Source organism: Pseudomonas sp. GD04158 (assembly GCF_029834875.1).
Taxonomy (GTDB): domain Bacteria; phylum Pseudomonadota; class Gammaproteobacteria; order Pseudomonadales; family Pseudomonadaceae; genus Aquipseudomonas; species Aquipseudomonas hydrolytica.
Window position 1 is genome coordinate 57,311 of record NZ_JAODYT010000004.1, and the last position, 57,201, is coordinate 114,511.

Sequence of the window (57,201 nt, forward strand, 5' to 3'; positions counted from 1 at the left end):
GTCGGCGCCGAAGTTGCGCGCGGCGCGCGCCTCGGCTTCGGCCAGCGGGCCGGTGTGATCGAGCAGCGAACCCAGCTCCGGCACCGACACCGACAGATCCGAACGCAGGGTGTTTTCCCCGAAGAACTGGTGAAACGCCTGGCCTACCGGGCTCTTGCGGTAAGCCACGCCGCCGCCGTGACCGGGCGTGTGCCAGGAATAGTTGGATTGTGCGGTGTGCTGCACCAGCGCCTTGAAGAACGGCGGCAGCAGGCCGTCGAGGTAGTTGTGCGCCGCCCGCGCCACCTGACGGGCCAAGAAGGAAACGGTGTCTTCGTAGAGATAGAGGATGCCGCGCAGGTGATTGAGATCGGCCATGGCCTCGGCCGGCGCATTCTCGATGGTGACCTGCTCGCCGAGGGCGAAGATCGGCAATTGCGGAGCACGCACCCGCGCCACGCGGATCAGCTCGACCATGTCCTGCAGCAGACGACTGTTCTCCCCCGCGCCCTCGGCGGCCACCAGGATGCAGGCCAGACCGTGGTGGGTGGAGGCGACGATGCGGCCCTCGGCTGCACTGGCGGTGGGGAGAATGCTGAAACCGTCCTGTTCCAGCTCGCGCGCAATGGCGCGCACGCGATCGCCGGCCACCGTGTCGGCCTTGATGTCGCGGTGAACGATGAGGACGGGGAATTTTAGATCTTTATACATTTTGACGTCCTGAAAGCTGGCAGGCCCTCGCCTGCCCATCGCCTCAGGTTAGAGGCTCCCCCTGATCGGCGGAACCCCCTGTGCATCACGCTATAAGAAAAGGTCGCAATTGCGCTGCTCGGTTATTCCGGCGCCTTTTCCAGCTGCGCCCACAATGACGGCCCACCGGCGGATTTCTCGATGGCAGCCAGGCGCGCCAGGTGCGCCGCGAGTTCATCCTCGCTGGCGCGAATGACGCGGGTGCGCGGACGCGCGGCATCCAGACGACGAATCGGCGTAGCCTGCTGACGACCGCTGCCATCGCTATCGGCGCCCTCACCGGCAAGCGACAGATGGGTCTGACCACCGGTCATCGCCAGGTAGACGTCGGCGAGGATCTCCGAGTCGAGCAGTGCGCCGTGCAGTTCGCGGTTGGAGTTGTCGACGCCATAGCGCTTGCACAGCGCATCGAGGCTGTTGCGCTGCCCCGGATGGCGTTCACGCGCCATCATCAGGGTGTCGAGCACCGAGCAGTAGTCGCTGACATCGGCACGCTCGCTCTGCCCCAGCAGGGCGAACTCGTTGTTGATGAAGCCAACGTCGAACGCTGCGTTATGGATGATCAGCTGGGCGCCTTTGATGAATTCGTAGAACTCATCGGCCACATCCTTGAATCGCGGCTTGTCGGCGACGTACTCGTTAGTAATGCCGTGAACCGCGATGGCGCCTTCGTCGATCTCGCGATCGGGGTTCAGGTAGACATGGAAGTGGCGCCCGGTCAGGCGCCGCCCCAGCAGTTCGACACAACCGATCTCGATGATGCGGTGCCCGTCGGTGACCGGCATGCCGGTGGTTTCGGTATCCAGCACCACATAGCGGTTGACGGTGTTATCGGTTGTCACGCCTTGCCTCTCTCATCTATCTGCTTGCCACATTTTCAGCGCGGCATCTTAACCCAGGTGGAGCCCCCACGGCTCAGCGCGCCGAGCGCACCTCGTCGACGCCACGGTTGGCCAACTGATCGGCGCGCTCGTTGCCCGGATGGCCGGTGTGCCCACGCACCCACTGCCAACTGACCTGATGACGGTTGACCTCTTCATCCAGCTTCTGCCAGAGGTCGGCATTCTTCACCGGCTCTTTCGAGGCGGTCTTCCAGCCGCGCTTCTTCCAGTTCGGCAGCCATTCCTGGATGCCCTTCATCACATATTGCGAATCGGTCACCAGCTTGACCGAGCAGGGCCGGGTCAGGGCGATCAGGCCGGCAATCGCCGCCATCAGCTCCATGCGGTTGTTGGTGGTGCTGGGGTCCCCGCCCCACAACTCCTTTTCCACGCCCTTGTAGACCAGCAATGCCCCCCAGCCTCCGGGGCCGGGATTGCCCTTACAGGCGCCGTCGGTGTAGATCACCACTTCATCGGTTTCAGACATTCACAGGCTCTGTACGGAATTGACCAGTCGGGGGAGCCTTTCAGGTATCGATGTCGCGGCGGCTGATCTTGGCCACCGGCAATGGCAACAGCTTGCCCATCGGCTCACGACGCGATTGCCGCAGCGGCCGTAAACCGACCACCAGCTTGCGCGCTACCAGCAGGTAAAAGCCGGCCCCCGGCAGTTGCCAGGCCTCCCCCCAACGTTCCAGTCGCCGCAGGCGCATTTGCCAGGCGAGCGACGCAAGCGGCGGACGATAGCACCCGAACCGCCGTTTCTCCAACGCAAAGCCCAGCAGCGTCAGCCAGTCACCCACTCGACTGGGGGAGATGCAGCGCGCCTGCCTGAGCCCGTCCTGCGCGAACAGACGCCGCGCGCCCCAGCCGCTCCAGGGATGGATACCCAGAATCAGCAGGTGCCCGCCCGGCCGCACGCTGCGCGCCGCTTCGCGCAGCAAGCCGTGTGGCGACAGACAGAAGTCCAGACCATGCTGCAGCACCACCACATCGGCCGCGTGCTCGCCCAGCGGCCAGGACTGCTCCTCGCAGACGATCTGCACGCCGGGCATCGGCGCGCCCAGGCGCACGTTGTGCTGAATCTGCCCGGCCTTGGGCGGGCCTTCGGCGCCTGGCCCGTAGCTCACCAGATAACCGCCGAAGAAACGCGCCAGCTCCTCCTCCAGCAGGCGCCGCTCCTCCTCCAGCAACAGCTGGCCGAGCGGCCCGGCAAGCCAGTCGCGCGCCTCGCCGATGAGCTTGAGCCACTCGGGGTCGGCCTGGGCGAATGCCTGATCAGTCATCGCTGCCTCCGCATGACAGGTTCTGCATGTCCTGTCTAAGATGCACCTTTATCACCAGCTTAGCGACCCACAATGATTCAGATCGACGCGCTGCCCGCCTTCAACGACAACTATATCTGGTTGCTGCAGGACCCGACCAGCCGCCGCTGCGCGGTGGTCGACCCAGGTGATGCGGCGCCGGTACTGGCCTGGCTGGAGGCTCATGGCGACTGGACGCTGAGCGATATCCTGATCACCCACCACCACTTCGACCACGTCGGTGGCGTCGAACAGCTGAAGAAGGCCACCGGCGCACGCGTCGCCGGTCCGGCGGCGGAGAAGATCCCGGCGCGTGACGTGGATCTGGGCGACAACGACCTGATCGAGGTGCTCGGCCTGCGTTTCCAGATCATGGCCGTGCCTGGCCATACCCTCGGTCATATCGCCTATTACCACGCCGAGCAGAATCTGCTGCTGTGTGGCGACACCCTGTTCGCGGGCGGCTGTGGTCGCCTGTTCGAGGGCACGCCGCAACAGATGCACCAGTCGCTTAGCCGTCTGGCCGCCCTGCCTGGTGCAACACGGGTCTACTGCACCCATGAGTACACCCTGAGCAACCTGCGCTTCGCCCATGCCGTCGAGCCGCACAACCCGGACGTCAGCGCGCGATTGGCCGAGGTGAGCCGCTGGCGCGACGAGGGCCGCATCAGCCTGCCCTCGAGCATCGAGCTGGAGCGGGCCACCAATCCCTTTCTGCGCACCGGCGAGCCCGGCGTGATCGAGGCCGCCAAACGAAACGACGAGCGGTCCTCGAGCGAACCGAGCGCCGTGTTCGCCAGCCTGCGCGCCTGGAAGGACCGCTTCTGAGGGCCCGCAAGGCAGGCAGAGAATTGCCGAGCGCCAGCGTCCCCGGCACCCGCAACGCCCCATCTGGGTGACCGACGGGATGCCGGTCACAAATGGCTGGCGAAAACTTGACCACCCCCGCTTCGGTTCCTAGAATCGCCCGATCTTTTCGCCGGGACAAACACCTCACCCAATGCCTTTATCATCACGCAAGCCATTGAATACAAAGGCATTGGTGCGAAGCGCTCGAGCGCTAGCGGTGATGTGCAGCATGATCCTGGCCGGCTGTCAGAGCCTGCCCAGCGATACCCCGGACCGCTCGGCTGACACCTCCCGAGCCGTGGGCCTGGAGCGCGAGCCGGAGTGGCTCAACAACCAGGTCAAACCGCGCGAGTACACCGATATCTGGGAACGCATGCGCGACGGCTTCAAGCTTCAGGACGAGATCGGCATCAACCCCCGCATCGAACGTCTGCGCCTCTGGTACGCCAGCAACCCGCGGCATGTCGACACCGTCAGCGAGCGCAGCGCTCCCTACATCCATTACATCGTCGAGCGCCTGGCCGAACGTGACATGCCGATGGAGCTGGCCCTGCTGCCGGTGATCGAGAGCGCCTACGACCCGCAGGCCTACTCTTCCGCCCATGCCGTCGGTCTCTGGCAATTCATTCCCTCCACCGGTCGTCACTACAACCTGCGCCAGACCAACTGGTACGACGGCCGGCGCGACGTCACCGCCTCGACCCAGGCCGCCCTCAACTACCTGAGCCGCCTGCACGAGATGTTCAACGGCGACTGGCTGCTCGCCCTGGCCGCCTACAATGCCGGCGAAGGCCGCATCAGCCGCGCCATCGAACGCAACGAAAAGCTCGGCCTGCCCAGCGACTACTGGAACCTGTCGCTGCCCAAGGAAACCGAGGACTACGTGCCCAAACTCCTGGCCCTGTCGCAGGTCATCCTGACGCCCGAGGCCTATGGCGTGACGCTGTCACCGATTGCCAACGAGCCCTACTTCGAGCAGGTCGCGATCAAGCAGCACATGGACCTCTCCCGAGTCGCCAAACTGGCCGACCTGGATGAGCAGGAACTGCTGCAGCTGAACCCCGCCTACAAACGCGGCATCACGCTCGACGGCCCGCAGCACCTCCTGGTACCGACCGAAAAGGCCGAACTGCTCAGCGCCAACCTGGCATTGATGAAGCCTCAGGAGCTGGTCGACTGGCAGAGCTACACCGTACGTTCCGGCGACAGCCTGCACGGCATCGCCAACCGTCATCACCTGAGCGTGAGCATGCTCAAGGACGTCAATCGTCTGAGCGGCAACAATCTGCGCATCGGCCAGGTGCTGACCATTCCCGGCAAGCCCGGCGTGCAGCCGAGCGAGCCGCTGTATCAGCAGCGTAGCGTGGCTCAGGCTCCGGCGGCGCGCACCTATCAGGTGAAGAACGGCGACAACCTGTGGCAGATCGCCCGCGCCAACCAGGTCGCCGTGCACGACCTGCAGCGCTGGAACAAACTGCAAGGCAACCAGCTGAAAGTTGGCCAGGTGCTCAATCTGACGGAACCGGGCGCAGGCGCCACACAGGTCGCCAGCGCCAAGCCAGCCAGCAGTGCGCGCGACAAGGCCACCTACTACCGGGTTCAGCAAGGCGATTCGCTGTACGTCATCGCCAAGCGTTTCAAGATCGACCTCAAGCGATTGCAGGCCTGGAACCCGCGCAGCAGCACGTTGCGCCCCGGGCAGACAGTGACGCTCTTCCTGCCCTGATCAACGCTTGCTGATCGCCTCCAGGCAGCGCCCGGTCAACTGGGTAAAGCGCTGGAAGGCCACGAACTGTTCGTGGCGCAGCGCCCTGCCGGATAACCTGCTGTCGGCATAGAGCACCCCGATCTCTCGCGTTCCCGCGATGATCGGCGCGATGAAGAACATTCCCGCGCCCAGGCTGCGGCGGATCGGCTGAGTGACCAGCTCGGCCAGGTTGTAGCTGGCCGGCACCCCCATCCAGATCGGCTCGCGGTGGCGCAGTGCATAGCTGAAGATATGGGGCTGCTCGACCTGCTCGGCAGGCAAAACGAAGTCCTGCAGCCACTGCTCGGTCTTGTCGCCCATCACGCGCTTGGCGCGAAAACAGCTCTGCCCATCCGCCAGCACCGCCAGCATCACCCGTTCCAGACCGGCGCCGCGGTGCAGCCCCTTGAGCAGGGTATCGAGAATCAGGCCGACATCGGCGCGCTTGCTTACCATCAGGCCGAGGTCCTGCAGCGCCTGCTGCATGACCAGCAGGTCCGGCTGCAACAGGCGCGCCTTGCGCTCTTCCTGCTGCAGGCGAATCTGCTCGGGGTCGGTATTGGGAATGAGCCGACACAGCTTGCTGGCGCCAAAGGTGGAGGCCACCTTGACCGCCTCGTCGGCACTGGCCAGCACCTGCTGCAGCGCCTCCTCCGGACTGAGGTCGACGAATGCGGCCATCTTCGCCAGCACGGCTTCCATCTCTGGCGAATCCCAGCCCTGCAGCGCCGCCTCGCTGATACGCACCCCCAGCTGCACCGCATAGGCCGCCGGGTCGTGCTGATTGGCGCCGGCATGGGCCAGGCTGACGGTCTCGCCCAGGTTCCAGCTTTTCACGAGCCCCTGGGTCAGTTGCCGGAAGCTGGTGCCCAGCACCTCGCGCACCGCCTCCTCGGTTTCGACCCCCGGTTGCGCCAGGGCCGCGGCCAGTTCATCGGCCTGCTCACCGCCACAGCCCCAGAAGGCCAACTCGCCGAGATGATGCAGCAAGGCGGCGATGAACACTTCCTCGGCATGCTTGGAGAGCACGTAACCGGCGATGTTGCGTGCCTGTACGGCGGCGTGGAAGGAACGCGCGAGCAGCTCCTGCAACTGCTCGCGGGGCGCGCGGGTGAGCAGGCCGTCGATCAGGCTCACCGACAGCCCGATCAGTCGCACATTGTCGAAGCCGATCAGCACGATGGCCCGCGAAATGGTCTTGATGGTTTCCTGCGAGGGGTTGTAATAGACGCTGTTGCCGACCCGCAGCACCTTGCTGGTCAGCGCTGCGTCACGCAGCAACACGTCGGCCAGCTGCTGCACCGAGGCCGAATCCTGCTGGGCCAGGCGCTGCAGATCCTGCACCACGGCGGCCAGCGCGGGTAGTTCGGCTTGGTTCAGGCGATCGATCCATGACTGCAAACCATGGCTGCGTTCCGACAAATTCGTACCCTCGTGGTGTGTACATGAAGTGTATGCCAAAGTGCCGTCACTGCTCGCCCGGAACGGCGCTCTTTTTCCTGCCCAGACAAGCTGTTACTGTACCGACCCAGAAGCCCAAAAGCCGCCATGGATCGGATCTCACGCCCGATGCGTCCCCTCCTCCTGCTGTCCCTGAGCCTGGCCTTGAGCTTTCCCGCCTCTGCGACTATCAGCGAAAGCCACGGCTACGCCCAGTTCGGGACACTCAAGTACCCCGCCAGCTTCACCCATTTCGACTGGGTCAACCCCGAGGCGCCCAAGGGCGGCACCCTGCGCATCATGGCCTCGGGCACTTTCGATACACTGAACCCCTACCCACTCAAGGGCAGCAGCCCGATTTCCACCGCGCATTTCCTGCAGTACGGCGTGACCGAGCTGAACGAACCGCTGATGGTCGGCACCGGCCCCTACGATCCGTCCGGGGACGAGCCAGCCTCCAGCTACGGCCTGATCGCCAGAAGCGTGGAGTACAGCGAGGACCGCAGCTGGGTGGTGTTCAACCTGCGCCCGGAAGCACGCTTTCACGACGGCAAGCCGATTACCGCCTATGACGTGGCCTTCTCCTACCGCCTGCTGCGCAGCGATGGCCATCCGCAATACCGTACCAACCTGCAGGAAGTGAAACGGGTCGACATTCTCGGCCGCCATCGCATCCGCTTCGTGTTCAAGCGCGCCGGCAATCCGCTGCTGATCCTGCGTCTCGGCGAATTGCCGGTACTGCCGCAGCATTATTGGAAGGACCGCGACTTCAAGGCGACCACCTTCGAACCTCCTCTGGGCAGCGGCCCCTACCGCATCATCCAGGTGGTACCCGGCCGACGCTTAGTGTTTCAGCGCGTGAAGAACTGGTGGGGCGAGGATCTGCCGGTCAACCGCGGCAAGTACAACTTCGACCGGGTCGAAGTGGAGTTCTACCGCGACAACCATGTGGCCTTCGAAGCCTTCAAGGCCGGTGAGTTCGACTTTTATATCGAGAACCAGGCGAAGAACTGGGCCAACGGCTATCGCTTCCCGGCCGTCATCCGCGGCGACGTGATCCGCGCCGAGATTCCGCACCAGATACCGACCCAGACCCAGGCGCTGTTCATGAACACCCGGCGCGCCACGTTCGCCGACCGCCGGGTGCGGCAGGCGCTGGGGCTGATGTTCGACTTCGAATGGACCAATCGCACCCTGTTCAACAACGCCTACGTGCGCGCGACCAGCTACTACCCCAACAGCGAGTTCTCGGCCACCGGCAAGCCCGAGGGCGCCGAATGGCTGCTGCTGTCGCCACACCGCGACAAGCTACCCGCCCAGCTGTTCACCGAACCGCCGACACAACCGGTAACCGATGGCCGCGGCATCCCTCGGGAAACCTTGCGTCGCGCGCTCGGTCTATTGGCCGACGCCGGCTGGAAGCCCGCCGGCCAGGAGTTGCGCAACGCCCGCGGCGAGCGCCTCGAGTTCGAGATCATGCTGGTCAACCCCAGCCTCGAGCGCATTCTTCAACCCTATGTCGCCAACCTCGCCAGCGTCGGCGTTCGCGCCAATCTGCGCACTGTCGACCGTGCCCAGTACAAGCAACGCCTCGACCAGTTCGACTACGACATGATCCTGCTCACCCTGCCACAGACCCTGAGCCCCGGCCTGGAACAGTCGCTGTACTTCCATTCCAGCCAGGTGGGCATCAAGGGTGGCCGCAACTATGCGGGGGTCAGTGACCCGGTGGTCGACGAGATGATCGACAAACTGCTGTCGGCGCAGACCCGGGACGAACAGATCGCGGCCACCCGCGCGCTGGACCGGGTCTTGCTTTGGCAGCACTACAGCATTCCCAACTGGTACATCAACTATCACCGCCTGGCGTACCGCAACCGGTTCGCCTTCGTCACCACGCCGCCCTATACCCTGGGCTTGCGCACCTGGTGGCTGAAGCCTACGGAGAACGCTCGATGATCCACCCGCTGCGCAGTATCCTGCTCCACGGTAGCAGCCTCATCTTGCTCGGCCTGGCCGGCCTCGCCCTCGCCGCCCCCAAGCACGCCGCCACCCTCTATGATGAACCACCGAAGTATCCCGCCGACTTCCAGCACTTCGAATACGCCAACCCTGACGCACCGAAAGGTGGCATTTTCCGCCAGGCCGGCTTCGGCAGCTTCGACAGCCTCAACCCCTTCATCAGCAAGGGCGTTTCCGCTACCGACATCGGCCTGATCTACGACACCCTCACGGTGCAGAGCCTGGACGAACCCTTCACCAGCTATGGCCTGCTCGCCGAGAAGATCGAGAAGGCACCGGACAACGCCTGGGTGCGTTTCCTACTGCGCAAGGAAGCGCGCTTTCACGATGGCGAGCCCGTCACCGCCGAGGACGTCAAGTTCACCTTCGACATCCTGATGGAGAAAGGCGCGCCCATGTACCGCGGCTACTACGCCGACGTCGAGCGCGTCGAGGTGGAGTCGCCGCACAGCGTGCGCTTCATCTTCAGGCACGCCGGCAACCGCGAGTTACCCCTGATCGTCGGCCAGCTGCCAGTGCTGCCCAAGCACTGGTGGGCCGAGCGCGACTTCAGCCGCAGCAATCTGGAAGTGCCGCTGGGCAGCGGCCCCTACCGCGTCGGCCGGGTGCAGGCCGGGCGCAGTATCCGCTATGAGCGCGTCAAGGACTGGTGGGCCAAGGACCTGCCCGTGAGCCGCGGTTTCTACAACTTCGACCAGATGCAGGTCGATTACTACCGCGACAACACCGTGGCCCTGGAAGCACTCAAGGCCGGACAGTTCGATTACTGGCTGGAAACCAGTGCGAAGAACTGGGCGACTGCCTACAGCATCCCCGCCGTCGCCAACGGTCAGCTGATCAAGGAAGAGATCCAGAACCGCAATCCGACCGGCATGCAGGGCTTCATCTTCAACACCCGCCGCCCGCAGTTCCAGGACCGCCGCGTACGCGAGGCCCTGGGCCTGCTGTTCGACTTCGAATGGGCCAACAAGCGCCTGTTCAACGGCGCCTACATTCGCACCCGCAGCTATTTCGATAACTCCGAACTGGGCTCGCAGGGCCTGCCCGGTGAAGACGAGCTGGCGATTCTCGAGCCGCTACGGGGCAAGATTCCGGCCGAGGTGTTCAGCGAAGAGTTCCGCGTACCGGTCACCGACGGCAGCGGCATCATCCGCGAACAGCAGCGCCGCGCCTATCAGCTTTTGCAGCAGGCCGGCTGGCGCATCGAGGGCGACCGCATGCTCGACGCAGGCGGCCAGCCGGTGAGCTTCGAGTTTCTGCTGGCGCAGACCGAGTTCGAGCGCGTTCTGCTGCCCTTCAAGCGCAACCTGGCCGACCTCGGCATGGAGCTGGTGATTCGCCGCGTCGACGTCTCGCAGTACATCAACCGTCTGCGCTCGCGCGACTTCGACATGATCGTCGGCGGCTTCGGCCAATCCAACTCGCCGGGCAACGAGCAGCGCGAATACTGGCACTCCTCCAGCGCCGACAATCCCGGCAGCCGCAACTACATCGGCCTCAAGGACCCGGCCATCGACCAGCTCGTCGAAGGCCTGATCAACGCCGATTCGCGGCAAAGCCTCATCGCCCATACCCGCGCTCTTGACCGTGTCCTGCTGTGGGGCCATTACGTGATCCCCAACTGGCACATCAAGACCTGGCGCGTCGCCTACTGGAACCGCTTCGAGCATCCCAAGGTAACGCCGCTGTACGACATCGGCCTGCACACCTGGTGGGTACGCCCGGGCCTCGAGCAGCCCAGCGCAGCGCAGCGGCAAGCGGCCGAACAGGCGGAGCAATAACATGCTGGCCTATATCATCCGCCGTCTGCTGCTGATCATCCCGACCCTGTTCGGCATTCTGGTGATCAACTTCATCATCATCCAGGCCGCCCCCGGCGGGCCGGTGGAGCAGATGATCGCCAAGCTCGAAGGCTTCGATGGCGCCACCAGCCGCATCGCCGGCGGTGGTGCCGAGGTCTCGGTGGCCGGCTCCAACTACCGCGGCGCCCAGGGCCTTGACCCGCAGCTGATCGCCGAGATCGAGAAGATGTACGGCTTCGACAAGTCGGCGCCGGAACGCTTCTGGATCATGCTGAAGAACTACGCCCAGCTGGACTTCGGTGCCAGTTTCTTCCGCGATGCTCAGGTCATCGACCTGATCATCGAGAAGATGCCGGTGTCGATCTCGCTCGGACTATGGAGCACCCTGATCATGTATCTGGTCTCCATCCCCCTGGGCATCGCCAAGGCTACCCGCCACGGCAGCGCCTTCGACGTCTGGACCAGCTCGGCGATCATCGTCGGCTACGCCATCCCGGCGTTCCTCTTCGCCATTCTGCTGATCGTGCTGTTTGCCGGGGGCAGCTACTGGGACTGGTTCCCGCTGCGCGGGCTGACCTCGAACAACTTCGAGGAGCTCAGCTTAGGCGGCAAGATCCTCGACTACCTCTGGCACCTGGTGCTACCAGTCACTGCCCTGGTGATCGGCAACTTCGCCACCCTGACCCTGCTGACCAAGAACAGCTTCCTCGACGAGATCAACAAACAGTACGTGATCACGGCCCGGGCCAAGGGCCTGACCAACCATCGCGTGCTCTACGGCCATGTGTTTCGCAACGCCATGCTGCTGATCATCGCCGGTTTCCCTGCCGCCTTCATCGGCATCTTCTTCACCGGTTCCCTGCTGATCGAGGTGATCTTCTCCCTCGATGGTCTGGGCCTGATGAGCTTCGAGGCAGCGATCAACCGCGACTATCCGGTGGTGTTCGGCACCCTGTTCATCTTCACCTTGCTGGGGCTGATCGTGAAACTGATCGGTGACATCACCTACACCCTGGTCGATCCGCGCATCGACTTCGAAAGCCGGGAGGGTTGAGCATGAAACTCTCCCCTCTCAATCAACGCCGCTTCGACCGTTTCAAGGCGCACAAGCGTGGCTGGTGGTCGCTGTGGCTGTTCCTCATCCTGTTCGCCCTGAGCCTGGGCGCCGAGCTGATCGCCAACGACAAGCCATTGGCCGTGCGGTATGACGGGCAGTGGTACTTCCCGGTGCTCAAGCGCTACCCGGAAACGGTGTTCGGCGGCGAGTTCCCGCTGCAGGCCAACTACAAGAGCCCCTATATCCAGGAGCTGATCGCGGAAAAGGACGGCTGGATGATCTGGCCGCCGATTCCCTTCAGCTATTCGAGCATCAACTACGAACTGGAGGTTCCGGCCCCTGCCCCACCCTCGGCGCAGAACTGGCTGGGCACCGATGATCAGGGGCGCGACGTGCTGGCGCGGGTGATCTACGGTTTTCGCATCTCGGTGCTGTTCGCCCTGATCCTGACCCTTGCCAGTTCGGTGATCGGCGTCATCGCCGGCGCCCTGCAGGGCTTCTACGGCGGCTGGGTCGACCTGCTCGGCCAGCGCTTTCTCGAGATCTGGTCCGGCCTGCCGGTGCTCTATCTGCTGATCATCCTGGCCAGCTTCGTGCAGCCGAACTTCTGGTGGCTGCTGGGCATCATGCTGCTGTTCTCCTGGATGAGCCTGGTGGACGTGGTGCGCGCCGAATTCCTGCGCGGCCGCAACCTCGAGTACGTGCGTGCGGCGCGGGCGCTGGGCATGGGCAACGGCGCCATCATGTTCCGCCACATCCTGCCCAACGCCATGGTCTCGACCATGACCTTCATGCCCTTCATCCTCACCGGCGCCATCGGCACGCTGACTGCGCTGGACTTCCTCGGCTTCGGCCTGCCGCCTGGCGCACCGTCGCTGGGCGAGCTGGTCGCCCAGGGCAAGAGCAACCTGCAGGCGCCCTGGCTGGGCATCAGCGCCTTCGCCGTGCTGGCGATCATGCTGAGCCTGCTGGTGTTCATCGGCGAAGCCGCCCGCGATGCCTTCGACCCGAGGAAATGACATGAGCCAGAACGAAACCCTGCTGCAAGTACGCGACCTGGCCGTCGAGTTCGTCATGGGCGAACAGTGCCAGCGCGTGGTCGAAGGCGTCAGCTTCGACATCCATAAAGGCGAGACCCTGGCCCTGGTTGGCGAGAGTGGCTCGGGCAAGTCGGTCACGGCGCACTCCATCCTGCGCCTTTTGCCCTACCCGCTGGCGCGGCATCCGGCCGGCAGCATCGAGTACGCCGGGCAGGATCTGCTCAAGCTCGGCGAGGGCCGCCTGCGCGGCATCCGTGGCAACCGCATCGCCATGGTCTTTCAGGAGCCGATGACCTCGCTCAACCCGCTGCACTGCATCGAGAAGCAGATCAACGAGGTGCTCGCCCTGCACAAAGGGTTGCGCGGCAAGGCCGCCAGCGCACGTACCCTGGAGCTGCTGGAACTGGTGGGCATTCCCGAACCGAAGAAACGCCTGAAGGCCTACCCGCACGAACTTTCCGGCGGCCAGCGGCAGCGGGTGATGATCGCCATGGCCCTGGCCAACGAGCCCGAGCTGCTGATCGCCGACGAGCCCACCACCGCGCTGGACGTCACCGTGCAGCTGAAAATCCTCGAACTGCTCAAGGATCTGCAGGCGCGCCTGGGAATGTCCTTGCTGCTGATCAGCCACGATCTCAACCTGGTACGGAGAATTGCCCATCGCGTATGTGTCATGCAGCGCGGTCGCATCGTCGAACAGGCGTCGTGTGAACAATTGTTCCAGGCTCCAGAGCATCCCTATACCCGGGAACTGCTCGGCGCCGAGCCCAGCGGCGATCCCGCGGCCAACCCCGTGGGCCAGCCGATACTGGAAGTGGACGACCTGCGCGTGTGGTTCCCGATCAAGAAGGGGCTGCTGCGCCGGACGGTGGATCATGTCAAGGCAGTGGACGGCATCAACTTCAGCCTGCCCCAGGGCCAAACCCTGGGCATCGTGGGTGAAAGCGGTTCCGGTAAGTCCACCCTGGGCATGGCCATTCTGCGGTTGCTCGCCAGCCGCGGTGACATCCGCTTTCAGGGCCAGCAGCTGCAGGGCATGAGCCAGCATGAGGTACGTCCCCTGCGGCGACAGATGCAGGTGGTGTTCCAGGACCCCTTCGGTAGCCTGAGCCCACGCATGTCGGTGGCCCAGATCGTCGGAGAAGGCCTGCGCATTCACCGCATGGGCAGCGAGGCAGAGCAGGAACAGGCGATCATCGACGCGCTTTTGGAGGTAGGGCTGGACCCGCAGACGCGGCATCGCTACCCCCACGAGTTTTCCGGCGGGCAACGGCAGCGGATTGCCATTGCCCGGGCACTGGTGTTGAAACCGGCGCTGATTCTGCTGGACGAGCCCACCTCGGCGCTCGACCGCACGGTTCAGCGCCAGGTGGTGGAGTTGTTGCGCGGCTTGCAGGCCAAGTACAACCTGACCTATCTGTTTATCAGCCATGACCTGGCGGTAGTCAGAGCGCTGAGCCACCAGTTGATGGTGGTCAAGCAGGGCCAGGTAGTGGAACAGGGGTCTGCCGAGTCGATCTTCAGCGCACCGCAACACCCTTATACGCAGCAGTTGCTGGAAGCCGCTTTCATGGCCCCGGCAACGGCTCACTGATCCTTGAAACAGGAAGAGGAATAGCACAATGGGTTTTCTAACCGGTAAGCGCGTACTCATCGTTGGCGTTGCCAGCAAACTGTCCATCGCCTCGGGTATCGCCGCCGCCATGCACCGCGAAGGTGCCGAGCTGGCTTTCACCTACCAGAACGAGAAGCTCAAGGGCCGCGTCGAAGAGTTCGCCGCCGGCTGGGGCTCCAGCGCCGACCTGTGCTTCCCCTGCGATGTGGCCAGCGACGAGGAAATCGCCGCGGTGTTCGAAGCGCTGAGCAAGAAGTGGGACGGTCTGGACTGCATCGTCCACTCGGTCGGCTTCGCCCCGGGCGACCAGCTCAATGGCGACTTCACCGAAGTGACCACCCGTGAAGGCTTCAAGATCGCCCACGACATCAGCGCCTACAGCTTCGTCGCCCTGGCCAAGGCCGGTCGCGAGATGATGAAGGGCCGCAACGGCAGCCTGCTCACCCTCTCCTACCTGGGCGCCGAGCGCACCATGCCGAACTACAACGTGATGGGCATGGCCAAGGCCAGCCTGGAAGCTGGCGTGCGCTACCTGGCCGGCAGCCTCGGCCCGGAAGGCACTCGCGTCAACGCCATTTCCGCCGGCCCGATCCGTACCCTGGCTGCCAGCGGCATCGCCAGTTTCCGCAAGATGCTGGCCGCCAACGAGAAGCAGACCCCGCTGCGCCGCAACGTCACCATCGAGGAAGTCGGCAACGCCGGTGCCTTCCTCTGCTCCGACCTGGCCTCGGGCATCAGCGGCGAGATCATGTACGTCGACGGTGGCTTCAACACCACCGCCATGGGCGCCATGGAAGACTGAGAAGGTCGCCGGGCATCGTAGAGCGATGCCCGGTTCCGCTGCTCCCCATGCACGGCCCAGCCGTGCCTGAACCCACAACGCCGCACTTTGCTCAGCAAGTGCGGCGTTGTCGTTTCTGGCGTTTGTCAGCATTCAAACCGAATCGAAACGCCAGCACTACTCGGCACGCTTCAACCTTGGCGTTGTCCTAGCTGGGAAGCCTGGAACCGAGATGGGTGAATGACCCCGACAAACAAATGGCGAGCCTGCCTGATCTGCGCGCTATGCGGCCTGGTGCTCGGCTGCGCCCTGCCGCCACTGGATGGCCGTACCGAGAGTCAGGCCTTCACCCAGGAAGAAACGGCCGATACAACGCTGGGACAGGCTCTGGGCAGCGAGCGAGACGCTCATCCCGGGCTGTCCGGCATCCTGACGCTGGCGGCTGCCCGAGATGCCTTCGCCGCGCGCATGCTCATGGTCGAAGCAGCCGAGCGTAGCATCGATGTGCAGTACTACATCTGGCGCGACGACATCACCGGCACCCTATTGCTCGATGCCCTGCTCAGAGCGGCCGAACGAGGCGTTCGTGTCCGCCTGTTGCTGGACGACAACGGTATCGCCGGGCTCGATCAGATCCTGAGCACGCTCGACCACCACCCCAACATCGAGGTGCGCCTGTTCAATCCCTTCTCCCTGCGCCAGGCCAAGGTGCTGGGTTATCTGACCCATTTCCCCCGCGCCAACCGGCGCATGCACAACAAGTCCTTCACCGTGGACAACCAGGCCACCATTATCGGCGGGCGCAATATCGGCGACGAATACTTCGAGGCCAGCGAAGGCGTGCTCTTCGCCGACCTCGACGTTCTGGCCATCGGCCCGGTGGTGGCCGACACCTCCGCCGATTTCGATCGCTACTGGGCCAGCGATTCGAGCTATCCGCTGGAGCTGATCGTGCCTCGCAGGCGGAACACCCCGCTGCGCCTGCATGATCTCGCGGCCGACCTGTCCGACTCACCTGCAGCCAGCGGTTACGTGAAGGCCCTGCAGGAAAGCGAGTTCATCCAACGCTTGCTGGACAAGCGCCTGAGCTTCGAATGGAGCGAGACCACGCTGGTCAGTGACGATCCCGCCAAGGGTCTCGGCACGGCCAGTGACGGCCAGCTGTTGATCAGCCACCTGGGCGAGATGCTCGACATCCCCGAATCGCGGGTCGACCTCGTCTCCCCCTACTTCGTCCCCACGCAAACCGGCGTCGATATCTTCACCGGCCTGGTTCAACGCGGCGTCGAAGTGCGCATTCTCACCAATGCACTGGAAGCAACGGACGTGACGCCCGTCCATGCCGGCTACGCCAAACGCCGTCGCGCACTGCTGGAAGGCGGCGTCAAACTCTATGAAATGCGTCTGGGAGCGGAGGACGACGGCCATCGGGAAAGGGCCGGGCCGTTTGGCAGCTCCGGCTCGAGCCTGCATGCCAAGACCTTCGCGCTCGATGGCCAGCGGGTCTTCATCGGCTCATTCAACTTCGACCCACGCTCCGCCAGCCTCAACACGGAGATGGGCTTCCTCATCGAAAGCCCGGCACTGGCCGCAGCCATTGGTCAGGCATTCGAAGGCGATATCCCGGCCAATGCCTATGAGCTGGGCCTGGACGAAAACGGCCGGATCTACTGGCTGCAGCGCCAGGATGGCGAGCTGCGCCGATTCGACAGCGACCCCGGCACAGGCCTGCTCAAGCGTCTGGGCGTGCGCCTGCTATCGTGGCTGCCCATCGAATGGCTGTTATGACCCGCAAAAGAAAAGCCCCGCACCAGGCGGGGCTTTTTTCGCAGCGGACGACGATCAGAAACGCTCGATGTCGGCCTTGGCTTCCAGCTGCTTGCGTAGCGCAGCGAAGTCCTGCTGACCGGCGCGCGATGCCAGGAAGTTGCGATACATTGCCAGCTCTTCGCTGGTCAGCGCTTCATCGGGCGCGTTCACGCCATCGAGGCGCAGCACGACGTAATCGCCATTGTTCAGCGTCACGCCGGCGTAGCTCGGCTCGCCTGCAGTGGTCGGCTTGGACATGCGGAACAGCGCCTGCAAAACCTTGGGCTCCACGCCATCCTGACTACGGGTGGCCGCTTCCTGCACCTGCCAGTTCGCCCCCTCCGACTCGCCAGCCCGGGCCGCAGCCAGCAGCTTCTCGCCCTCCGCCTTGGCGGCGGCGCTGGCACGCTCCTGCAACAGGTGAGCGCGAATGCTCTCGGCCACCTGCTCGAGCGGCAGCTGCTCGGGCTTGCGGTGCTCCTTGGCGCGCACCACCACGACGGTGCTCGGGTCCAGTTCGATGGTGGAACTGTTGGTACCGTCCTCCAGTACTTCAGGACTGAAGGCAGCCTGCAGCACCTGACGATTGGCAGTGATGCCCGTGGCACCGCCCTCGCGACCGAACGCCTCGCTGACCTTCAGTTCGAGCCCCAGCTCCTGAGCCGGCTGAGCCAGATCGGAAGCTTCGAACGCGGCGTCTTCCAGCTGCTTGGTTGCTTCGACGAAACGCTGCTCGACCTGCTGCGCCTTGAAATCGCGAGCCAGCTTGTCCTTGAGGCTGTCGAAGCTCGGCACCTCGGGCGCCTGCACGCCGAGCAGCTTGATCAGGTGCCAGCCAAAGTCGCTGCGTACGGGCTCGGAAACCTGGCCCGTTTGCAGCGCATAGAGCGCCTCTTCGAACGCCGGATCGTAGACGCCAGGGCCGGCATAACCCAGATCACCGCCATCGGCAGCCGAGCCCGGATCCTCGGAAAACTCCTTGGCCAGTGCCGCGAAATCCTCGCCTGCATCGACGCGCGCCTTGATTTCCTCGATCTTGGTGCGCGCCGCGGCGTCGTCACCCTCGATCAGGATGTGCGCCGCCTGACGCTGCTCTGCCAGATTGGCGATCTCGCTCTCGTAGAGCGGCTGCAGATCATCGTCGCTGACTTCGATCTGATCGAAGAAGCTGTCCTTGTGCAGCTCGACGTATTCCAGCACCACCTGCTCGGGGCTCATGAATTCGCTGGCATGCTCGTCGTAGTAGGCCTGCACGTCGCTGTCCGCCAGTTCCACGGCAGCCGGATCGGCCTTGATGGTGACGCTGGCGAAGTCGCGGGTCTGACGCTCCAGATTGGCGAACGCGCGTGCGTCCTGCTCGGTGACGAAGCTGCTGGCACCGATACCGGCACGCAGCTGGCCGATCAGCATTTCCTCTTCCAGCATCTGGCGGAACTGCAGGCGGGTGTAGCCCATCTGGCGGATGACCTGATCGAAGCGTGCAGCATCGAAGCGGCCATCTACCTGGAATTCGGGGGTTTGCAGGATCACCTGATCCAGCGAGCCTTGCGAGAAGGCGAAATGCGCGTCGCCCGCCGCCTGCAGCAGCAGTTTGCGCTCGATAAGACCCTTGAGCGAAGCCTCGCGCAGCAGTTTGTCGTCGAGCAGCGAGGCATCGAAATCGCGGCCCAGCTGCTGCAGCAGCTGACGGCGCTGCATCTCGACGGCCTGGTTGAGCTCATTGAGGGTAATGGTGTCACCGTTCACGTCAGCCGCATTGTTGCGGTTGCTGGTACCCGTGACGATGGCTTCGAAACCGGTGAAGGCCATCAGCATCACGATGAGGCCGATGATGATTTTGGCAATCCAACCGCGTGAATTGTCCCTGATGTTTTGCAGCATGCTTCCCCCAGAACGACTGTACAAAGTCACCAGCCGCGCAGTGTGGGTAATGTCCAGATAGAAGAAAGGCGCATCCTTGGATGCGCCTTCTCGTAACGCGTTAAGCGGTCAGTGCAGAAAAGTCTCCGACTCCCTGCTCTGCCTCCTAACAGCCGCCAGACAGAGTCCGGCGGCGAGGCAAACCCGGAAGACGCTTAGTTGACGGCGTCTTTCAGAGCCTTGCCAGCTTTGAAGCCCGGGATCTTGGCAGCAGCGATGCTGATCGGCTTGCCGGTCTGCGGGTTGCGGCCAGTGCGAGCAGCACGCTCTTTGACAGCGAAGGTGCCGAAGCCAACCAGTACGACGGAATCACCAGCCTTCAGAGCGCCAGTGACGGATTCAATCACTGCATCCAGCGCGCGGCCAGCAACAGCTTTCGGGATATCAGCAGATGCAGCGATAGCATCGATCAGTTCCGACTTGTTCACTCTAAGTCCCCTTATTTCTGTTGAGTTTGTTTCTTGATTTTTAGTGTAAGCAAAGCGGGTGCTGGATGGCCTGCCGACACAATAAAAGCCGCTTTATAACAAGGGCTCAAAAATTGTGTCAAGGAAGCCCCCCGGCTAATGCGTGCTGATTCGCTCCTTGGAATCAGACTCGCGCTTGTCATCCGTTGCAACCATCTCGGGAGCCGCATCGGGCAAGGGCTCCGGGGCGTATTGCAGCGCAATTTGCAGGACCTCGTCAATCCATTTAACCGGTTTAATCTGCAGGTCTTGCTTAATATTTTCCGGAATTTCTTTCAGATCACGCACATTTTCTTCGGGAATGATCACCGTCTTGATCCCACCGCGATGTGCAGCCAGAAGTTTTTCCTTGAGACCGCCAATGGCCAGCACCTGACCTCGCAGGGTGATCTCACCGGTCATGGCGACATCGGCACGCACCGGAATCTGCGTCAGCGCCGAGACCAGTGCCGTGCACAGGCCAATGCCTGCACTCGGGCCATCCTTGGGCGTAGCACCTTCGGGCATGTGGATGTGAACGTCGCGCTTTTCGTTGAAATCTGCAGGGATTCCCAGACTCTTGGCACGGCTGCGCACCACGGTCATGGCGGCGGTCATGGACTCCGCCATCACGTCACCCAGCGAACCGGTCTTGATCAGATTGCCCTTGCCCGGCACCACGGCGGTCTCGATGGTCAGCAACTCACCACCGACCTGAGTCCAGGCCAGCCCGGTCACCTGGCCGATCTGATCCTGCTGCTCGGCCAGGCCATAGCGGTGCTTGCGCACGCCGAGGAAGTGCTCCAGCGAATCGGCCGTCACCCGCACCTGGAAGCGCTTCTCGCTGGCATGTTCCTTGACCGCCTTGCGGCAGACCTTGGCAATTTGCCGCTCCAGACTGCGCACGCCCGCCTCGCGGGTGTAGTAGCGGATGATGTCGCGGATGGCCGCCTCTTCGAATTCAAGCTCGCCCTTCTTCAGGCCATTGGCCTTGATCTGCTTGGGCGCCAGGTACTTGATGGCGATGTTGACCTTTTCGTCCTCGGTGTAGCCCGGCAGACGAATGACCTCCATGCGGTCCAGCAGCGGGCCGGGGATGTTCATCGAGTTGGCGGTGCAGAGGAACATCACATCCGAGAGGTCGTAGTCGACTTCCAGATAGTGATCGTTGAAGTTGTGGTTCTGCTCCGGATCGAGCACCTCAAGCAGCGCGGACGCAGGGTCGCCGCGCATGTCCTGCCCCATCTTGTCGATCTCGTCGAGCAAAAACAGCGGGTTGCGCACGCCGACCTTGGTCATCTTCTGGATCAGACGACCCGGCATGGAGCCGATATAGGTACGGCGGTGGCCGCGAATCTCGGCCTCATCGCGCACGCCACCGAGGGCCATGCGCACGAACTTGCGATTAGTCGCGGCGGCGATGGACTCGGCCAGCGAGGTCTTGCCCACGCCGGGCGGGCCAACCAGGCACAGCACAGGCCCCTTGAGTTTCTTCACCCGTTTCTGCACGGCGAGATACTCGAGGATGCGCTCCTTGACCTCTTCCAGGCCGTAATGGTCGGCATCGAGAATGCTCTCTGCGCGCGCCAGATCCAGGCGCACCTTGCTCTCGGCCTTCCACGGCACATTGACCAGCCAATCGATGTAGGAGCGCACGACGGTAGCTTCGGCGGACATTGGCGACATCTGCTTGAGCTTGTTCAGCTCGGCATTGGCCTTGGTCAGCGCCTCCTTGGTCAGGCCGGCGTTGTCGATGCGCTTCTTCAGCTCGTCGATCTCGTTGTGGCCTTCGTCGATATCGCCCAGTTCCTTCTGAATGGCCTTCATCTGCTCATTCAGGTAGTACTCGCGCTGGCTGCGCTCCATCTGCTTCTTCACGCGGCCACGGATGCGCTTTTCCACCTGCAGCAGGTCGATCTCGGCATCCAGCAGCGCCAGTACATGCTCGACACGAGCGGACAGCGAGGTGATCTCGAGGATTTCCTGCTTCTGCTCGATCTTCAGCGCCATGTGCGCCGCCATGGTGTCGACCAGGCGGCTGGGCTCGTCGATGCTGTTGAGCGACGACAGCACCTCGGCCGGCACCTTCTTGCCCAGTTGCACGTACTGCTCGAATTGGCTCAGCAGACTGCGGGTGAATACCTCCGACTCGCGCTCGGCAGTATCCCCCTCCTCGATCAGCTGGACTTCGGCCCGGCAATGATCATCGAGTTCGATGAAACGCTCGATGGCGCCACGCTGCTCACCTTCGACCAGCACTTTCACGGTGCCGTCGGGCAGCTTGAGCAGTTGCAGAACGGTGGCAACGGTACCCACGCGATACAGATCCTGGTCATCCGGATCGTCGACGGCCGGGTTCTTCTGGGCCACCAGCAGAATCTGCTTGTCGCCCGTCATCGCTGCCTCGAGGGCCTCGATGGATTTCTCACGCCCGACGAAAAGCGGGATGACCATGTGCGGATAGACCACAACATCGCGCAACGGCAGGAGAGGCAATTCGATGGTTGTCTTCATGATTTCGGCTCAGCGGCGGCCATGAGGCCGTGAACAGGCGGGATTACCCTTGGCTTTTAAGATGGGGGTAGCTCCCGTAAAAAACAAGCGCAATGTCCAGAAAAGCGAAGGGGCCCATAGGGCCCCTTCTTTGCACCGTGTAACAGCTTCTACGCGTCTGGCGCGGCCTTGGCCTGAGGCTCGCTGTTCTCGTAGATCAGCAGCGGCTTGGAGGAACCGTCGATGACGCTCTCGTCGATCACCACCTTGCTCACGTCCTGCTGGGACGGGATCTCGTACATGGTATCGAGCAGGATGCCTTCGAGGATCGAACGCAGGCCGCGGGCCCCGGTCTTGCGCTCCAGCGCCCTCTGCGCAACGGACTTCAGCGCATCGGAGCGGAACTCCAGGTCGACGCCTTCCATCTCGAAGAGCTTGGCGTACTGCTTGGTCAGCGCGTTCTTAGGCTCGGTCAGGATCTGCACCAGAGCCGCTTCGTCCAGCTCCTCCAGGGTCGCGATGACCGGCAGACGACCGACGAACTCGGGAATCAAACCGAACTTGACCAGATCGTCCGGCTCGACCTCACGCAGGGACTCGCCGATCTTCTTGCCTTCCTGCTTGCTGCGCACTTCCGCACCGAAGCCGATGCCGCCCTTGGTGGAGCGAGCCTGGATAACCTTCTCCAGGCCGGCGAACGCGCCGCCACAGATGAACAGGATGTTGCGCGTATCGACCTGCAGGAACTCCTGCTGCGGATGCTTGCGCCCGCCCTGCGGCGGAACCGAGGCTACCGTACCCTCGATCAGCTTGAGCAGCGCCTGCTGCACGCCCTCGCCCGACACGTCACGGGTGATGGACGGGTTGTCCGACTTGCGCGAGATCTTGTCGATTTCGTCGATGTACACGATGCCCATCTGGGCCTTCTCGACATCGTAGTCGCACTTCTGCAACAGCTTTTGAATGATGTTCTCGACGTCCTCACCCACGTAACCGGCCTCGGTCAGGGTGGTGGCGTCGGCGATGGTGAACGGCACGTTGAGCAGGCGCGCCAGCGTTTCGGCCAGCAGTGTCTTGCCCGACCCCGTAGGACCGATCAGCAGAATATTGCTCTTGCCCAGTTCGACATCGTCTTTCTTGTCGCGCTGGTTGAGACGTTTGTAGTGGTTGTACACCGCTACCGAAAGCACCTTTTTAGCGCGTTCCTGACCGATCACATATTGATCGAGGATCGCGCTGATTTCCTTGGGTGCCGGGAGTTTGTGCGCGCTGCTCTCGGCCTGGGCTTCCTGCACCTCCTCGCGGATGATGTCATTGCACAGGTCGACGCATTCGTCGCAGATGAAGACGGAAGGACCGGCGATCAACTTGCGCACTTCGTGCTGGCTTTTGCCGCAGAAGGAGCAATAAAGCAGTTTGCCGTTGTCCTCACCGTTACGTGTATCAGTCATTCGATCAATCCAATACGGTAGGCTTGCAACACAAGATGAAGGCAAATGCGGGCATTTTCAAGGGCGACGGACGCGCCGATGCACAATGCCCGCAGCCGGAACCTCATCTACACCGGCATTTGACGCTTTTCGTGAACGGCATCGACGATGCCGTACTCCACGGCGCGTGGAGCGCTCATGAAATTGTCGCGGTTGGTGTCGCGCTCGATGGTTTCCAGGCTCTGACCGGTGTGATGGGCCAGCAGTTCGTTCAGACGCTCACGAATGAAGAGAATTTCCTTGGCATGGATCTCGATATCCGAGGCTTGGCCCTGGAAGCCACCCAGCGGCTGGTGAATCATCACGCGCGAGTTCGGCAGGCAGAAGCGCTTGCCCTTGGCCCCACCGGCCAGCAGGAAGGCACCCATGCTGCAGGCCTGACCGATGCAGGTGGTGGACACGTCTGCCTTGATGAACTGCATGGTGTCGTAGATCGCCATGCCGGCGGTCACCGAGCCACCTGGTGAGTTGATGTACAGGTGAATGTCCTTGTCCGGGTTTTCTGCCTCCAGAAACAGCAACTGGGCGCAGATCAGGTTGGCCATGTAGTCCTCGACCTGGCCGACCAGGAAAATCACGCGCTCCTTGAGCAGGCGCGAGTAGATGTCGTAGGCACGCTCGCCACGAGCGGACTGCTCGATGACCATCGGCACCAGGCCGCCAGCGGCCTGGATTTCAGGCATGTTTTGCATAAAAGGATTGCGGGACATGTCTTGCGCTCACTCCCTAATAGTCATGTCTCAAATACGCATAAGCCAGCACTGAGGCTGGCTTATGGTGGTGTACTCGAACGAGGTTACGAGATCAGTCGGCTTTCGGGGCTTCCGCCGGCTTGACTGCGTCTTCGTAGGAGACCGCTTTATCGGTCACGTTGGCCTTCTGCAGAACAGTATCTACAACTTGCTCTTCCAGTACAACCGAACGCACTTCGTTCATCTGCTGGTCGTTCTTGTAGTACCAGGCCACAACCTGCTCGGGCTCCTGATAAGCCGAAGCCATTTCTTCGATCAGCTCACGCACGCGGGCTTCGTCAGGCTTCAGATCGAACTGCTTGACCACCTCGGCGACGATCAGACCCAGCACCACGCGACGCTTGGCCTGCTCTTCGAACAGCTCGGCCGGCAGCTGGTCAGGCTTGATGTTGCCGCCGAACTGCTGAACGGCCTGCACGCGCAGACGGTTCACTTCGTTGCCGATCAGCGCCTTCGGCACTTCGACCGGGTTGGCAGCCAGCAGGCCGTCCATTACCTGGTTCTTCACCTTGGACTTGATGGCCTGGCGCAGTTCGCGCTCCATGTTCTTGCGAACTTCGGCGCGGAAACCTTCCAGACCGCCTTCCTTGATGCCGAACAGGGCGAAGAACTCGTCGTTCAGCTCAGGCAGTTGCGGCGCGGAAACGCTGTTCACGGTAACGGTGAACTCGGCGGTCTTGCCGGCCAGGTCGAGGTTCTGATAGTCCTCGGGGAAGGTCGGGTTGATCACGCGCTCTTCACCGGCCTTGACGCCGACCAGGGCATCTTCGAAGCCCGGGATCATGCGGCCGGAGCCCAGCACCAGCTGGGTACCCTTGGCGCTGCCGCCAGCGAAGGCTTCGCCGTCGATCTTGCCGACGAAATCGATGTTCAGCTGATCGCCGTTCTCGGCAGCACGCTCGACAGCTTCGAAACGGGTGTTCTGCTTGCGCAGGATGTCGAGCATGTTGTCGACGTCGCTGTCGGCCACGTCAGCCTGCAGGCGCTCGATGGCGATGGAGTCGAAGCCGGTGACTTCGAACTCGGGGAAGACTTCGAAAGTGGCGACGTATTCCAGGTCCTTGCCCTTTTCGAAGGACTTCGGCTCGACAGCCGGGGCACCGGCCGGGTTCAGCTTCTGCTCGACCACGGCTTCGTAGAAGGTAGCCTGGATCAGGTCGCCCAGCGCTTCCTGACGAGCAGCGTCTTCGTAACGCTGACGGATAACGCTCATCGGCACCTTGCCAGGACGGAAGCCAGGGACCTTGGCACGACGGGCAGTCTGTTGCAGACGCTTGTTGACTTCGGTCTCGATGCGCTCGACGGGGACGCCGACGGTCATGCGGCGCTCAAGAGCAGAAGTGCTTTCAACAGAAACTTGCATGGATATTCCTCGTTGCACAGACATAAGCCGGCTCGAACCGGCCCCGAATCAAGGGCATGCATTCTAGAGGGTCGATATGAAGAAGTCACCCTAGAAGCAGGCGGCAATCGGGAGGGTTTTGTAAGATGGTGCGGACGGAGAGACTCGAACTCTCACACCTTGCGGCGCCAGAACCTAAATCTGGTGTGTCTACCAATTTCACCACGTCCGCGTGGTTTGAAGCTTAAAACAAAAACGCCAGGCTTTGGGCCTGGCGTTCTGGAATATGGGGTGGACGATGGGAATCGAACCCACGACACCAGGAGCCACAATCCTGTGCTCTACCAACTGAGCTACGCCCACCATATTGCATTGCTTACTCAAATTGCCTGACCGCCAAATGGCGCACCCGGCAGGACTCGAACCTGCGACCATCCGCTTAGAAGGCGGATGCTCTATCCAGCTGAGCTACGGGCGCTTATCCATCCGCTAGTGCAGACTTACAAGCTTTCGACTTGAACCTTGCCACGAGGGCTTGACTCTTGCCGTCTCACCCAGCGAGTGGCTGTTCCTGAGAAGCGGGGCGAATGTTATAGACGCCCCCCAACCCCGTCAACAGAAATTTTCAAAAAAGTTCAGCGATATAAAGGAGTTACGCGAAATCGACGGCAGGCGCCTTTGCCCAAGTGAGCGCCCATGCGAGAATGCGCGTCCTTTTTTCATCCTTATTAATGGTTAACCAGCGCAATGACCGCACAACTGATCGACGGCAAGGCGATCGCCGCCAGCCTCCGCCAGCAGATTGCCCAACGTGTCGCCGAACGCCGCCAGCAAGGCCTTCGTGCGCCAGGCCTGGCCGTAATCCTGGTCGGTACCGATCCCGCCTCCCAGGTCTATGTGTCACATAAACGCAAGGATTGCGAAGAAGTCGGCTTCCTCTCCCGCGCCTACGACCTGCCGGCCGAGACCAGCCAGGCCGATCTGCTCGCCTTGATCGACGAGCTCAACGAAGACCCGACCATCGACGGCATCCTGGTGCAGCTGCCGCTGCCCGAGCATCTGGACTCCTCCCTGCTGCTCGAGCGCATCCGTCCGGATAAAGATGTGGACGGCTTCCACCCCTACAACATCGGCCGCCTGGCCCAGCGCATGCCGCTGCTGCGCCCGTGCACGCCGAAGGGCATCATGACCCTGCTGGAAAGCACCGGCGCCGACCTGTACGGCATGCATGCCGTAGTCGTGGGCGCCTCCAATATCGTCGGCCGGCCGATGGCCATGGAGCTGCTGCTGGCCGGCTGCACCGTGACCGTCACCCACCGCTTCACCAAGGATCTGGCGGGCCATGTCGGCCAGGCCGACATCGTCGTGGTCGCGGCCGGCAAGCCGGGCCTGGTCAAGGGCGAGTGGATCAAGGAAGGCGCCATCGTCATCGACGTCGGCATCAACCGCCAGGAAGACGGCAAGCTGGTCGGCGACGTGGTTTACGAGACCGCCCTGCCCCGCGCCGGCTGGATCACCCCGGTGCCGGGCGGCGTCGGCCCGATGACCCGCGCAGGCCTGCTGGAAAACACCCTGCACGCAGCCGAACACCTGCATAAATAAGCAGCGCTGCACAACGAACAACGGCACCCGAGGGTGCCGTTGTCGTTTCTGCCGTAGCGATCAGTTGCGCGCCTGCTCCCAAGACTTGAGCAGCTCGTCGTAGGCGATGGTTTCGCCCTGCGGCTTCTCGTTCTCCAGCTTGGGCTTGGGCGCACCGGGCTGATCGAACCAGTACTGCGGATCCCGCGGCTCGTTCAGCTTCGGCCCGCACTCACCTAGCACACCGGAGCGCTCCAGACGACCGAGCATGGTGTCTTGCGCTGCGGCCAGGCCATCGAGCGCCTGTTGCGGGGTCTTGTCGCCACTGGCGGCCTCGGCGATGAACTGCCACCACAGCTGGGCCAGACGCGGATAATCCGGCACGTTGGTACCGGTTGGCGTCCACTGCACGCGGGCCGGGCTGCGGTAGAACTCCACCAGCCCGCCGAGCTTGGGTGCGGCGTCGGTCATGGCCTGGGAGTTGATGTCCGACTCGCGGATCGGCGTCAGGCCGACCAGGGTCTTCTTCAGCGACACGGTCTTGGAAGTGACGAACTGCGCATAGAGCCAGGCAGCCAGGCGCTGCTTCTCCGGGGTGGACTTGAGGAAGGTCCAGGAACCGGCATCCTGATATCCGAGCTTCATGCCCTCCTCCCAGTACGGCCCTTTCGGCGACGGCGCCATACGCCATTTCGGCGTGCCGTCCTCGTTGACCACCGGCAGGCCCGGCTTGGTCATGTCGGCGGTAAAGGCGGTATACCAGAAGATCTGCTGGGCGATGGCACCCTGCGCCGGCACCGGGCCCGCCTCGGAGAAGGTCATGCCCTGGGCCTCACGCGGTGCGTACTGGCGCATCCAGTCGACGTATTTCTGCGTCGCGAACACCGCCGCCGGACCGTTGGTGTCGCCGCCGCGGGCAACGCTGGAACCCACCGGCCGGCAGCCGTCGACGCGAATGCCCCACTCGTCTACCGGCAACCCGTTTGGCAGGCCCTTGTCGCCGCCACCGGCCATGGAAAACCAGGCGTCGGTGAAGCGCCAGCCCAGCGACGGGTCCTTCTTGCCGTAGTCCATGTGGCCGTAGACGCGCTGACCGTCGATTTCCTTGACGTGCACCGAGAAGAACTCGGCGATGTCCTCATAGGCCGACCAGTTGACCGGTACGCCCAGTTCGTAGCCGTAGATTTCCTTGAACTTGGCTTTCAGCTCCGGGCGCTCGAACCAGTCGGCGCGGAACCAGTAGAGGTTGGCGAACTGCTGGTCGGGCAGCTGATAGAGCTTGCCGTCCGGCCCGGTGGTGAAGGACAGACCGATGAAGTCCTCGAGATCCAGGGTCGGTGAAGTGAAGTCCTTGGCCTCGCCCTCGATCATGTCGCTGATCGCCACCGCCTTGCCGTAACGCGCGTGGGTGCCGATCAGGTCGGAGTCGTTGACCCAGCCGTCGTAGATGTTCTTGTCCGACTGCATCTGCGTCTGCAGCTTCTCGACCACATCGCCTTCCTGCAGCAGGTCGTGCTTGAGCTTGATCCCGGTGATCTCGCTGAACGCCTTGGCCAGCACCTTGGACTCGTACTCGTGGGTGGTGATGGTTTCCGACACCACGCTGATGTTCATGCCGCGAAACGGCTCGGCGGCCTTGATGAACCATTTCAGCTCTTCGAGCTGCTGCTCGGGCGTCAGGGTCGAGGGGTTGAACTCCTCGGCGATCCATTTCTTCGCGGCCTCTTCATAGGCATCCGCCCAGGCCGCACCGCTCAAACCGGACAACGCCAGCAAGGCGGCCAACGCCATGCTATGTCGGGTCTTGTTGTTATTGTCGAACATAGAGACCTCCATCTCAGGATTTGGGGAGAGGCATACCGGCGGCAGCCCGGCTCAGCCCCAGCGCATGACTGCGCACAACCACAACAGCGATAGCAGCGAGGCTATCCACACGCTCCAGTCGGTCACGCCTATCACCAGCAGGTGCAGGTAGGCGCCGCCGAGCAGACCGATGAACAACCGATCACCCCGGGTGGTGGTGATCGGCAGAAAACCCTTGCGCTCGACGCACGGCCAGCGCAGCTCGACCAGCGTCATGCCGGCCAGCAGCACGGCGATGCCGGCGAAGAACAGCGCGGTCGGTAGAGTCCAGGCCATCCAGCTCATGACGAACCTCCCTTACACGCGACCGAGGGCGAAGCCCTTGGCCACATGGTTGCGAACGAACCAGATCACCAGCATCCCCGGGATGATGGTCAGCACCCCGGCAGCGGCCAGCACGCCCCAGTCGATGCCCGAGGCGGACACGGTACGGGTCATCACTGCGGCGATGGGCTTGGCGTCCACCGAGGTCAGGGTGCGCGCCAGCAGCAGCTCGACCCAGGAAAACATGAAGCAGAAGAAGGCCGTGACGCCGATGCCGGAGCGGATCAGCGGGATGAATATCTTCACGAAGAATTTCGGGAAGCTGTAACCGTCGATATAGGCCGTCTCGTCGATTTCCTTCGGCACGCTGGACATGAAGCCCTCGAGAATCCACACCGCCAGCGGCACGTTGAACAGGCAGTGCGCCAGCGCCACGGCGATATGGGTGTCGAACAGGCCGATGGACGAATAGAGCTGGAAGAACGGCAGCAGGAACACAGCCGGCGGCGCCATGCGGTTGGTCAGCAGCCAGAAGAACAGGTGCTTGTCGCCGAGAAAACGATAGCGCGAGAAGGCATAGGCCGCCGGCAACGCCACGCTGAGCGAGATCAGGGTGTTGAGGCTGACGTAATACAGCGAATTGAGGTAGCCCTCGTACCAGCTGCGGTCGGTGAAGATCACCCGGTAGTTGTCCAGGGTGAAGTTCTGCGGCCACAGGCTGAGCCCCCCGAGAATCTCGGTGTTGCTCTTGAACGACATGTTCAGCAGCCAGTAGATCGGCACCAGCAGAAACAGGAAGTAGATCAGCAGTGCCAGACGTTTGCGCAGCATCATGGTCGGCCTCAGCGGGTTTTGTCGTCGTGGGTCATGGCGGTGTAGAACAGCCAGGACACCAGCAGGATGATCAGGAAGTACACCAGCGAGAACGCCGCGGCCGGGCCCAGATCGAACTGGCCGATGGCCATTTGCGTCAGGGTCTGGCTGAGGAAGGTGGTGGCGTTGCCCGGCCCGCCGCCGGTGAGCACGAACGGCTCGGTGTAGATCATGAAACTGTCCATGAAGCGCAGCATCACCGCGATCAGCAGCACGCTTTTCAGCTTGGGCAGCTGGATATGGCGGAACACCGCCCAGTTCGACGCACGGTCGATGCGCGCCGCCTGGTAATAGACGTCGGGAATGGCGCGCAGCCCGGAATAGCACAGCAGCGCCACCAGCGAGGTCCAGTGCCAGACGTCCATGATCAGCACCGTCACCCAGGCGTCCATGGTGTTGGAGGCGTAGTTGTAGCTGATGCCCAGCTTGTTCAGCGTCCAGCCCATCAGGCCGATGTCGGCGCGGCCGAAGATCTGCCAGATGGTGCCGACCACGTTCCACGGGATCAGCAGCGGAATGGCCATCAGGATCAGGCACAGCGACGCCCAGCGCCCGCGTGTCGGCATGCACAGGGCGATGGCGATGCCTAACGGAATCTCGATCAGCAGCACGCAGGCGGAGAAGATGAACTGACGCAGCAGCGAGTCGTGCAGACGCGGGTCCTGCAGCACCTGCTTGTACCAGTCGACGCCGACGAAGTAGCGCGTGGAGGGGTCGAAGATGTCCTGCACCGAGTAGTTGACCACCGTCATCATCGGCACGATGGCGCTGAACGCCACCAGCAGGAACACCGGCAGCACCAGCCACCAGGCCTTGTTGTTCTGCACCTTCATGGCGCCACCTCCACCAGGTAGTCGTCGGCATAGAGCATCAGCCACTGCGCCGGGAAGCTCAGGTAGACCTGCTCGCGCGGCACCGGCTGATCTTCCTGCAGGCGCGCCTTGAGCACCTGACCGTCGAGGTCGAAGGTGAGGATCTTGTAGGTGCCGAGGTCCTCGACATGCAGCACGCGGGCGCACAGCGCGTCTTCATAGGCGCCGTCCCAGATGTGCACGAACTCGGGACGAATGCCCGCCTGCAGGCGCTTGCCGTCCAGTTCGGCGAGGCGCTGGTTGAGCGCGTCGGACAGCGGCAGGACCGTGCCGGCGAACCGCACCCCGCCCTCGCAGCGCTGCACCTCGATCAGGTTCATGCCGGGGCTGCCAATGAAGTAGCCGACGAAGGTGTGCCCGGGGCGCTCGAACAGCTCGCGCGGCGTGCCGAACTGGACGATCTGCCCGCCGTACATCACCGCGATCTTGTCGGCGAAGGTGGAAGCCTCCAGCTGATCGTGGGTGACGTAGACCATGGTGATATTGAACTGCTCGTGAATCTGCTTGAGCTTGCGCCGCAGCTTCCACTTCAGATGCGGGTCGATCACCGTCAGCGGCTCATCGAAGAGAATCGCCGACACATCGTCGCGCACCAGGCCACGGCCCATGGAGACCTTCTGCTTCTCGTCGGCGGTGAGGTTGCGCGCCTTCTTGTGCAGCAGCGGATGCAGCTCCAGCACCTCGGCGATCTCGTGCACCTTGCTCATCACCCGCGCTTCGTCCATGCCCTGGTTGCGCAGTGGGAAGGCCAGGTTGTCGAACACCGTCATGGTGTCGTAGACCACCGGGAACTGGAAAACCTGGGCGATATTGCGCTGCTGCGGCGACAGCGTGTTGACCGCCTTGCCGTCGAACTGCACCTCGCCCTGCGACGGGCTGAGCAGACCGGAGATGATGTTGAGCAACGTCGACTTGCCGCAGCCCGAAGGTCCCAGCAGCGCATAGGCGCCGCCCTGCTGCCAGACGTGGTTCATCTCGCGAATCGCGTAGTCTTCCGGCGCTTTCGGCGTGCCGCTGTAGCTGTGCGCCAGGTTATGCAGACGAATCTCGGCCATCAGGCAGCCCTCCCCTGACGGCGACTGGGCGCCTGCACCAATTGCCCATCGGCAGCGAAGACGAACAGCTTGTGGGTAGGGATGTAGATCAGGATCGGCGTATCCACCGCGTACTCGTGCACGCCCGGCAGGTGCAGCACCAGCACAAACTGCTCGTTGCGCACGTGGAGGAAGGTTTCCGAGCCGCTGATCTCGGCCAGCTCGACGGTCACAGCCAGTTCCAGATCATCGTCGTTGGACGGCACCAGGCCGATATGGCTGGGGCGCACGCCAAAGCGGTACTCGCCCTCGGCAATGCCACGCAGATCGGGGTTGAGCGGAAAGTGCACGCAATCGGCGAAGCTCACCTCGGTGCCACTGATGCGCCCCGGCATCAGGTTGATCGCAGGTTCCGAGAACAGCTCGGCGGCCAGCACCTGCTGCGGGCGGTGGTAGACCTCGGCGGTCTTGCCGCTCTGCACCACCCGCCCTTCGTGGAGGATGGTGGTGGTGCCACCGAGGGCCAGCGCCTCGTTGGGCTCGGTGGTGGCGTAGATGGCGATGGTGTGGCGCGCCTGGAACAGCTCGCGCATTTCCTGACGCAGCTCCTCGCGCAGCTTGTAGTCGAGGTTGACCAGGGGCTCGTCGAAGAGGATCAGGGACGCGTCCTTGACCAGCGCTCGGGCCATGGCCGTGCGCTGCTGCTGGCCGCCTGACAGCTCCAGCGGGTAGCGCGACAGCAGCTTGTCGATGCGCAGCATGCGCGCGGTGGCCTCGACCTTCTCGACGATCAGCTCCTTGGCCACACCAGCCTGACGCAGCGGCGAGGCGATGTTCTCGAACACCGTCAGGGTCGGGTAATTGATGAACTGCTGATAGACCATCGACACATTGCGCTGACGCACCGGCACGCCGGTGACATCGGCGCCGTTCATCAGCACGCGGCCGCTGCTGGGCCGGTCCAGCCCGGCCATCAGGCGCATCAGGCTGGTCTTGCCGGCCAGAGTGCGGCCGAGCAGAACGTTGAAGGACCCGGGTTCGAAACTCAGGCAGGCATCGTCGATATGCACCTGGCCATCGACGATACGGGTGACGTGTTCGAGCTTGAGCGACATGGCCTGTCCTTTTTCTTGTCGTGCCATTCGGTTTCGAACACCTACAGCGACAAGCGTGCCAGACCGCCGGAAATCGGAATATCCAACTGATATTCAAGAGAAAAAGCGCGAGATCGGGTTGCCTGGCGATGTTCGACTGAACACTTTTGAACAGTCAGATGTGAACAACTGAACAATTCGTTCGTTGACATTGAACAGTCATGAACGAGACTGGACCAATCGCGACACAGATCGCGAACCGACAAGAAGAGATCGCACCATGACAGAAGCTGCCCGTGCCCCGGCACACGACACCATCATCCAGGAGTCCTGGTCGCGTTGTCGTGACTACGGCCTGACCCACCAGAGCACGCCGCGCTTCGACCCGCCGGCCCCCGGCGAACTCTCGGCCCTGCTGGAAAGCCGCCAGGCGCTGGTGCAGACCACCCATCAGGAAGTGCTGCCCTACTACGGCACCATCCTCGCCAACTCCAACTGCCTGATCATGCTCGCCGACGAGCAGGGTCGGCTGCTGCAATCCTGGGGCGACCAGCGTTTCATCGAGCCGCGCCAGGCCGCCGGCTTCGTCGCCGGGGCCAGCTGGCTGGAGCGCTACACCGGCACCAACGCCATCGGCACCGCGCTCAGTTGCGGCCAGGCCGTGCATATCCAGCACGACGAGCACTTCCTCAAGGCCAACCGTTTCATGACCGGTTCAGCCTCGCCGATCTTCGACGAGCAAAGGCGCATGATCGCCGTGCTCGACGTGTCCAGCGACAGCTACCTGCCGCCGGCGCACACCCTCGGCATGGTCAAGATGATGAGCCAGTCGGTGGAGAATCGCCTGATCCTCAAGCTGTTCGCCGACCAGTATCACCTGCTCAGCTTCAACACCAGCCTGGACAACCTCGACAGCCCCTGGGCCGGCCTGGTGGTGTTCGACGAACGCGGCCATGTGGTCTCGGCCAACCGCCGCGCCGACAACCTGCTTGGCCAGTCGCTGACCTACGGCACCATCGAGCAGTTGTTCGACGTGCCACTGCAGCAACTGCTCAACCAGCCGGACGGCCAGCCGTTTAGCCTGCGCACCAGCGGCCATTTTCGCTTTCACGCGCGGGTGCGCCGCCCTGCCCGGCCGGCGCCGATACAGGCCCGCGATTTCCGTCCGCAGGGCCCTGCGCCCGTACCCGAGGAGCCGCCGCTGCGTGCGCTGAGCCTGGGTGACGCGCGGATGGACAAGGCCATCCGCCTGGCCGAGCGGTTGCTGGAAAAGGACATCCCAATCCTGGTGCAGGGTGAAACCGGCGCCGGCAAGGAGGTCTTCGTCAAGGCTCTGCACCGCGCCAGTTCGCGCGCCGATCAGCCCTTCATCGCGGTCAACTGCGCCGCCATTCCGGCAGAGCTGGTGGAGTCGGAGCTGTTCGGCTACGAAAAAGGCGCCTTTACCGGCGCCAGCCAGAAGGGCCATATCGGGCTGATCCGCAAGGCGCACAAGGGCACGCTGTTTCTCGACGAGATCGGCGACATGCCGCTGCGGGTGCAGGCGCGTCTGCTGCGCGTGCTACAGGAGCGCTGCGTGCAGCCACTGGGCAGCAGCGAGCTGCATCCGGTGGACGTACGCCTGGTCTCCGCCACCAACCGTCCACTGCGCCAGGACGTCGACAGCGGCCAGTTCCGCGCCGACCTCTACTACCGAATCAGCGGCCTGAACCTGGAGCTGCCACCGCTGCGCGAGCGCAGCGACAAGCAGGCGCTGTTCCAGCGGCTATGGGAGCAACATCGCGAACCCAGGCAGTGGGCGGGGCTCAGCCGCGAGGTCGTGGAGCTGTTCGAGCGCCACCCCTGGCCGGGCAATCTGCGCCAGCTAAGCAGCGTGCTGCGCGTGGCCCTGGTGATGGCCGATGAGCAACCTATCCGTGCCGAACACCTGCCGGACGATTTCTTTCTCGACCTGCCAACGGACGCCCCTGAGCAAGCCCCGGCCGAGATCGACGCCTGCGACCTGGCCAGCCAGTACCAGGCCTGCGGCGGCAACATTTCCTACCTGGCCCGCCACCTCGGCCTGAGCCGTAATACGCTGTACAAGCGTCTGCGCGAACAGGGCGTCAGGCCCTGACGGTAGGCCGCGCCCGCAGGCCAAAGCGCCAGCCCTGCTGCATGCCCGCCGCGGCCAGCAGGATGGCCGCCACGCCGAGCCATTGCAGCGGGCTGAGCCAGTGATCGAAGGCCAGCCAGTCGACGAAGATCGCCGCCACCGGGTAGATGAACGACAGTGCGCCGGTCAGCGCCGTCGGCAGTTTCTGGATGGCGCCGTAGAGCAGCATGTACATCAGCCCGGTATGCACCACGCCCAGGGTCATCAGGCTGGCCCAGGCCGCCTCGCCCTGCGGCAGCTGATGCCCAGCCAGGGGCGCCAGCATCAGCACACCGGTCAGCAGTTGAATCAGCGCGATCAGATGCGGCGGCGTAGCGCTGAGACGTTTGACGATCAACGCCGCGACCGCATAGAGCAGCGCCGCCCCCAGCGCCAGGGCGATGCCCAGTAAATAGTTGCCGCCAGCCACCGCACCACGACCATGGGCACCGACGATGGCCAGCATGCCGATGAAGGCCAGCGCCAGCCAACCGAGCTTGAGCCAGGTGATGCGCTCGCCGAGAAACAGCGCCGCCAGCCCCACCAGCATGAACGGCTGGACGTTGTACACCACGGTACTGACGGCGATGGATGCCTGCGCGTAGGAGGCGAACAGCAGCAGCCAGTTGCCGACAATGGCCACACCGCTGAGCACCGCCAGCAGCAATACCCGTCGCCCCAGCAGCTCGGCGCGCAGCAGGCCGAGCACGGCGCAGACCAGCAACAATGCGGCGCCGCCGATCAGGCAGCGCCAGAACACCACGTCCACCACCGCCTGGCCGGAGGCCAGCACGAACCAGCCGATGGTGCCGGAAATCAGCATCGCGGCGATCATTTCCAGCGAGCCACGCTTGAGCTTGTTGTCCACGGTTCGATCCTCGCTTTGACAGGCCTCCATTATCCGAAGGTGCAACTTTCCTCTCCATGGCGAATCTGAGGCAAAATCTGCCTCATGCCTTTTTTACAACGGCAGATTCCGGCTTTTGCCTAACGAGGCCTGCAATGACCGATGAAATCGACCAGACCCTGATCGCGGCCCTGATGGAAGACTCGCGGCGCTCCCTGAAGGCCCTCGCGCAGATCAGTGGCCTGTCCTCACCCAGCGTGGCCGAGCGCCTGCGCCGCCTGGAAGAACGCGGCGTACTCAAGGGCTACCGAGTGGAAATCGATCCAAGCCACTTCGGCTATCAGCTGCAGGCCATCGTTCGCGTGCGCCCGCTGCCCGGCAAGCTGCACGAGGTGGAACGGCTGATCCAGGCCACCCCCGAGTTCACCGAATGCGACAAGGTCACAGGCGAGGACTGCTTCATCGCTCGCCTGCACGTGCGCTCGATGGAGCAACTGGACGAGGTGCTCGACCGCATCAACGGCCATGCCGAAACCAACACCGCCATCGTCAAGAAGACCTCGGTGCCCCGCCGCCTGCCCCCGATGAACTGACAAGGAACGATCATGCACCCATCCCTTCGCCCTCTGCTCCTCGCGCTCGGCCTTTGCCTGGGCAGCCAATCGGCCTTCGCCGAGCTGCGCCAGGCAGTCGATGCTGCTGTGGAACCGATGATGCAGACCTATGCCATCCCCGGCATGGCCATCGCCATCAGCCACAAGGGCCAGCAGCATTTCTTCGAGTACGGCGTCGCCTCACGTGAAAGCGGCCAGGCCGTGGATCGCCACACCCTGTTCGAACTGGGCTCGATCAGCAAACTCTTCACCGCCACCCTCGGCGCCTACGCCGAAGCGCGCGGTACGCTGAACCTCAGCGACAACGCCAGCCAGTACCTGCCGGCGCTACAGGGCAGCGCGTTCGATCACATCAGTCTGCTGGACCTGGCCACCTACACCCCTGGCGGCCTGCCACTGCAGTTTCCGGATGCAGTCGGCAACGAACGCCAGATGCTCGATTACTACCGCAACTGGCAGGCGGTCTACCCGCCCGGCACGCAACGACTGTATTCCAACCCCAGTATCGGCCTGTTCGGTCACCTGGCCGCCGCCAGCCTGGCCAAGCCGTTCCAGGAACTGATGGAGCAGGACCTGCTGCCGCAACTGGGCATGCAGGAAAGCTACGTGCAGATACCGGCCGAGCAGATGACGCGCTATGCCTGGGGCTACCGCGACGACAAGGCCGTGCGGGTCAGCCCCGGCGCGCTGGATGCCGAAGCCTACGGCTTGAAATCCACTGCCGCGGACATGCTGCGCTTCATCGACGCCAACCTGCACCCGGACAAGCTGCCCGCACCGCTGCACCAGGCCGTCAGCTCCACCCATCGCGGTTACTATCAGGTCGGCGACATGACGCAGGGCCTGGGCTGGGAGCGCTATGCCTACCCCATCAACCTGGCGAAGCTGCAAGCGGGCAACTCCGCCGAGATGGCCCTGCAACCCCAGGCGGTGGAGCGTTTCAGCGCACCCACGCCGGCCGAAGGTGACCTGCTGCTGAACAAGACCGGCTCTACCAACGGCTTCGGCGCCTACATCCTGCTGCTGCCGGCACGCGATACCGGCCTGGTGATACTCGCCAACCGCAACTACCCCAATGCCGAGCGCATACGCCTGGCGTTGCAGTTGCTCGAGGCGCTTGGCTTACCGGCGCCTCAGGAATAGAGGCTGGAGTCGGCGTTGGCTGCGACCGACTGCCTCCGACGTGAGCGACAAACGGTCGCCAGCCGATAGCCGCCTGAGCCCGCTGCTGACCGGGCTCGATGTGAAGAGCCGGGATTTTCACTGACCCCAGACCAGCCGGCATTCTTGATAGACTATCGGCCCTTTTTGTCGCCAACGCCTACAGACCAGCCTGTCGGTGCTCGGGACAACGCCACTCAGCCGAACGTCTATGCAACCAGAGAACACCACCCGCCCCGCCCTGTCCCGCCGCTTTTCCGTGGCGCCGATGATGGATTGGACTGATCGCCACTGCCGCTTCTTCCTGCGTCAGCTGTCGCGTCACGCCCTGCTCTATACCGAGATGGTCACCACCGGCGCGCTGATCCATGGCGACCGCGAACGTTTTCTGCGTTACAGCGAATGCGAGCATCCCATCGCCCTGCAGTTGGGCGGTAGCAACCCGCAGGATCTGGCCGCCTGCGCGAAGATGGCCGAGCAGCATGGCTACGACGAGGTAAACCTGAACGTCGGCTGCCCCAGTGATCGAGTACAGAACAACATGATCGGCGCCTGCCTGATGGGGCATCCGGCGCTGGTGGCCGACTGCGTGAAAGCCATGCGGGACGCGGTGAGCATTCCGGTAACGGTCAAGCACCGCATCGGCATCAATGGCCGCGACAGCTATTCCGAGCTATGCGATTTCGTCGGCCAGGTGCGGGACGCCGGCTGCCGCAGCTTCACCGTGCATGCCCGTATCGCCATCCTCGAGGGGCTGTCGCCGAAGGAAAATCGCGAGATTCCGCCGCTGCGCTACGATGTGGCCGCCCAGCTCAAGCGTGACTTCCCGGATCTGGAAATCATCCTCAACGGCGGCATCAAGACGCTGGAAGAATGCGAGCAGCATCTACAGACCTTCGATGGTGTGATGCTCGGCCGCGAGGCCTACCACAACCCTTATCTGCTGGCGCAAGTGGACAACCGCCTGTTCGGCGCGGCGGCACCCAGCATCAGTCGCATGGACGCCCTGCTCGCACTCAAGCCCTACGTCGAGCAGCACCTACGCGAAGGCGGCACCCTGCATCACGTCAGCCGCCATGTGCTCGGCCTGGCTCAGGGCTTTCCCGGCGCCCGGCGCTTTCGTCAGCTGCTGTCGGTAGACATCCACAAGGTGCAGGATCCGCTGGGGCTGCTGGATCAGGCCGCCGAATTGCTCCGCGGGCACTGATCCGGCGCCGTCAGGCGGTAACGGCTGCGCCCGGTGGCCTGCACCATGCCGTGTTCCTCCATACGGCGCAGCACCTGCCGCACGCTGACCAGTGACAGCGGCTCGCCCGCCTCGCTCAGCTGCCGATGCAAGTCGCGGCTGGAGATTCCCTGCTCGTCGTCGGCGCCATACAGCGCCTCCACCACCTTGAGTCTCGGCATGCTGAAACGCAGCCCTGCGGCCTGCAGCCATTCGCGGCACTGACGGGTATCCGGAGCCGCGCGGCATAGTGAACGAGAGCGCTGAGTTTGGGTCGACATATTCGGGCTCCTTGGCTGCTCATCTGAAGTCGGACTCCACCGACCTCGGCGCGTTTCACCGCACCTTCATATGTTAAGACGAACGAGCAGGCCAAAAGCGCGCCCCCAAAAGGTAAAAAATTGTCAGTGACTCGACCGTTGAGCGCCCGCAGCGCCTCGGGTAAGGTCATGCCATCTGCAACGACAAGGCCTCGTCATGACCTCCAAGCTGGAACAACTCAAGCAGTTCACCACCGTGGTCGCCGATACCGGTGATCTCGACGCCATCGCCCGGCTCAAGCCGGTGGATGCCACCACCAATCCCTCCCTGCTGCTCAAGGCCGCATCGCTGCCGGGCTACGCCGATCTTCTGAAACAGGCCGTCAGCGCCGGCAAGGGTGATCCGGGTCTGGCCTGCGACCACTTCGCCGTTGCCGTTGGCCAGGAGATTCTCAAGGTCATTCCCGGGCGCATTTCCACCGAGGTGGATGCCCGCCTGTCGTTCGATACCGGCGCCACCCTGCTGCGCGCCGAGCGTCTGGTCGGCCTCTATGAGCAGGCCGGCATCGGCCGCGAACGGGTGCTGATCAAGATCGCCTCGACCTGGGAAGGCATTCGCGCTGCCGAGCAGCTGGAAAAATCCGGCGTGCAGACCAACCTCACCCTGCTTTTCTCCTTCGCCCAGGCGCAAGCGTGCGCCGATGCCGGCGTATTCCTCATCTCGCCTTTCGTCGGCCGCATCTACGACTGGTACAAGAAAACCGAGAGCCGTGACTTTGTCGGCAGCGAAGATCCGGGCGTGCAGTCGGTCAGCCGTATCTACGACTACTACAAGGCCAACGGTTACGACACCGTGGTGATGGGAGCGAGCTTCCGCAACCTCGGCCAGATCGAAGCGCTGGCCGGCTGCGATCGCCTGACCATCAGCCCTGAACTGCTGCAGAAGCTGGCCGAGGATGAGGGCGAACTGAGCCGCAAGCTTGCTCCGGGCGGCGCTGGCGAAGCTCGTCAGACGCTGGACGAAAGCGCCTTCCGTTGGGCGTTGAACGAAGATGCGATGGCCACCGAGAAACTGGCCGAGGGCATCCGCCTGTTCGCCCGTGACCAGGAAAAGCTCGAGGCACTGCTGGCCGCCAAGGCCTGAACAAAAAAAGGGGGCGCCAGCCAAGCTGACGCCCCTTTCGAATACTACGAGATCAATACGTAGGGTGCGCCGTGCGCACCTGAGGCTTTCTTTGAATCAGTCGGTGCGCACAGCGCACCCGACGGAAAACCAGGGAGGTCAGTGCCGCTCGAGCGCACTGACCAGATCATGGAAGGCCTCGCGGTTGGAGTCGTTCAACCCCATCAGGATACGGTGCGCTTCCAGCACCTTGGCCTTGACCACTTCCTCGTTCTGATCCTGCGATGGCAGGTCGTCCAGTGCTTCCGGGCAGGGAATCGGACGATCGACGATATTGAACACCTGATCGAAACCCATCGACTGCAGCAGGCGGGTGATATCGTCGTGCGTGGTCACCACGGTCGGCAACAGGCCCACCTTCTGCCGCGAAAGAATGGACAGTTTGGCCAGCAGACCCAGGGTGGTGCTGTCGATGCTGCGGGTTTCGGTCAGGTCGATGACGATGGCCGAAAAATTCAACGCGGTGAAAATCTTCTCAATCGTGGCATCCAGCGCCGAACACAGCGTCAGACGGACTTCGCCGACGAATTTCAGGACGAATGTGCCATCCTGCTCGGCGAATTGGATGCGACCGGGGCTCATCCCAGGGTTCATGCAAGGTTCCTGCTCAACACCAGCAAGGCAATATCATCCGGCATCTCACCCAGATTGGCCAGACCGAGAACTTGACGCAAACCGTCAAGCGTACCGCCAGCCTGGCTAACCAGTTGTGGCAACGCCAATTCCTTCTCCTTCAGCGTCTCGCCTGGCAGCAGGTCGAGAATGCCGTCGGAAAGCAAGGTGAGGCTGAATGATTCGGGCAGCTTCATGACCTGATCGCCATACTCGGCCTCTGCGAACAGGCCGACCGGCAGGCCGCGCCCTTCCAGATACCGCGCCTCGCCATTCTCGAACAGTACCGGCAGCGGCAAATGGCCGCCGATGCTGTAGGTGAGCTGGCCGCTCTGTTCGTCGATCACCCCGCCCAGCATGGTCACATGCTTGCCGAGCTTGCAGTTGATCAACCCGCGATTGATGTGGCCGAGCACATCGGAGGGCTTGAACTCGGGTAGCGAACCGCCCCGCCGCCACTCGTAGAGCAGGCGCGTGGTCATGAACTTGAGCAGCACGGTGACGAAGGCCGAAGAAGCGCCGTGCCCGGAAACGTCCGCCAGGTAGAAGCCGATGCGTCGCTCGTCGATGCGGAAGTAGTCGACGAAATCACCGGACAGGTACAAGGAGGGGATGATCTTGTGCGCGAAGGTCAGGCCATCGACCTGCCAGGGCGTCACCGGCAGCATGTTCATCTGCACCTGGCGACCGGCGTTCTGGTCTTCCTGCAGCAGGTGCAGGCTGGCCTGCAGCTCGCGGTTGGCAGCCTCAAGCTTCTCGCGGTAGCGCTGGTTCTCCATGCGCAGGCGCGAGCGATCCAGTGCCCGACGCACCGAGTGCTCGAGCACCGCCAGGTCTTCCAGCGGCTTGATCAGGTAATCGGCAGCGCCCAGACGCAGGGCTTCGACGGCATCGTTCATGACGCCTGCGCCCGAGACCACAATCACCGGGACTTCGACACCCAGGGCGTTGATACGACGGATCAGCTCGAGGCCATCGACCTGCGGCATGCGCAGGTCACAGATCATCAGGTCGGGGCTTTCCTGCTGGAACACTTCCAGCCCCTGCAAACCGTTGTTGGCCTGCAATACCTTGAAGCCGCTGTCCTCGAGATAGGCTGCGAGGCTGGCACGCACGACATCGTCGTCGTCGATGATCAGCAGAGTGGCACTGGTTTTGTGCATGGGGTATCCAGGCAAACTGCGCCAGGGCAATTAGGGTGACTGCCCGTAGCGCGGCGCCGCATCAATGGCGCCAGGGCGATTTCAAGGGGCAGACGGTACTCCCATCTGGCGAGCGATTCAAGCCGGCACCGGTCGTCGTCCGGCGGCTTTACAGGGTAAATCGGCGGGAGTTATAAGAACCGCGGGAGAGCTCATAAGAAGAGGACAGGGTCCATGAGTCAGAGTGATCGAGCGTACAGCGAGAAACGCGACTACATCCGCATGCGACTGGAAGCGCCAGTCACCCTGCATCATGCTGGCCGGGAAATTCCGGCCCTGTGCCTGGATCTCTCCAGCACCGGCATGCAAATCGAGGCCGAAGTCATGCTGAAGATGGGCGACAAGGTCAAGGTGCACATCCCTTCCGAACACAGCGAACTGGCCGGCCTCGACGCCCAGGCCGAAGTGGTGCGAATCGGCGATCTGGGTGACGGACGCCAATCGCTGGGCCTGGCCATCATCTCGATGAGCTGAAACGCATGCTTACGAAAAAGGCGGCTTTAAGCCGCCTTTTTCATGCCTGCCGAACTCAGAAATCGTCTTCGACGTCACCGTCTTTGACCTTGAACTCGCGGTTCTGCAGGTAGGCGTTGCGGATGAAGATGTACTTGTCGCCGCTGATCAGGCGTTCGGCCGACAACAGGCTGGCGCGGGTATCCACCACCTCGACGCCACGGGTGACGTTGCGGGTCGGCACGTGGTCGATGTACGGATAAGGCGTCACGAAGCTGTCCGGCACCCTGCCGGCGGCGTCGCGCACGGTGCTCGGACCGAGGAACGGGATCACCAGATAGGGCCCGCTGTTCAGGCCCCAGACGCCCAGGGTCTGGCCAAAATCCTCGTCGCTCTTCTGCAGGCCCATATGCTTGGCCACGTCGAAGAAGCCCAGCAGGCCGAAGGTGGTGTTGAAGATCAGGCGACCGGTATCGACACCGGCATCGTGCAGCTTGCCCTGCAGCAGGTTGTTGGTCAGGTTGCCGACGTCGCCGATATTGCCGAAGACGTTGTGCACGCCGTCTTCGAGAAACTGCGGCGTGACCTTTTGATAGCCCTGCGCAATCGGTTTCAGCGCGTAGGTATCGAGTGTATCGTTGAAGCGAAACATCGCGCGGTTGAAGCCCTCCCAGGGGTCTTCTTCCGAAGCGGCCTGGCTCATGGCCGGCAGCAGACTGAGGCCGACCAGCGCCATCAGGCTCCCCAGGCGCACGATCCAGCGAGCACCGATAACATGCATTGCAGTCTCTCCTTGAGAAAAGTGGTGTGGCCACCCGCCAGCGGCCGTGAAGGCCGCGCAGTATAAAGCCTGGAGCCCTGATTGGGCAGCATAGCGAACAATTGTGATGACCGATAAGACACTGCTGAATACCGCCCGGATACCCGTGCGCTGGGGCGACATGGACAGCTACGGGCACGTCAACAACATCATCTACATGCAATACCTGGAAGAGGCGCGGGTCGCCTGGTTCGAGCGCGTCGGCATTGCGATGAGCGGCGCACCTCAAGGCCCGGTAGTGCTGCAGACCCAGCACACCTACCTCAAACCCGTGGTGCACCCGGCTACGGTGGTGGTCGAGCTGCATGCCGGCGCCCTGGGGCGCAGCAGCCTGGTGGTCGAACACCGCCTGACCACGCTGGACGATCCCGACACGGTTTACGGCGAAGGTTACTGCAAGCTGGTCTGGATCGACCATCGAAGCGGCCGATCCGTTGCCCTGCCGGAGCATCTGCGCGCCCTGCTCAGCGTCACCTGACGGTCATCTTCCGGTCATCCGCTGGCGCTAGATTGGACTAGGCCACCGCCACGGATGACCCCATGCCTAACGCCTCCCCTACCGCCATTCTTTTCGAGCTGTCCGGCTGCCTGGTCGACTTCGGCGCCCGCACCTTGCCGGTCGCACTGCAGCGGCTGCATCCCCAATGCACTCGCACCGATACCCTGGGCAGCCCGCAGCAGGCTCTCGCGGGCTGGCTGGGCCAAGCGCCGACGCCGACGCAACAGCAGGCCTTGCAGCAGATGCTGAGCGAAGTAGCCGACGAACACGCGGAGCTCACGCCCGGCGCAGAACAGCTGCTGCACAGGCTGCACGCCGACGCCATTCCCTGCGCCTGGCTCGACAGCCTGCCGGCAGACGCCAGCCTGCGTTTGGCCGAGGCACTGCCGGTACCGGTCACGGCTGTCCTGGCGCGCCAGGCCAGGCCCTGGCCCGCGCCTGACGCCTGCTGGCAGGCCCTGAGCCAACTGGGTGTGGAGCGTCTCGACGGCTGCGTGTTGGTCAGCGGCAACCCGCACCTTCTGCAGGCCGGCCTCAATGCCGGCTGCTGGACCATCGGCCTGGCCGCCTGCGGCCCCCTGTGCGGCCTCGCGCCGGCTGACTGGCAGGCGCTGACGACGAACGAGCAGGAGCGTCTGCGCGCCGAGGCCACGCTGCAGCTCTATCGCCTGGGGACGCACTCGGTGGTCGATCATCTGGGTGAGATCCAGGCCAGCCTCGAGGATATCGGCATGCGCCGGCTCAAGGGCGAAAAGCCCTGAACGGATTGACCCTGGTCAGGCAAAGCCGGCGTGCTTGAATTACCCTTGTTGTACGGGCAGAAACCTTCGGCCACCGACAACGGTCAATGCCTATGCCGATTCGACAAGGGAGAACCCTATGCCAGCCAATGACCTGCAGCAGCAACTGGAAGCTCTTCATGAGCAACTCGCTCATGGCACGCCGCTCAGCGAAGAAGAACGGGCATCGCTTTACCTGCTGATTCAGGAAATCGAAGTACAACTGGCGCGCCAGGCCGCGGCCGCTCCCGATGCCACCCTGATGGACGGCGTCAACCTGGCGGTGGAACGTTTCGAAGCCAGCCACCCCACCCTCGCCGGCACCCTGCGCAACATCATGCAGAGCCTGGCCAATATGGGCATCTGACCCGTCGGAAAGCCTACAGCCGCCACCCCTTTCGGGCTGGCGGCTTTTTCATGGCTTACTGGCGCACCAGCCGGGCGTTGTCTACGCGTAACGCCTCGGTACTGCGATACGGATTGATATCCAGCCCGCCACGGCGCACGTAACGCGCATAGACGGTCAGGGACTGCGGCTGCAGCAGGCGCTGCAGATCGAGGAAGATGCGCTCCACGCACTGCTCATGAAAGTCGGCGTGCTGGCGGAAGCTCACCAGATAAGCCAGCAGGCTGGCGTGATCCAGCGCCGCGCCCCGGTACTGCACGACCAGGCTGCCCCAGTCCGGCTGACCGGTGACCGGGCAGTTGGATTTCAGCAGGTGGCTGTGCAGGCTCTCCTCCACCACGCGGCTCGCATTGCAGCGCAAGAGCTCCGGCTGCGGATGGGCGTACTGACTGACGCTGATCTCCAGTTCGTCGATGCACTGGCCCGGCAGCGTCGCCACGCCCTCGCCCGCCACCTCGGCCAAGGAACGCAGGCGCACCGCCACCGGCTTGCCGGCCACCGCCGACAGATCGCGCACCAGGGTTGCCTGCAATTCGTCCCAGCTGGCGAACACTGTCTGATTCAGCGAGTTGAGATAGAGCTTGAAGGACTTGGACTCGATGATGTTCGGCGAATCGGCAGGAATGGCGAATTCGCCGATGGCCACCACCGGCTTGCCGGACGGCAGCAGCCAGGACAGCTCGTAGCAGTTCCAGTAGTCCACGCCCTGATATGGCAGGTTGTCGCCGTCGAGGCCCAGCTCCGCCCACTTGCTGGTACGCGAGATGGGAAACAGCAGCTCGGGGCTGTACTCGGCGATGTACTGGCTGGACTTGCCCAGCGGGGAATGTTCGGCGGGGTGCTGCATGGGGCGGGATCCGGGTTGGCGAAAAACCGGGCGAGTTTACCGGGTTGACCGCCCAGCCGCACCCACAGCGAGCTCCAGGTTTGCTCGGTGCGCACGGCGCACCCTACGTCAACCCGAGGGCGCCCTGGTAAACGTAGGGTGCGCCGTGCGCACCAGAATGCTCCTGACAGGCTCATGCCGCGGCGGGCTCTTCCTCGATCATCCGCAGCGGCGCCCAGCGCCGCAGCAGCAGGTACAGCGTCGGGATCACGTAAAGGGTGAAGAAGGTGCCCACCAGCAGGCCGCCGACGATCACCAGGCCGATCTGCTGGCGACTTTCGGCGCCGGCCCCAGTGGCGATGGCCAGCGGCAGCGAACCCAGAACCATGGCGCCTGTGGTCATCAGGATCGGCCGCAGGCGCTGCACCGAAGCCTCGATCACCGCACCGCGCAGCTCCCTGCCTTCACGCAGCAGGTGATTGGCGAATTCGACGATGAGGATGCCGTGCTTGGTGATCAGACCGATCAGGGTCACCAGGCCGATCTGCGAATAGATGTTCAGCGTGCCGCCGAACAGGGTCAGGGCGAGCAAGGCGCCGGCCATCGACAATGGCACGCTGAACAGGATGATCAGCGGATCGCTGAAGCTCTCGAACTGCGCGGCCAACACCAGGAAGATGAACGCCAGGGCCAGGGCGAAAATCAATGCGATACCCGAACTGGACTCCTTGAAGTCGCGCGACGTGCCGGTGTAGTCGTACTGGGTTTCCGGCGGGAATACCGCTCGCGCGCCGGCCTCGAGGTAGTCCAGCGCCTCGCCCAGGGTGTAGCCGGCGCCGACGTTGGCGCTGATGGTCACCGCACGCAGCTGGTTGAAGTGGTTGAGCTCGCGCGGCGCCACGGTCTCGCGCACCGAAATCAGGTTGGACAGTTGCACCATGCCGCCTTCGCGGTCGCGCACGTACACGCGGTCCAGGTCCTGCGGGTTGCTGCGGTCGATGTTCTGCAGCTGCACCAGTACGTCGTACTGCTCGCCATTCTGCTTGAAGCGGGTCACCTGGCGGCTGCCGAACAGACTTTCCAGGCTGCGGCCGATCACCGACACGTCGGTGCCCACGGCTGCGGCCTGCTCGCGGTTGACGTTGATCTGCAGCTGCGGCGAGTTGAGCTTGAGGTCGCTGTCCAACCCCTCCAGGCCCGGATAGTCGCGCATGCGCTCCATCAGCTGATCGACGTAACCCTGCAGCTCGGCGTATTCCATGGACGAGCGGATGACGAAGTTGATCGGCTGGTTGCGCGCGCTCTGCCCCAGCGGCGGGCGGTTGACCGGGGTGACTCGCATGCCGGCGATGTCCTGCAACTTGGGCAACAGTTCGTTGCGGATCTCGAACTGGCTGCGCGCACGGTCGCCCCAGTCCTCCAGCTTCATGAAGGAAATGCCCTGGGCCACGGTCGGGAAGCCCGCGACGATCAGGTAGCGGTTGGTTTCCGGGATGCTGGCGTAGGCCGCCTCCACCTCGCGGGCATAGCGCGCGGTGTAGTCGATGGTGGCGCCGTCTGGGCCATTGAACACCCCGACTATGGTGCCGGTGTCTTCGGTGGGCGCCAGCTCCGAGCGCAGGCCGCTGAACAGCCAGGCGCACAGCACGAAGGCCGCCAGCAGCACGCCGAGCACCAGCGGCCAGGCACGCAGAGCGCGATCCAGACTGTGCTTGTAGCTGTAGGTCAGGCCGTTGAGAAAGCCCTCGATCAGGTTGTACACGCGGCTATGGCGCTGCTCGTGCTGGTGCGGTTTGAGCAACACGGCGCACATCATCGGCGTCAGCGTCAGAGCGACGAAACCGGACACCAGCACCGAGCCGGCCAGCGTCCAGGCGAATTCGGTGAACAGCTTGCCGGTGGTGCCCTGCATGAAGCCGATGGGGGCGAACACGGCGGCCAGGGTCAGGGTCATGGCGATCACCGCGAAGGCGATCTCGCGGCTGCCCTTGAACGCGGCCTGCATCGGCTTCATCCCCGCCTCGATATGGCGGTGGATGTTCTCCAGCATGACGATGGCATCGTCCACCACCAGGCCGATGGCCAGGACCATGGCCAGCAGGGTCAGGGTGTTGATGGTGAAGCCCATCAGCGACATCAGGGCGAAGGCGCCGATCAGTGAGACCGGAATGGTCACCAGCGGGATCAGCGTCGCACGCAGCGAACGCAGAAAGATGAAGATGATCAGGATGACCAGCGCCACCGCCTCCCAGATGGTGGCGAAGACGTTGTCGATGGACTCGCGGATGAACTGCGAGCTGTCGTTGGCCACCGTCATGTTCATGCCTTCGGGCAACAGCGCCTTGACGTCGTCCCAGGCGGCTTCCAGACCATCGGAGATGTCCAGCGGGTTGGCCGTGGCCTGTTTGACCAGGCCCAGGGTCACCGCCGGCAGGCCCTTGAAGCGCACCACGGTGCGCTCGTCGCGCGGGCCGATCTCGGCGCGACCAACGTCGGACAGACGCAGCAGGTAGCCCTGCGAATCATCGAGAATCAGCTCGTTGAACTGCGCGGGCGTGCGCAGATCGGTTTCCGACAGCACGCTGAACTCGCGCTCGCGCGACTCGATGCGCCCGGCCGGGATTTCCACGTTCTGCCGGCGCAGGGCGTCCTCCACGTCCTGCACGGTGAGGTTGTGCGCCGCCAGCTTCTCCGGGTCGAGCCAGATGCGCATGGAAAACGTCCGGGCGCCGCGCACCTGCACTTCGGACACACCGGGGATGGTCTGCAGACGATCCTTGATCACCCGCTCCAGCACGTCGGTGATCTCCATCGCACTGTGCTGCTCGCTGTGAAAGGCGATCCAGATCACCGGCTGGGCGTCGGCCTCGACCTTCTGCACGATGGGTTCGTCCACCTCGTCCGGCAGCAGGTTGCGCACCCGCCCCAGGCGATCGCGCACGTCGTTGGCTGCCTCGTCGGCGCTGCGGCCGAGACGGAACTGCGCGGTGATCTGGGTGTTTTCCGCGCGGCTGATGGAGGTGACGAAGTCCAGCCCCTCGATCCCCGAGAGTACATCTTCTACCGGCTGCGCCACCTGCGATTCCATGATCTCCGGGCTGGCGCCGGGATAGGTGACCTGCACGGTGACGATTGGCACGTCGATATTGGGGTATTCGCGCACGTTAAGGCGGTCATAGGCCATCAGCCCCAGCAACACCACGATCAGCGACAGGACGGTAGCGAAGACCGGCCTGCGAATGCAGACGTCGGAGAGGATCACCGCTGGCGCTCCCCGCTCTTGCTGCGCACCGCCAGCCCTTCACGTACGCGCTGCCAGCCGGCGCTGATCACCGTCTCGTCACCCTGCAAGCCCTCGCGCACCTCTACCAGGCCATCGAAACGCTTGCCCAGGATCACCTCGCGGCGCTCGACCTTGCCGTCCACCAGCAGATTGACCAGCAGCTTGTCGCCCTGCGGCATCACCGCCTCCTCGGGGATCACCAGCGCCTGCGGCCGCTCCTCGAGGATCACCGACACGCGCACGAACTGCCCCGGACGCAGGCGGCGATCGTCGTTGCCGATATGGGCGCGGATGGCCTGGCTGCGCCCGGCCTCATCCAGGCGCGGGTTGAGCGCATAGATCTCGCCACGAAAACGCTCGCCGGGGTAGGTATCGAGGGTGACTTCCACGGTCTGGCCGAGCCGTACCTGGGCCACGGCCTTCTGCGGAATGCGAAAGTCCACCTTGAGCGGGTCGAGCACTTCCAGATTGACGATGTTCTGTCCGGCGCTGAGGTAGTCGCCGACGCTGGCCTGGCGCAGGCCGAGCACGCCGTCGTGGGGCGCCTTGATCTGGGTCTTGTCGAGCCGCGCCTGGGCCAGAGCCAGGCTGGCGCGCGAGGCCTGCAGCTGGCTCTGCGCCTCGTCCAGCGCCTGGGCATTGCTGGCGCCGCGCTGGAACAGCATCTGCGCGCGTTGATGGTTCTTCTCGGCGAGATCGAGATTGGCCCTGGCCTGGGCGAACTCGGCACGGGTAATGGCATCGTCGAGGCTGACCAGCAGATCGCCGGCGGTCACTGCCTGCCCCTCGCGAAAATGCAGGGTGGCCAGGCGCCCTTCCACTTCCGGACGAATCATCACCGACTCGTCGGAGCGCAGCGAACCGAAGGTGATCAGCTCGTCACGCACCTCCATCTGCCGTACCGGCACGACCTCGACCATCGGCCCTTCGGCCGCCGCTGCAGGCAGTGCCCACAAGCCCAGCCACAGCCAAGGAAGCGCACGCAACAGCACGGTCATGATCAGCCCCTTTTTCTTGGTAGAGGCGGAGTCTAACCGGCTGCTGCGTTACTGACAGGAGCGCAAGTTATTTCGCTATGTTTTTTACAGATTACTGACGCATGCCACGGCCGCTGATCAGCAGGCGGATGCACAGGGTGTAGAGCGCGGCCGTGGCCAGCAGCATGAAGCCGATGGCCACACCGATACGGATGTCGGACACGCCGAGAATGCCGTAGCGGAAGGCGTTGACCATGTGCAGGATGGGGTTGCCCATCGACACCGTCTGCCAGAACGGCGGCAGCAGCGTGATGGAGTAGAACACCCCGCCCAGGTAGGTCAGCGGCGTCAGCACGAAGGTGGGGATAATCGAGATATCGTCGAAGTTGCGCGCGAACACCGCGTTGACGAAGCCGCCCAGGGAAAAGATGGTCGCGGTCAGCAGCACAACCAGCACCGTCACGCCCAGGTGATGCACCTGCAGATGGGTGAAGAACAGCGACAGGATGGTGACGATCAGGCCCACCGCCAGCCCGCGCAGCACGCCGCCGACGACGAAACCGATGAGGATGGTATGCGGCGATACCGGCGATACCAGCAGCTCCTCGACGTTGCGCTGGAACTTGCTGCCGAAGAAGCTCGACACCACGTTGCCGTAACTGTTGGTGATCACCGACATCATGATCAGCCCCGGCACGATGTACTCCATGTAGCTGAAGCCGCCCATGTCGCCGATCTGTCGGCCGATCAGGTTGCCGAAGATGACGAAGTACAAAACCATGGTGATCGCCGGCGGCAGCAGGGTCTGCGGCCAGATGCGCAGGAAACGGCGCACCTCGCGGTGAACGATGGTGCGCAGAGCCACCAGATTGGCGGCGAATTCGCTGTTCAGGTACTGGGTATTCATTGCGCCACCTTGGCCAGGTTCTTTTCCACCAGGGAGACGAACAGCTCCTCCAGGCGATTGGTCTTGTTGCGCAGGCTCAGCACCTGCACCTGCTGCTGCGCCAGTTGCTGGAACAGCGCGTTGAGGCCCTGGCTCTTCTCCACCTGCACTTCCAGGGTGTGGTGATCGAGCAGGCGCGCCGGATAACCCGTCAGTTTCGGCGCCTCGCTGTAGGAGTCCTTGAGATCGAGCAGGAAGGTCTCGACGTGCAGCTTTTTAAGCAGGTCCTTCATGCTGCTCAGCTCGACGATGCGACCGTGGTCGATGATGCCGATGTTGCGGCACAGCTGCTCGGCCTCCTCCAGGTAGTGGGTGGTGAGGATGATGGTGATGCCCTGCTGGTTCAACTCGGTGAGAAAGCTCCACATCGAACGGCGTAGTTCGATGTCCACGCCAGCGGTGGGCTCATCGAGGATCAGCAGGCGCGGCTGATGCACCAGGGCGCGGGCGATCATCAGCCGGCGTTTCATGCCACCGGACAGCTCGCGCGAGGCCACGTCGCGCTTTTCCCACAGGCCGAGCTGGGTCAGGTACTGCTCGGCGCGCTCCTTGGCGATGGAACGCGGAATGCCATAATAGCCGGCCTGGGTGACGACGATGTCGAACACCTTCTCGAACTGGTTGAAGTTGAATTCCTGCGGCACCACGCCCAGGCAACGCTTGAGCGCGTAGGGTTCGCGGTCGAGGTCGTGGCCGAACACGCTGACCGTACCGCTGCTCTTGTTCACCAGCGTGGAGAGGATGCCGATGGTGGTGGATTTGCCGGCGCCGTTGGGGCCGAGCAAGGCGAAGAAGTCACCTTCGGCGACGTCCAGATCGATGCCGTGCAGGGCCTGGAAGCCGTTTCCGTAGGTCTTGGTCAACTGCCGAATGGTCAGGGCGGAGCTCATGAAGATGGGGTTTCCCGCGCGAGAGTGATGTCGTTATAGATGAGGGCGGAACCACGGGTTTGCAACCGGGTGTTTCTTCCGCCCTTCGCTGGCATGCACCCTACCGGCCCTGACGCGCGGAGAAAAGGCCGTCCTGCCGATCTTGACTATCGACTCAGTCGATAGCTGCCGCCTCATGCTGCATGTCGCCCTGCAGCCCCTGCGTGCCGGCCTCGAACAGATGCGGATAGCAGCGCTGCAGGTGGTCGAAGAACAGTTCCTCGGGGAGATCCTCGAACTGGCCATGATCGACCAGGTATTCCATATAGCGCTCGCCCTTGTCGTTGTAGGGGTGAAAGACGCTGTCATGCAGGCCGTCGAACTCCAGCGGCGCCACCTTGAACACCCGGCACAACGCCTCGTTGAACGCCGGCGTGGCCTTGACCCAGCGACCGTCCAGATACAGCTCGGTGTAGCCATGCATGGCGAACACTTCGCTGCGTAGCAACTCCAGCAGACGTGGCGTGGACAGGTGATTGCGCACATCGGCCAGGCCGATACGCGCGGGGATGCCGCAGTGCCGGGCGCAAGCAGCGAGCAGGTTGGCCTTCGGCACGCAGTAGGACTCCCCGGCTTCCAGGGCATGACTGGCCTTGAGCGTCTGCGCATCGAGGCTGAAGGAATAGGGGTTGTAGCGCACGCCATCACGCACCGCCAGGTACAGGGCGATGGCCTGGCTACGCGGCTCGCGTGCAGCACCACGGCAACGTTCGGCGAACTCGACTACCGCAGGATGGTCACTGTCAATGAAGCGGCCGGGTCGCAGATAGGCATGCATGGTGAGGGCTCCTGAATTTCGTCTCAGTCTAAACCTGCCGATTGCGCGCCGATCAAGACGATCCGGCCAAGCTCACCGCCCCTGATGCCATTTGTGACTATGCTCGGGGCGTCGCCCGCTCGAATCATGGAGGAATGCTCATGCTCGTCATCTGGTTGCTGGTTCTGCTGCTCGGGGTCGCCTACCTGGCCCATAGCCGTACCGCCGCCCTGCCCGCCCTCGGCATCACCGCAGCCTATCTGCTGGCCATGGCCCTGTTCAGCCCGGTACCCGGCTGGCTGCAACTGCTGCTATGGATCATCACCGCGGCGGTGGCCGCCTTCGTCGTGCTCGGCGACCTGCGCCGGCAGTTCTTCAGCGGCCCGCTGTTCAACTGGTTCCAGCGCGTCCTGCCACCGATGTCCGCTACCGAACGCGACGCCATCGAGGCCGGCACCGTGTGGTGGGACGGCGAACTGTTCAGTGGCCGACCGAACTGGGAAACGCTGCTGGCTTATCCCAAGGCCAGGCTGAGCGAAGAAGAACAGGCCTTCATCGACGGCCCCACCGAAGAACTCTGCGCGATGATCAGCGACTGGCAGGTCGGCCAGGAAATGGACCTGCCGGAGAAAGCCTGGGAGCACATCAAGCAGCATGGCTTCTTCGCCCTGATCATTCCCAAGGAATACGGCGGCAAGGGCTTCTCCGCCTACGCGCACTCGCAGGTGGCGATGAAGCTGGCGACCCGCAGCGGCGACCTGGCCTCCACCGTGATGGTGCCCAACTCCCTCGGTCCGGCCGAGCTCCTGCTGCACTACGGCACAGAAGAACAGCGCAACCATTATCTGCCGCGCCTGGCGCGTGGCGAGGACATCCCCTGCTTCGCCCTTACCGGCCCGCTGGCCGGCTCCGACGCCGGCGCCATGCCCGACACCGGCATCATCTGCAAGGGCCAGTTCAACGGCGAAGAAGTGATCGGCCTGCGCCTGAACTGGGAAAAGCGCTACATCACCCTCGGTCCGGTGGCCACCCTGCTCGGCCTCGCCTTCAAGGCCTACGACCCGGATCATCTGCTGGGCGACAAGGTGGACCTCGGCATCAGCCTGGCGCTGATCCCCACCGATACCCCCGGCGTGGAAATCGGGCGCCGCCACCTGCCACTGGGCGCCGCCTTCATGAACGGGCCGAACTCGGGCAAGGACGTGTTCATTCCGCTCAACTACCTGATCGGTGGCCAGGAGTATCTCGGCAAGGGCTGGATGATGCTGATGAACTGCCTGTCGGTGGGCCGCTCCATCTCGCTGCCGGCCGTCGGTACCGGTGCGGCCAAGTTCACCAGCCTCGCCACCGGCCAGTACGCCCAGTTGCGTGAGCAGTTCAACGTACCGCTGGCCGCCTTCGAGGGCATTCAGGAAGCGCTGGCGCGTATCGGCGGCAACGCCTGGCTGATGGACAGCGCGCGCATCCTCACCGCCAATGCCGTCGACCTGGGCGAGAAACCCTCGGTGCTGTCGGCGATTCTCAAGTACCACCTGACCGAGCGCGGCCGCGAGTGCATCGGCCATGCCATGGACGTGCATGGCGGCAAGGGCATCATCATGGGCCCGAACAACTACCTGGCCCGCTCCTGGCAGGGGGCGCCCATCTTCATCACCGTCGAGGGCGCCAATATCCTCTCGCGCAACCTGATGATCTTTGGCCAGGGCGCCATCCGTTGCCATCCCTACGTGCTCAAGGAAATGGCCCTGGCCGACCGTGAGGACAAGGACCAGGCGCTGACCGAGTTCGATGCGCTGCTGATGAGCCATATCGGCTTCGCCGTCGGCAACGCCGCCAGCAGCTTCCTCCTGAGCCTGACCTTGGGACGCCTGGGCACGGTGCCCGGCGACGACCTCAGCCAGCCCTACTACCGTGCGCTCAATCGCCTGGCCGCGGCCTTCGCCCTGTGCGCCGACAGCAGCATGATGCTGCTGGGCGGCGATCTGAAGCGCCGCGAACGCCTCTCCGCGCGCCTGGGCGACGTGCTCAGCCATCTCTACCTGGGTTCGGCCGCGCTCAAGCGCTACCACGACCTCGACTACCCGCAGGCCGTCAGACCGCTGGTGCGCTGGGCCATGGAGGAGAATCTCTTTCATGCCGAACAGGCGCTCGACGAACTGCTGAGCAACTTCCCCAACCGCCTGTTCGGCTGCCTGCTGAAAGTGCTGGTCTTCCCCCTTGGTCGTCGTCACCACGGCCCGAGCGACGTGCTGGAGGCGGAGGTAGCCGCGATCATCGGCCGCCAGGCCGGCGACCCTGCCCTGGAATCGGTGCTGGAAGGCTGCTACCGACCGCAGGCGGACCAGGATTCGGTGGGTGCGCTGCAACATGCACTGAACCTGGTGCAGGCCAGCCAGGACGCCCGCAAACGCCTGAACCAGGCGCTCAAGGACGGCAGCCTGCAGCCGGCACCGGGCCAGGATGCCATCGAAGCGGCGATTGCCGCCGGCATTCTCGATGGCGAGCAGGGCCTGCGCCTGCAAGCGGCCGAAGCGGCGCGGCGGCGGGTGATCGACGTCGACGACTTCACCAAGGAAGAGCTCAAGCTGAGCCGCGGCAAGGTGCGCTGACCTAAACAGCCCCTGCCACAGGAAGACCACCCAAGCGGGACAGCGGGTGCCAGGAACTCTATACTCCTGCGCCCGTTTTACCTTTCAGGACACTGCTACATGGCCAGCCATCTCGAACACCACCTCGCCCTGCTCAACCACCTGCGCGGCATCCTCGTTGCCCTGGGTGAAGCCGAACAGGTGCTCGACGACAGCCATGCCCTGTTTATCGAACGCTACGACGAACTGCTCGCCGAACTGCCGAGCGACCCGGTGTCCAGCCAGTACCTCGGCCAGGACCTGATCAGTCAGGTGTTTCACCGCTACCCGCAGATCGCCCACCTGGTGCCACGCGACCTGCTGTGGTTCTTCGGCGGCGACTGCCTGCACTTCATGCCGGACGAGGAGATCGCCCTGTACCAGGCCCTCGACGAGCGCCGCTTCGAAGCCGAAGAGAACGACGAGCCGTTCGACTGGAATCAGGAAAAGCAGCTGCTGGCCCTGCCCACCGACGGCGCCAAACACTGACCGGCCGACAGACAAAAGGCCCGCACGGCTAACCGGCGGGCCTTTTTCATTGTGCAAACGGCAGAAACGAAAACGCCGCTCGATTGAGCGGCGTTTTCGTTTATTTGGAGCGGGAAACGAGACTCGAACTCGCGACCCCGACCTTGGCAAGGTCGTGCTCTACCAACTGAGCTATTCCCGCAGTACAACTTGAAGTGGCGTCCCCTAGGGGACTCGAACCCCTGTTACCGCCGTGAAAGGGCGGTGTCCTAGGCCACTAGACGAAGGGGACATACCCCGGAACATCAAGCAACTTTCCGGCTTCCTTCGCTCTGTTTCTGGCATTGCGCTGGAAGTGGCGCGCATTCTAGGGAGCCTTTGCAGGGTCGTCAACCACTCTCTAAAAAATTTTTAAAATCAAAGACTTCAGCCCATAAATTGACATGCCACTAGGAGCCTCGCAGCCAAGCCACTACACTCGGACGAAAAGCCAGTGCTCGAGAGGTCCCAAGCAGTGTCCGCACTCGTGATAACCCTGCTGATAGTCGGCGGCATCGCCCTGTTGATGGTGATTGCCTATATCAACCATGCCGTCGAGAACAGCAAGCTGGAAAAGGCCCGTCAGCGTGCCGACCTGCTCGACCGCATTCGTCGCTGCCAGGACATCTCCGAGCGCATGCCCGGTCAGTTGATGACGCCACAGCTGAAACTGTTGCTGACCCAGCTGCAGCTGCAGGTCAGCGAGCGTCTGCTACCGCTAGACAAGCAGAGCGCGACGCTCAAGGCCGACATCGAAACCCTTCGCGCCCAGGTTGCTCAGGGCGAATCCATCGCGGTGAAGAACCCGCCACAGCCCATCGCCAACGAAGCCAAGGCCAAGGACGTACGCTTTCTGCTGGAAAACCTGCACGCCCTGATCACCGGTTCGGTGCAGAGCGGTCTGTTGCCCGCCAATGAAGGCAAGCAGTGGATCAAGCAGATTCGCCAGATGCTGGTGCTGGTACACATCGAGTTTTTCAACACGCTGGGCCAGACAGCCCTGCAGCAGAATCAGCCCGGCCAGGCCCGTCTGGCCTTCGAGCGCGGCGTGCAA

50 protein-coding genes and 5 tRNA genes (2 of these 55 only partly in view) are annotated in these 57,201 nt (G+C 63.3%); 22 read left to right on the plus strand and 33 right to left on the minus strand.

Features of this window, described 5'->3' with window-relative positions; all coding sequences use genetic code 11:
• From N7333_RS02800 to N7333_RS02815, 4 genes are all read right to left on the minus strand, one after another.
• Positions 1-690: the start of an Orn/Lys/Arg decarboxylase N-terminal domain-containing protein gene (locus tag N7333_RS02800; RefSeq protein WP_129482409.1), read on the minus strand. It extends 1,554 nt beyond the left edge of the window; the window shows 690 of its 2,244 coding nt (coding positions 1-690); the start codon lies at positions 688-690; its stop codon lies off the left edge, out of view.
• A gap of 122 nt (positions 691-812) precedes the next feature.
• Positions 813-1,541: a DNA polymerase III subunit epsilon gene (dnaQ, locus tag N7333_RS02805; RefSeq protein ID WP_279858455.1), complete on the minus strand. Its 729-nt coding sequence runs from the start codon at positions 1,539-1,541 to the stop codon at positions 813-815.
• A 103-nt stretch (positions 1,542-1,644) separates the two neighbouring features.
• Positions 1,645-2,097 (minus strand): ribonuclease HI, encoded by a 453-nt coding sequence (gene rnhA / locus N7333_RS02810; protein ID WP_012018492.1) that lies wholly within the window; start codon positions 2,095-2,097, stop codon positions 1,645-1,647.
• 40 nt (positions 2,098-2,137) lie between these two features.
• Positions 2,138-2,896, minus strand: coding sequence for a methyltransferase domain-containing protein (locus N7333_RS02815; RefSeq protein ID WP_003239977.1), 759 nt, complete (start codon positions 2,894-2,896; stop codon positions 2,138-2,140).
• 72 nt (positions 2,897-2,968) lie between these two features.
• Here N7333_RS02815 and gloB point away from each other — a divergent pair, with 72 nt between their 5' ends.
• Both gloB and N7333_RS02825 read left to right on the plus strand, forming a co-directional pair.
• The gene (gloB, locus tag N7333_RS02820) at positions 2,969-3,742 is read left to right on the plus strand and encodes a hydroxyacylglutathione hydrolase (RefSeq protein WP_129482407.1); all 774 of its coding nucleotides are present in this window, start codon (positions 2,969-2,971) and stop codon (positions 3,740-3,742) included.
• Between the two features lie 172 nt (positions 3,743-3,914).
• The gene (locus N7333_RS02825; RefSeq protein WP_129482406.1) at positions 3,915-5,489 is read left to right on the plus strand and encodes a LysM peptidoglycan-binding domain-containing protein; all 1,575 of its coding nucleotides are present in this window, start codon (positions 3,915-3,917) and stop codon (positions 5,487-5,489) included.
• Here the strand turns inward: N7333_RS02825 and N7333_RS02830 are convergent, their stop codons facing one another.
• Positions 5,490-6,932 carry an HDOD domain-containing protein gene (locus N7333_RS02830; protein ID WP_129482405.1) on the minus strand — a complete coding sequence of 481 codons (1,443 nt, stop codon included), beginning with the start codon at positions 6,930-6,932 and terminating at the stop codon, positions 5,490-5,492.
• A 147-nt stretch (positions 6,933-7,079) separates the two neighbouring features.
• Here N7333_RS02830 and N7333_RS02835 point away from each other — a divergent pair, with 147 nt between their 5' ends.
• The 7 genes from N7333_RS02835 (at position 7,080) to N7333_RS02865 (ending at position 17,055) form a co-directional block, all read left to right on the plus strand.
• Positions 7,080-8,909 carry an extracellular solute-binding protein gene (locus N7333_RS02835; RefSeq protein ID WP_129482404.1) on the plus strand — a complete coding sequence of 610 codons (1,830 nt, stop codon included), beginning with the start codon at positions 7,080-7,082 and terminating at the stop codon, positions 8,907-8,909.
• On the plus strand, positions 8,906-10,753 hold the full coding sequence (locus N7333_RS02840; RefSeq protein ID WP_003239964.1) for an extracellular solute-binding protein: 1,848 nt from the start codon (positions 8,906-8,908) through the stop codon (positions 10,751-10,753). The genes N7333_RS02835 and N7333_RS02840 overlap by 4 nt, the downstream gene beginning before the upstream one ends.
• Before the next feature lies 1 nt (position 10,754).
• The gene (locus N7333_RS02845) at positions 10,755-11,828 is read left to right on the plus strand and encodes a microcin C ABC transporter permease YejB (protein ID WP_003239962.1); all 1,074 of its coding nucleotides are present in this window, start codon (positions 10,755-10,757) and stop codon (positions 11,826-11,828) included.
• Positions 11,829-11,830: 2 nt separating this feature from the next.
• The gene (locus N7333_RS02850) at positions 11,831-12,850 is read left to right on the plus strand and encodes an ABC transporter permease (RefSeq protein WP_003239960.1); all 1,020 of its coding nucleotides are present in this window, start codon (positions 11,831-11,833) and stop codon (positions 12,848-12,850) included.
• 1 nt (position 12,851) lies between these two features.
• Positions 12,852-14,465, plus strand: coding sequence for an ABC transporter ATP-binding protein (locus N7333_RS02855; RefSeq protein WP_012018486.1), 1,614 nt, complete (start codon positions 12,852-12,854; stop codon positions 14,463-14,465).
• A 28-nt stretch (positions 14,466-14,493) separates the two neighbouring features.
• Positions 14,494-15,288, plus strand: a complete 795-nt coding sequence (gene fabI, locus N7333_RS02860) for an enoyl-ACP reductase FabI (RefSeq protein ID WP_024308006.1) — start codon at positions 14,494-14,496, stop codon at positions 15,286-15,288.
• Between the two features lie 219 nt (positions 15,289-15,507).
• Positions 15,508-17,055 carry a phospholipase D family protein gene (locus N7333_RS02865; protein ID WP_129482403.1) on the plus strand — a complete coding sequence of 516 codons (1,548 nt, stop codon included), beginning with the start codon at positions 15,508-15,510 and terminating at the stop codon, positions 17,053-17,055.
• Positions 17,056-17,109: 54 nt separating this feature from the next.
• Here N7333_RS02865 and N7333_RS02870 read toward each other — a convergent pair whose 3' ends face one another.
• From N7333_RS02870 to N7333_RS02910, 9 genes are all read right to left on the minus strand, one after another.
• Positions 17,110-18,957, minus strand: coding sequence for a SurA N-terminal domain-containing protein (locus tag N7333_RS02870; protein ID WP_129482402.1), 1,848 nt, complete (start codon positions 18,955-18,957; stop codon positions 17,110-17,112).
• 194 nt (positions 18,958-19,151) lie between these two features.
• Positions 19,152-19,424 carry a nucleoid-associated protein HU-beta gene (gene hupB / locus N7333_RS02875; protein ID WP_003239952.1) on the minus strand — a complete coding sequence of 91 codons (273 nt, stop codon included), beginning with the start codon at positions 19,422-19,424 and terminating at the stop codon, positions 19,152-19,154.
• Positions 19,425-19,559: 135 nt separating this feature from the next.
• Complete coding sequence (lon, locus tag N7333_RS02880; protein WP_129482401.1) at positions 19,560-21,956, minus strand: endopeptidase La; 2,397 nt, start codon at positions 21,954-21,956, stop codon at positions 19,560-19,562.
• Positions 21,957-22,105: 149 nt separating this feature from the next.
• Entirely contained in the window at positions 22,106-23,386 is a 1,281-nt protein-coding gene (gene clpX, locus N7333_RS02885; protein WP_003239947.1) for an ATP-dependent Clp protease ATP-binding subunit ClpX, read from the minus strand.
• Between the two features lie 107 nt (positions 23,387-23,493).
• Complete coding sequence (clpP, locus tag N7333_RS02890) at positions 23,494-24,135, minus strand: ATP-dependent Clp endopeptidase proteolytic subunit ClpP (RefSeq protein WP_012018482.1); 642 nt, start codon at positions 24,133-24,135, stop codon at positions 23,494-23,496.
• 94 nt (positions 24,136-24,229) lie between these two features.
• Entirely contained in the window at positions 24,230-25,540 is a 1,311-nt protein-coding gene (gene tig, locus N7333_RS02895; RefSeq protein ID WP_129482400.1) for a trigger factor, read from the minus strand.
• 126 nt (positions 25,541-25,666) lie between these two features.
• A tRNA-Leu gene (locus tag N7333_RS02900) sits at positions 25,667-25,751 on the minus strand.
• Between the two features lie 55 nt (positions 25,752-25,806).
• A tRNA-His gene (locus N7333_RS02905) sits at positions 25,807-25,882 on the minus strand.
• A gap of 38 nt (positions 25,883-25,920) precedes the next feature.
• Positions 25,921-25,997: transfer RNA gene (locus N7333_RS02910), tRNA-Arg, on the minus strand.
• 269 nt (positions 25,998-26,266) lie between these two features.
• On the opposite strand from N7333_RS02910, the gene folD reads away from it, so the two are divergent.
• Complete coding sequence (gene folD, locus N7333_RS02915) at positions 26,267-27,121, plus strand: bifunctional methylenetetrahydrofolate dehydrogenase/methenyltetrahydrofolate cyclohydrolase FolD (RefSeq protein ID WP_003239941.1); 855 nt, start codon at positions 26,267-26,269, stop codon at positions 27,119-27,121.
• A 60-nt stretch (positions 27,122-27,181) separates the two neighbouring features.
• Here folD and N7333_RS02920 read toward each other — a convergent pair whose 3' ends face one another.
• From N7333_RS02920 to N7333_RS02945, 6 genes are read right to left on the minus strand one after another with little or no spacing between them, the layout of a single operon-like run.
• Complete coding sequence (locus N7333_RS02920; RefSeq protein WP_096826380.1) at positions 27,182-28,924, minus strand: ABC transporter substrate-binding protein; 1,743 nt, start codon at positions 28,922-28,924, stop codon at positions 27,182-27,184.
• Between the two features lie 51 nt (positions 28,925-28,975).
• Complete coding sequence (locus N7333_RS02925) at positions 28,976-29,248, minus strand: DUF2160 domain-containing protein (protein ID WP_129482399.1); 273 nt, start codon at positions 29,246-29,248, stop codon at positions 28,976-28,978.
• A 12-nt stretch (positions 29,249-29,260) separates the two neighbouring features.
• Positions 29,261-30,061, minus strand: a complete 801-nt coding sequence (locus N7333_RS02930) for a carbohydrate ABC transporter permease (protein WP_003239933.1) — start codon at positions 30,059-30,061, stop codon at positions 29,261-29,263.
• 8 nt (positions 30,062-30,069) lie between these two features.
• The gene (locus N7333_RS02935) at positions 30,070-30,933 is read right to left on the minus strand and encodes a sugar ABC transporter permease (protein WP_003239931.1); all 864 of its coding nucleotides are present in this window, start codon (positions 30,931-30,933) and stop codon (positions 30,070-30,072) included.
• Complete coding sequence (locus N7333_RS02940) at positions 30,930-32,027, minus strand: ABC transporter ATP-binding protein (protein WP_129482398.1); 1,098 nt, start codon at positions 32,025-32,027, stop codon at positions 30,930-30,932. The genes N7333_RS02935 and N7333_RS02940 overlap by 4 nt, the downstream gene beginning before the upstream one ends.
• On the minus strand, positions 32,027-33,121 hold the full coding sequence (locus N7333_RS02945; protein ID WP_003239928.1) for an ABC transporter ATP-binding protein: 1,095 nt from the start codon (positions 33,119-33,121) through the stop codon (positions 32,027-32,029). Before N7333_RS02945 ends, N7333_RS02940 begins: the two co-directional genes overlap by 1 nt.
• Before the next feature lie 259 nt (positions 33,122-33,380).
• On the opposite strand from N7333_RS02945, the gene N7333_RS02950 reads away from it, so the two are divergent.
• Entirely contained in the window at positions 33,381-35,216 is a 1,836-nt protein-coding gene (locus tag N7333_RS02950) for a sigma-54-dependent Fis family transcriptional regulator (protein ID WP_129482397.1), read from the plus strand.
• Here N7333_RS02950 and N7333_RS02955 read toward each other — a convergent pair.
• A complete protein-coding gene (locus N7333_RS02955; protein ID WP_129482396.1) occupies positions 35,206-36,102 on the minus strand; it encodes a DMT family transporter in 897 nt (298 codons plus the stop codon). The two genes, N7333_RS02950 and N7333_RS02955, sit on opposite strands and share 11 nt — an antisense overlap.
• 134 nt (positions 36,103-36,236) lie before the next feature.
• Between N7333_RS02955 and N7333_RS02960 the strand changes: the two genes are divergently transcribed.
• The 3 genes from N7333_RS02960 to dusA all read left to right on the plus strand — a co-directional run bounded on the left by N7333_RS02960 (position 36,237) and on the right by dusA (position 39,063).
• Positions 36,237-36,674 carry an Lrp/AsnC family transcriptional regulator gene (locus tag N7333_RS02960; RefSeq protein WP_012018475.1) on the plus strand — a complete coding sequence of 146 codons (438 nt, stop codon included), beginning with the start codon at positions 36,237-36,239 and terminating at the stop codon, positions 36,672-36,674.
• A 12-nt stretch (positions 36,675-36,686) separates the two neighbouring features.
• Entirely contained in the window at positions 36,687-37,838 is a 1,152-nt protein-coding gene (ampC, locus tag N7333_RS02965; RefSeq protein WP_129482395.1) for a class C beta-lactamase, read from the plus strand.
• 229 nt (positions 37,839-38,067) lie between these two features.
• Complete coding sequence (gene dusA / locus N7333_RS02970) at positions 38,068-39,063, plus strand: tRNA dihydrouridine(20/20a) synthase DusA (protein WP_129482394.1); 996 nt, start codon at positions 38,068-38,070, stop codon at positions 39,061-39,063.
• On the opposite strand, the gene N7333_RS02975 is transcribed toward dusA, so the two are convergent.
• A complete protein-coding gene (locus N7333_RS02975; protein ID WP_129482393.1) occupies positions 39,033-39,362 on the minus strand; it encodes a transcriptional repressor in 330 nt (109 codons plus the stop codon). The genes dusA and N7333_RS02975 overlap by 31 nt on opposite strands.
• Positions 39,363-39,558: 196 nt before the next feature.
• Here N7333_RS02975 and tal point away from each other — a divergent pair, with 196 nt between their 5' ends.
• Complete coding sequence (gene tal / locus N7333_RS02980) at positions 39,559-40,485, plus strand: transaldolase (RefSeq protein WP_129482392.1); 927 nt, start codon at positions 39,559-39,561, stop codon at positions 40,483-40,485.
• A gap of 138 nt (positions 40,486-40,623) precedes the next feature.
• Here the strand turns inward: tal and rssC are convergent, their stop codons facing one another.
• Positions 40,624-41,106, minus strand: coding sequence for an anti-sigma factor antagonist RssC (rssC, locus tag N7333_RS02985; protein WP_003239915.1), 483 nt, complete (start codon positions 41,104-41,106; stop codon positions 40,624-40,626).
• 8 nt (positions 41,107-41,114) lie between these two features.
• Positions 41,115-42,299 (minus strand): two-component system response regulator RssB, encoded by a 1,185-nt coding sequence (gene rssB / locus N7333_RS02990; RefSeq protein ID WP_003239913.1) that lies wholly within the window; start codon positions 42,297-42,299, stop codon positions 41,115-41,117.
• Between the two features lie 213 nt (positions 42,300-42,512).
• On the opposite strand from rssB, the gene N7333_RS02995 reads away from it, so the two are divergent.
• Positions 42,513-42,812 (plus strand): PilZ domain-containing protein, encoded by a 300-nt coding sequence (locus N7333_RS02995; RefSeq protein ID WP_003239912.1) that lies wholly within the window; start codon positions 42,513-42,515, stop codon positions 42,810-42,812.
• Positions 42,813-42,867: 55 nt separating this feature from the next.
• Here N7333_RS02995 and N7333_RS03000 read toward each other — a convergent pair whose 3' ends face one another.
• A complete protein-coding gene (locus N7333_RS03000) occupies positions 42,868-43,572 on the minus strand; it encodes a VacJ family lipoprotein (protein ID WP_003239909.1) in 705 nt (234 codons plus the stop codon).
• A 106-nt stretch (positions 43,573-43,678) separates the two neighbouring features.
• Between N7333_RS03000 and N7333_RS03005 the strand changes: the two genes are divergently transcribed.
• The 3 genes from N7333_RS03005 (at position 43,679) to N7333_RS03015 (ending at position 45,256) form a co-directional block, all read left to right on the plus strand.
• Positions 43,679-44,089, plus strand: coding sequence for a thioesterase family protein (locus N7333_RS03005; RefSeq protein WP_129482391.1), 411 nt, complete (start codon positions 43,679-43,681; stop codon positions 44,087-44,089).
• 62 nt (positions 44,090-44,151) lie between these two features.
• Positions 44,152-44,871, plus strand: coding sequence for an HAD family phosphatase (locus N7333_RS03010; protein ID WP_129482390.1), 720 nt, complete (start codon positions 44,152-44,154; stop codon positions 44,869-44,871).
• A 118-nt stretch (positions 44,872-44,989) separates the two neighbouring features.
• Positions 44,990-45,256, plus strand: a complete 267-nt coding sequence (locus N7333_RS03015) for a DUF4404 family protein (protein ID WP_003239904.1) — start codon at positions 44,990-44,992, stop codon at positions 45,254-45,256.
• 55 nt (positions 45,257-45,311) lie between these two features.
• Here N7333_RS03015 and queF read toward each other — a convergent pair whose 3' ends face one another.
• The 6 genes from queF to N7333_RS03045 all read right to left on the minus strand — a co-directional run bounded on the left by queF (position 45,312) and on the right by N7333_RS03045 (position 53,034).
• Positions 45,312-46,142: an NADPH-dependent 7-cyano-7-deazaguanine reductase QueF gene (gene queF / locus N7333_RS03020; RefSeq protein WP_129482389.1), complete on the minus strand. Its 831-nt coding sequence runs from the start codon at positions 46,140-46,142 to the stop codon at positions 45,312-45,314.
• Positions 46,143-46,314: 172 nt separating this feature from the next.
• The gene (locus tag N7333_RS03025) at positions 46,315-49,383 is read right to left on the minus strand and encodes an efflux RND transporter permease subunit (RefSeq protein WP_279858431.1); all 3,069 of its coding nucleotides are present in this window, start codon (positions 49,381-49,383) and stop codon (positions 46,315-46,317) included.
• The gene (locus N7333_RS03030) at positions 49,380-50,402 is read right to left on the minus strand and encodes an efflux RND transporter periplasmic adaptor subunit (protein WP_003239898.1); all 1,023 of its coding nucleotides are present in this window, start codon (positions 50,400-50,402) and stop codon (positions 49,380-49,382) included. The genes N7333_RS03025 and N7333_RS03030 overlap by 4 nt, the downstream gene beginning before the upstream one ends.
• A gap of 91 nt (positions 50,403-50,493) precedes the next feature.
• Positions 50,494-51,273, minus strand: coding sequence for an ABC transporter permease (locus N7333_RS03035; protein WP_041773067.1), 780 nt, complete (start codon positions 51,271-51,273; stop codon positions 50,494-50,496).
• 11 nt (positions 51,274-51,284) lie between these two features.
• Positions 51,285-52,217, minus strand: a complete 933-nt coding sequence (locus N7333_RS03040; protein WP_003239894.1) for an ABC transporter ATP-binding protein — start codon at positions 52,215-52,217, stop codon at positions 51,285-51,287.
• A 154-nt stretch (positions 52,218-52,371) separates the two neighbouring features.
• A complete protein-coding gene (locus N7333_RS03045; RefSeq protein ID WP_129482388.1) occupies positions 52,372-53,034 on the minus strand; it encodes a transglutaminase family protein in 663 nt (220 codons plus the stop codon).
• Between the two features lie 140 nt (positions 53,035-53,174).
• Here N7333_RS03045 and N7333_RS03050 point away from each other — a divergent pair, with 140 nt between their 5' ends.
• The gene (locus N7333_RS03050; RefSeq protein ID WP_129482387.1) at positions 53,175-55,622 is read left to right on the plus strand and encodes an acyl-CoA dehydrogenase; all 2,448 of its coding nucleotides are present in this window, start codon (positions 53,175-53,177) and stop codon (positions 55,620-55,622) included.
• A gap of 99 nt (positions 55,623-55,721) precedes the next feature.
• A complete protein-coding gene (locus N7333_RS03055) occupies positions 55,722-56,129 on the plus strand; it encodes a PA2817 family protein (protein ID WP_003239888.1) in 408 nt (135 codons plus the stop codon).
• A gap of 105 nt (positions 56,130-56,234) precedes the next feature.
• On the opposite strand, the gene N7333_RS03060 is transcribed toward N7333_RS03055, so the two are convergent.
• Positions 56,235-56,310: transfer RNA gene (locus tag N7333_RS03060), tRNA-Gly, on the minus strand.
• Between the two features lie 14 nt (positions 56,311-56,324).
• Positions 56,325-56,400, minus strand: a tRNA-Glu gene (locus N7333_RS03065).
• 222 nt (positions 56,401-56,622) lie between these two features.
• On the opposite strand from N7333_RS03065, the gene N7333_RS03070 reads away from it, so the two are divergent.
• On the plus strand, positions 56,623-57,201 hold the 5' portion of the coding sequence (locus tag N7333_RS03070; RefSeq protein ID WP_012018382.1) for a hypothetical protein. It continues 189 nt past the right edge of the window; 579 of the gene's 768 nt are visible here — the first part of the coding sequence; the start codon lies at positions 56,623-56,625; its stop codon lies beyond the right edge, outside the window.

What these genes read in the sequence shown, in the direction of transcription:
- rnhA (WP_012018492.1), bottom strand. Translation starts at nt 2,097, where the DNA reads ATGTCTGAAACCGATGAAGTGGTGATCTACACCGACGGCGCCTGTAAG.
- N7333_RS02815 (WP_003239977.1), bottom strand. Translation starts at nt 2,896, where the DNA reads ATGACTGATCAGGCATTCGCCCAGGCCGACCCCGAGTGGCTCAAGCTC.
- gloB (WP_129482407.1), top strand. Translation starts at nt 2,969, where the DNA reads ATGATTCAGATCGACGCGCTGCCCGCCTTCAACGACAACTATATCTGG.
- N7333_RS02825 (WP_129482406.1), top strand. Translation starts at nt 3,915, where the DNA reads ATGCCTTTATCATCACGCAAGCCATTGAATACAAAGGCATTGGTGCGA.
- N7333_RS02835 (WP_129482404.1), top strand. Translation starts at nt 7,080, where the DNA reads ATGCGTCCCCTCCTCCTGCTGTCCCTGAGCCTGGCCTTGAGCTTTCCC.
- N7333_RS02840 (WP_003239964.1), top strand. Translation starts at nt 8,906, where the DNA reads ATGATCCACCCGCTGCGCAGTATCCTGCTCCACGGTAGCAGCCTCATC.
- N7333_RS02845 (WP_003239962.1), top strand. Translation starts at nt 10,755, where the DNA reads ATGCTGGCCTATATCATCCGCCGTCTGCTGCTGATCATCCCGACCCTG.
- N7333_RS02850 (WP_003239960.1), top strand. Translation starts at nt 11,831, where the DNA reads ATGAAACTCTCCCCTCTCAATCAACGCCGCTTCGACCGTTTCAAGGCG.
- N7333_RS02855 (WP_012018486.1), top strand. Translation starts at nt 12,852, where the DNA reads ATGAGCCAGAACGAAACCCTGCTGCAAGTACGCGACCTGGCCGTCGAG.
- fabI (WP_024308006.1), top strand. Translation starts at nt 14,494, where the DNA reads ATGGGTTTTCTAACCGGTAAGCGCGTACTCATCGTTGGCGTTGCCAGC.
- N7333_RS02865 (WP_129482403.1), top strand. Translation starts at nt 15,508, where the DNA reads ATGACCCCGACAAACAAATGGCGAGCCTGCCTGATCTGCGCGCTATGC.
- N7333_RS02870 (WP_129482402.1), bottom strand. Translation starts at nt 18,957, where the DNA reads ATGCTGCAAAACATCAGGGACAATTCACGCGGTTGGATTGCCAAAATC.
- lon (WP_129482401.1), bottom strand. Translation starts at nt 21,956, where the DNA reads ATGAAGACAACCATCGAATTGCCTCTCCTGCCGTTGCGCGATGTTGTG.
- clpX (WP_003239947.1), bottom strand. Translation starts at nt 23,386, where the DNA reads ATGACTGATACACGTAACGGTGAGGACAACGGCAAACTGCTTTATTGC.
- clpP (WP_012018482.1), bottom strand. Translation starts at nt 24,135, where the DNA reads ATGTCCCGCAATCCTTTTATGCAAAACATGCCTGAAATCCAGGCCGCT.
- tig (WP_129482400.1), bottom strand. Translation starts at nt 25,540, where the DNA reads ATGCAAGTTTCTGTTGAAAGCACTTCTGCTCTTGAGCGCCGCATGACC.
- folD (WP_003239941.1), top strand. Translation starts at nt 26,267, where the DNA reads ATGACCGCACAACTGATCGACGGCAAGGCGATCGCCGCCAGCCTCCGC.
- N7333_RS02920 (WP_096826380.1), bottom strand. Translation starts at nt 28,924, where the DNA reads ATGTTCGACAATAACAACAAGACCCGACATAGCATGGCGTTGGCCGCC.
- N7333_RS02925 (WP_129482399.1), bottom strand. Translation starts at nt 29,248, where the DNA reads ATGAGCTGGATGGCCTGGACTCTACCGACCGCGCTGTTCTTCGCCGGC.
- N7333_RS02930 (WP_003239933.1), bottom strand. Translation starts at nt 30,061, where the DNA reads ATGATGCTGCGCAAACGTCTGGCACTGCTGATCTACTTCCTGTTTCTG.
- N7333_RS02935 (WP_003239931.1), bottom strand. Translation starts at nt 30,933, where the DNA reads ATGAAGGTGCAGAACAACAAGGCCTGGTGGCTGGTGCTGCCGGTGTTC.
- N7333_RS02940 (WP_129482398.1), bottom strand. Translation starts at nt 32,027, where the DNA reads ATGGCCGAGATTCGTCTGCATAACCTGGCGCACAGCTACAGCGGCACG.
- N7333_RS02945 (WP_003239928.1), bottom strand. Translation starts at nt 33,121, where the DNA reads ATGTCGCTCAAGCTCGAACACGTCACCCGTATCGTCGATGGCCAGGTG.
- N7333_RS02950 (WP_129482397.1), top strand. Translation starts at nt 33,381, where the DNA reads ATGACAGAAGCTGCCCGTGCCCCGGCACACGACACCATCATCCAGGAG.
- N7333_RS02960 (WP_012018475.1), top strand. Translation starts at nt 36,237, where the DNA reads ATGACCGATGAAATCGACCAGACCCTGATCGCGGCCCTGATGGAAGAC.
- ampC (WP_129482395.1), top strand. Translation starts at nt 36,687, where the DNA reads ATGCACCCATCCCTTCGCCCTCTGCTCCTCGCGCTCGGCCTTTGCCTG.
- dusA (WP_129482394.1), top strand. Translation starts at nt 38,068, where the DNA reads ATGCAACCAGAGAACACCACCCGCCCCGCCCTGTCCCGCCGCTTTTCC.
- N7333_RS02975 (WP_129482393.1), bottom strand. Translation starts at nt 39,362, where the DNA reads ATGTCGACCCAAACTCAGCGCTCTCGTTCACTATGCCGCGCGGCTCCG.
- tal (WP_129482392.1), top strand. Translation starts at nt 39,559, where the DNA reads ATGACCTCCAAGCTGGAACAACTCAAGCAGTTCACCACCGTGGTCGCC.
- rssC (WP_003239915.1), bottom strand. Translation starts at nt 41,106, where the DNA reads ATGAGCCCCGGTCGCATCCAATTCGCCGAGCAGGATGGCACATTCGTC.
- rssB (WP_003239913.1), bottom strand. Translation starts at nt 42,299, where the DNA reads ATGCACAAAACCAGTGCCACTCTGCTGATCATCGACGACGACGATGTC.
- N7333_RS02995 (WP_003239912.1), top strand. Translation starts at nt 42,513, where the DNA reads ATGAGTCAGAGTGATCGAGCGTACAGCGAGAAACGCGACTACATCCGC.
- N7333_RS03000 (WP_003239909.1), bottom strand. Translation starts at nt 43,572, where the DNA reads ATGCATGTTATCGGTGCTCGCTGGATCGTGCGCCTGGGGAGCCTGATG.
- N7333_RS03005 (WP_129482391.1), top strand. Translation starts at nt 43,679, where the DNA reads ATGACCGATAAGACACTGCTGAATACCGCCCGGATACCCGTGCGCTGG.
- N7333_RS03010 (WP_129482390.1), top strand. Translation starts at nt 44,152, where the DNA reads ATGCCTAACGCCTCCCCTACCGCCATTCTTTTCGAGCTGTCCGGCTGC.
- N7333_RS03015 (WP_003239904.1), top strand. Translation starts at nt 44,990, where the DNA reads ATGCCAGCCAATGACCTGCAGCAGCAACTGGAAGCTCTTCATGAGCAA.
- queF (WP_129482389.1), bottom strand. Translation starts at nt 46,142, where the DNA reads ATGCAGCACCCCGCCGAACATTCCCCGCTGGGCAAGTCCAGCCAGTAC.
- N7333_RS03030 (WP_003239898.1), bottom strand. Translation starts at nt 50,402, where the DNA reads ATGACCGTGCTGTTGCGTGCGCTTCCTTGGCTGTGGCTGGGCTTGTGG.
- N7333_RS03040 (WP_003239894.1), bottom strand. Translation starts at nt 52,217, where the DNA reads ATGAGCTCCGCCCTGACCATTCGGCAGTTGACCAAGACCTACGGAAAC.
- N7333_RS03045 (WP_129482388.1), bottom strand. Translation starts at nt 53,034, where the DNA reads ATGCATGCCTATCTGCGACCCGGCCGCTTCATTGACAGTGACCATCCT.
- N7333_RS03050 (WP_129482387.1), top strand. Translation starts at nt 53,175, where the DNA reads ATGCTCGTCATCTGGTTGCTGGTTCTGCTGCTCGGGGTCGCCTACCTG.
- N7333_RS03055 (WP_003239888.1), top strand. Translation starts at nt 55,722, where the DNA reads ATGGCCAGCCATCTCGAACACCACCTCGCCCTGCTCAACCACCTGCGC.